Origin of the sequence: Bacillus sp. MMSF_3328, from assembly GCF_030733525.1 — a bacterium.
Lineage (GTDB): Bacteria > Bacillota > Bacilli > Bacillales > Cytobacillaceae > Bacillus_AB > Bacillus_AB infantis.
Window position 1 is genome coordinate 57,672 of sequence record NZ_JASHIV010000014.1, and the last position, 56,775, is coordinate 114,446.

Annotated in this window: 56 protein-coding genes (1 of these 56 cut by a window edge); 10 read left to right on the plus strand and 46 right to left on the minus strand. The window is 46.9% G+C overall.

The window, feature by feature from the left end; translation table 11 throughout:
- Positions 1 to 220: 220 nt before the first annotated feature.
- The 3 genes from RBB45_RS19025 to RBB45_RS19035 form a co-directional block, all read right to left on the minus strand.
- Positions 221 to 352, minus strand: a complete 132-nt coding sequence (locus tag RBB45_RS19025) for a hypothetical protein (RefSeq protein WP_022544488.1) — start codon at positions 350 to 352, stop codon at positions 221 to 223.
- 62 nt (positions 353 to 414) lie between these two features.
- Positions 415 to 1,293, minus strand: a complete 879-nt coding sequence (locus RBB45_RS19030) for a helix-turn-helix domain-containing protein (protein WP_009792689.1) — start codon at positions 1,291 to 1,293, stop codon at positions 415 to 417.
- 186 nt (positions 1,294 to 1,479) lie between these two features.
- On the minus strand, positions 1,480 to 6,333 hold the full coding sequence (locus RBB45_RS19035) for a bifunctional 2',3'-cyclic-nucleotide 2'-phosphodiesterase/3'-nucleotidase (RefSeq protein ID WP_306010192.1): 4,854 nt from the start codon (positions 6,331 to 6,333) through the stop codon (positions 1,480 to 1,482).
- 360 nt (positions 6,334 to 6,693) lie between these two features.
- Between RBB45_RS19035 and RBB45_RS19040 the strand changes: the two genes are divergently transcribed.
- The gene (locus tag RBB45_RS19040) at positions 6,694 to 7,263 is read left to right on the plus strand and encodes a transposase (protein ID WP_022544490.1); all 570 of its coding nucleotides are present in this window, start codon (positions 6,694 to 6,696) and stop codon (positions 7,261 to 7,263) included.
- 118 nt (positions 7,264 to 7,381) lie between these two features.
- Here RBB45_RS19040 and RBB45_RS19045 read toward each other — a convergent pair whose 3' ends face one another.
- A complete protein-coding gene (locus RBB45_RS19045) occupies positions 7,382 to 8,551 on the minus strand; it encodes a hypothetical protein (protein WP_306010193.1) in 1,170 nt (389 codons plus the stop codon).
- Between the two features lie 348 nt (positions 8,552 to 8,899).
- Positions 8,900 to 9,127 carry a hypothetical protein gene (locus RBB45_RS19050; protein WP_009792685.1) on the minus strand — a complete coding sequence of 76 codons (228 nt, stop codon included), beginning with the start codon at positions 9,125 to 9,127 and terminating at the stop codon, positions 8,900 to 8,902.
- Between the two features lie 208 nt (positions 9,128 to 9,335).
- On the opposite strand from RBB45_RS19050, the gene RBB45_RS19055 reads away from it, so the two are divergent.
- Both RBB45_RS19055 and RBB45_RS19060 read left to right on the plus strand, forming a co-directional pair.
- On the plus strand, positions 9,336 to 10,958 hold the full coding sequence (locus RBB45_RS19055) for an SWIM zinc finger family protein (RefSeq protein WP_306010194.1): 1,623 nt from the start codon (positions 9,336 to 9,338) through the stop codon (positions 10,956 to 10,958).
- A complete protein-coding gene (locus RBB45_RS19060) occupies positions 10,951 to 13,779 on the plus strand; it encodes a DEAD/DEAH box helicase (protein ID WP_306010195.1) in 2,829 nt (942 codons plus the stop codon). The genes RBB45_RS19055 and RBB45_RS19060 overlap by 8 nt, the downstream gene beginning before the upstream one ends.
- Before the next feature lie 3 nt (positions 13,780 to 13,782).
- Here the strand turns inward: RBB45_RS19060 and RBB45_RS19065 are convergent, their stop codons facing one another.
- Positions 13,783 to 14,199, minus strand: a complete 417-nt coding sequence (locus tag RBB45_RS19065; RefSeq protein WP_306010196.1) for a hypothetical protein — start codon at positions 14,197 to 14,199, stop codon at positions 13,783 to 13,785.
- Between the two features lie 201 nt (positions 14,200 to 14,400).
- Between RBB45_RS19065 and RBB45_RS19070 the strand changes: the two genes are divergently transcribed.
- A complete protein-coding gene (locus RBB45_RS19070; protein WP_009792681.1) occupies positions 14,401 to 14,811 on the plus strand; it encodes a helix-turn-helix domain-containing protein in 411 nt (136 codons plus the stop codon).
- A 129-nt stretch (positions 14,812 to 14,940) separates the two neighbouring features.
- Here RBB45_RS19070 and RBB45_RS19075 read toward each other — a convergent pair whose 3' ends face one another.
- Positions 14,941 to 18,837, minus strand: a complete 3,897-nt coding sequence (locus RBB45_RS19075) for a S8 family serine peptidase (RefSeq protein WP_306010197.1) — start codon at positions 18,835 to 18,837, stop codon at positions 14,941 to 14,943.
- Between the two features lie 210 nt (positions 18,838 to 19,047).
- On the opposite strand from RBB45_RS19075, the gene RBB45_RS19080 reads away from it, so the two are divergent.
- A complete protein-coding gene (locus RBB45_RS19080; protein WP_156917030.1) occupies positions 19,048 to 19,197 on the plus strand; it encodes a hypothetical protein in 150 nt (49 codons plus the stop codon).
- Between the two features lie 80 nt (positions 19,198 to 19,277).
- Here the strand turns inward: RBB45_RS19080 and ssb are convergent, their stop codons facing one another.
- Positions 19,278 to 19,643 carry a single-stranded DNA-binding protein gene (gene ssb, locus RBB45_RS19085; RefSeq protein ID WP_009792678.1) on the minus strand — a complete coding sequence of 122 codons (366 nt, stop codon included), beginning with the start codon at positions 19,641 to 19,643 and terminating at the stop codon, positions 19,278 to 19,280.
- 265 nt (positions 19,644 to 19,908) lie between these two features.
- On the opposite strand from ssb, the gene RBB45_RS19090 reads away from it, so the two are divergent.
- Positions 19,909 to 20,340, plus strand: coding sequence for a YwpF-like family protein (locus RBB45_RS19090; RefSeq protein ID WP_224948906.1), 432 nt, complete (start codon positions 19,909 to 19,911; stop codon positions 20,338 to 20,340).
- 30 nt (positions 20,341 to 20,370) lie between these two features.
- Here the strand turns inward: RBB45_RS19090 and RBB45_RS19095 are convergent, their stop codons facing one another.
- The 6 genes from RBB45_RS19095 to RBB45_RS19120 all read right to left on the minus strand — a co-directional run bounded on the left by RBB45_RS19095 (position 20,371) and on the right by RBB45_RS19120 (position 23,965).
- Entirely contained in the window at positions 20,371 to 20,760 is a 390-nt protein-coding gene (locus RBB45_RS19095) for a hypothetical protein (protein ID WP_306010198.1), read from the minus strand.
- Between the two features lie 110 nt (positions 20,761 to 20,870).
- Complete coding sequence (locus RBB45_RS19100; protein WP_009792675.1) at positions 20,871 to 21,206, minus strand: hypothetical protein; 336 nt, start codon at positions 21,204 to 21,206, stop codon at positions 20,871 to 20,873.
- 231 nt (positions 21,207 to 21,437) lie between these two features.
- The gene (fabZ, locus tag RBB45_RS19105) at positions 21,438 to 21,872 is read right to left on the minus strand and encodes a 3-hydroxyacyl-ACP dehydratase FabZ (protein ID WP_009792674.1); all 435 of its coding nucleotides are present in this window, start codon (positions 21,870 to 21,872) and stop codon (positions 21,438 to 21,440) included.
- A 97-nt stretch (positions 21,873 to 21,969) separates the two neighbouring features.
- Entirely contained in the window at positions 21,970 to 22,236 is a 267-nt protein-coding gene (locus tag RBB45_RS19110; protein ID WP_009792673.1) for a DNA-directed RNA polymerase subunit beta, read from the minus strand.
- A gap of 15 nt (positions 22,237 to 22,251) precedes the next feature.
- Positions 22,252 to 23,076 carry a flagellar hook-basal body protein gene (locus tag RBB45_RS19115; RefSeq protein ID WP_009792672.1) on the minus strand — a complete coding sequence of 275 codons (825 nt, stop codon included), beginning with the start codon at positions 23,074 to 23,076 and terminating at the stop codon, positions 22,252 to 22,254.
- A gap of 49 nt (positions 23,077 to 23,125) precedes the next feature.
- Positions 23,126 to 23,965: a flagellar hook-basal body protein gene (locus tag RBB45_RS19120; RefSeq protein WP_306010199.1), complete on the minus strand. Its 840-nt coding sequence runs from the start codon at positions 23,963 to 23,965 to the stop codon at positions 23,126 to 23,128.
- 204 nt (positions 23,966 to 24,169) lie between these two features.
- On the opposite strand from RBB45_RS19120, the gene RBB45_RS19125 reads away from it, so the two are divergent.
- Positions 24,170 to 24,406 carry a hypothetical protein gene (locus RBB45_RS19125; RefSeq protein WP_306010200.1) on the plus strand — a complete coding sequence of 79 codons (237 nt, stop codon included), beginning with the start codon at positions 24,170 to 24,172 and terminating at the stop codon, positions 24,404 to 24,406.
- A gap of 157 nt (positions 24,407 to 24,563) precedes the next feature.
- Here RBB45_RS19125 and mreB read toward each other — a convergent pair whose 3' ends face one another.
- The 3 genes from mreB to spoIIID form a co-directional block, all read right to left on the minus strand.
- Positions 24,564 to 25,565: a rod shape-determining protein gene (gene mreB / locus RBB45_RS19130; RefSeq protein ID WP_009792669.1), complete on the minus strand. Its 1,002-nt coding sequence runs from the start codon at positions 25,563 to 25,565 to the stop codon at positions 24,564 to 24,566.
- 23 nt (positions 25,566 to 25,588) lie between these two features.
- On the minus strand, positions 25,589 to 25,798 hold the full coding sequence (locus RBB45_RS19135; protein ID WP_009792668.1) for a hypothetical protein: 210 nt from the start codon (positions 25,796 to 25,798) through the stop codon (positions 25,589 to 25,591).
- Positions 25,799 to 26,006: 208 nt separating this feature from the next.
- On the minus strand, positions 26,007 to 26,279 hold the full coding sequence (gene spoIIID / locus RBB45_RS19140) for a sporulation transcriptional regulator SpoIIID (protein WP_009792667.1): 273 nt from the start codon (positions 26,277 to 26,279) through the stop codon (positions 26,007 to 26,009).
- Positions 26,280 to 27,010: 731 nt separating this feature from the next.
- On the opposite strand from spoIIID, the gene RBB45_RS19145 reads away from it, so the two are divergent.
- Entirely contained in the window at positions 27,011 to 27,691 is a 681-nt protein-coding gene (locus RBB45_RS19145; RefSeq protein ID WP_306010201.1) for a LysM peptidoglycan-binding domain-containing protein, read from the plus strand.
- Positions 27,692 to 27,780: 89 nt separating this feature from the next.
- Here RBB45_RS19145 and RBB45_RS19150 read toward each other — a convergent pair whose 3' ends face one another.
- The 6 genes from RBB45_RS19150 to spoIIQ all read right to left on the minus strand — a co-directional run bounded on the left by RBB45_RS19150 (position 27,781) and on the right by spoIIQ (position 33,824).
- Entirely contained in the window at positions 27,781 to 29,451 is a 1,671-nt protein-coding gene (locus RBB45_RS19150) for a sodium:solute symporter family protein (protein ID WP_009792663.1), read from the minus strand.
- Between the two features lie 40 nt (positions 29,452 to 29,491).
- Complete coding sequence (locus RBB45_RS19155; protein WP_101549662.1) at positions 29,492 to 29,794, minus strand: DUF4212 domain-containing protein; 303 nt, start codon at positions 29,792 to 29,794, stop codon at positions 29,492 to 29,494.
- 124 nt (positions 29,795 to 29,918) lie between these two features.
- A complete protein-coding gene (locus RBB45_RS19160) occupies positions 29,919 to 30,101 on the minus strand; it encodes a hypothetical protein (RefSeq protein WP_129612978.1) in 183 nt (60 codons plus the stop codon).
- A 142-nt stretch (positions 30,102 to 30,243) separates the two neighbouring features.
- Positions 30,244 to 30,846, minus strand: a complete 603-nt coding sequence (pcp, locus tag RBB45_RS19165; protein WP_306010202.1) for a pyroglutamyl-peptidase I — start codon at positions 30,844 to 30,846, stop codon at positions 30,244 to 30,246.
- A 12-nt stretch (positions 30,847 to 30,858) separates the two neighbouring features.
- The gene (ggt, locus tag RBB45_RS19170; protein WP_129613039.1) at positions 30,859 to 32,427 is read right to left on the minus strand and encodes a gamma-glutamyltransferase; all 1,569 of its coding nucleotides are present in this window, start codon (positions 32,425 to 32,427) and stop codon (positions 30,859 to 30,861) included.
- Positions 32,428 to 32,858: 431 nt separating this feature from the next.
- On the minus strand, positions 32,859 to 33,824 hold the full coding sequence (spoIIQ, locus tag RBB45_RS19175) for a stage II sporulation protein SpoIIQ (protein ID WP_009792658.1): 966 nt from the start codon (positions 33,822 to 33,824) through the stop codon (positions 32,859 to 32,861).
- A 139-nt stretch (positions 33,825 to 33,963) separates the two neighbouring features.
- Here spoIIQ and RBB45_RS19180 point away from each other — a divergent pair, with 139 nt between their 5' ends.
- On the plus strand, positions 33,964 to 34,383 hold the full coding sequence (locus RBB45_RS19180) for a VanZ family protein (protein ID WP_022544495.1): 420 nt from the start codon (positions 33,964 to 33,966) through the stop codon (positions 34,381 to 34,383).
- A 21-nt stretch (positions 34,384 to 34,404) separates the two neighbouring features.
- Here RBB45_RS19180 and spoIID read toward each other — a convergent pair whose 3' ends face one another.
- From spoIID to nuoL, 7 genes are all read right to left on the minus strand, one after another.
- Positions 34,405 to 35,433, minus strand: coding sequence for a stage II sporulation protein D (spoIID, locus tag RBB45_RS19185; RefSeq protein WP_022544496.1), 1,029 nt, complete (start codon positions 35,431 to 35,433; stop codon positions 34,405 to 34,407).
- 270 nt (positions 35,434 to 35,703) lie between these two features.
- The gene (gene murA, locus RBB45_RS19190) at positions 35,704 to 37,011 is read right to left on the minus strand and encodes a UDP-N-acetylglucosamine 1-carboxyvinyltransferase (RefSeq protein WP_306010203.1); all 1,308 of its coding nucleotides are present in this window, start codon (positions 37,009 to 37,011) and stop codon (positions 35,704 to 35,706) included.
- 33 nt (positions 37,012 to 37,044) lie between these two features.
- A complete protein-coding gene (locus RBB45_RS19195) occupies positions 37,045 to 37,794 on the minus strand; it encodes a YwmB family TATA-box binding protein (RefSeq protein WP_009792653.1) in 750 nt (249 codons plus the stop codon).
- Between the two features lie 256 nt (positions 37,795 to 38,050).
- On the minus strand, positions 38,051 to 38,287 hold the full coding sequence (locus RBB45_RS19200; RefSeq protein WP_009792651.1) for a DUF1146 family protein: 237 nt from the start codon (positions 38,285 to 38,287) through the stop codon (positions 38,051 to 38,053).
- A 204-nt stretch (positions 38,288 to 38,491) separates the two neighbouring features.
- A complete protein-coding gene (gene nuoN, locus RBB45_RS19205; protein WP_101548915.1) occupies positions 38,492 to 40,006 on the minus strand; it encodes an NADH-quinone oxidoreductase subunit NuoN in 1,515 nt (504 codons plus the stop codon).
- A gap of 6 nt (positions 40,007 to 40,012) precedes the next feature.
- Positions 40,013 to 41,527: a complex I subunit 4 family protein gene (locus RBB45_RS19210; RefSeq protein WP_101548913.1), complete on the minus strand. Its 1,515-nt coding sequence runs from the start codon at positions 41,525 to 41,527 to the stop codon at positions 40,013 to 40,015.
- On the minus strand, positions 41,524 to 43,389 hold the full coding sequence (gene nuoL / locus RBB45_RS19215; protein ID WP_253619158.1) for an NADH-quinone oxidoreductase subunit L: 1,866 nt from the start codon (positions 43,387 to 43,389) through the stop codon (positions 41,524 to 41,526). The genes RBB45_RS19210 and nuoL overlap by 4 nt, the downstream gene beginning before the upstream one ends.
- Between nuoL and RBB45_RS19220 the strand changes: the two genes are divergently transcribed.
- Positions 43,370 to 43,534, plus strand: a complete 165-nt coding sequence (locus tag RBB45_RS19220) for a hypothetical protein (RefSeq protein WP_170939557.1) — start codon at positions 43,370 to 43,372, stop codon at positions 43,532 to 43,534. The genes nuoL and RBB45_RS19220 overlap by 20 nt on opposite strands.
- Positions 43,535 to 43,537: 3 nt before the next feature.
- On the opposite strand, the gene nuoK is transcribed toward RBB45_RS19220, so the two are convergent.
- The 16 genes from nuoK to atpB all read right to left on the minus strand — a co-directional run.
- Entirely contained in the window at positions 43,538 to 43,852 is a 315-nt protein-coding gene (gene nuoK / locus RBB45_RS19225; protein WP_009792646.1) for an NADH-quinone oxidoreductase subunit NuoK, read from the minus strand.
- Complete coding sequence (locus tag RBB45_RS19230; RefSeq protein ID WP_101548907.1) at positions 43,849 to 44,373, minus strand: NADH-quinone oxidoreductase subunit J; 525 nt, start codon at positions 44,371 to 44,373, stop codon at positions 43,849 to 43,851. Before RBB45_RS19230 ends, nuoK begins: the two co-directional genes overlap by 4 nt.
- Positions 44,370 to 44,789 (minus strand): NADH-quinone oxidoreductase subunit NuoI, encoded by a 420-nt coding sequence (gene nuoI, locus RBB45_RS19235; protein WP_009792644.1) that lies wholly within the window; start codon positions 44,787 to 44,789, stop codon positions 44,370 to 44,372. The genes RBB45_RS19230 and nuoI overlap by 4 nt, the downstream gene beginning before the upstream one ends.
- Positions 44,790 to 44,857: 68 nt before the next feature.
- A complete protein-coding gene (nuoH, locus tag RBB45_RS19240) occupies positions 44,858 to 45,865 on the minus strand; it encodes an NADH-quinone oxidoreductase subunit NuoH (RefSeq protein WP_306010204.1) in 1,008 nt (335 codons plus the stop codon).
- A complete protein-coding gene (locus tag RBB45_RS19245) occupies positions 45,865 to 46,965 on the minus strand; it encodes an NADH-quinone oxidoreductase subunit D (protein WP_306010205.1) in 1,101 nt (366 codons plus the stop codon). Before RBB45_RS19245 ends, nuoH begins: the two co-directional genes overlap by 1 nt.
- Before the next feature lie 3 nt (positions 46,966 to 46,968).
- Positions 46,969 to 48,378, minus strand: a complete 1,410-nt coding sequence (locus tag RBB45_RS19250) for an NADH-quinone oxidoreductase subunit C (protein WP_306010206.1) — start codon at positions 48,376 to 48,378, stop codon at positions 46,969 to 46,971.
- 4 nt (positions 48,379 to 48,382) lie between these two features.
- Positions 48,383 to 48,895, minus strand: a complete 513-nt coding sequence (locus RBB45_RS19255) for a NuoB/complex I 20 kDa subunit family protein (protein WP_022544498.1) — start codon at positions 48,893 to 48,895, stop codon at positions 48,383 to 48,385.
- Positions 48,886 to 49,260: an NADH-quinone oxidoreductase subunit A gene (locus RBB45_RS19260; protein WP_022544499.1), complete on the minus strand. Its 375-nt coding sequence runs from the start codon at positions 49,258 to 49,260 to the stop codon at positions 48,886 to 48,888. The genes RBB45_RS19255 and RBB45_RS19260 overlap by 10 nt, the downstream gene beginning before the upstream one ends.
- A 1,054-nt stretch (positions 49,261 to 50,314) precedes the next feature.
- Positions 50,315 to 50,722, minus strand: a complete 408-nt coding sequence (locus tag RBB45_RS19265; protein WP_009792638.1) for a F0F1 ATP synthase subunit epsilon — start codon at positions 50,720 to 50,722, stop codon at positions 50,315 to 50,317.
- A gap of 22 nt (positions 50,723 to 50,744) precedes the next feature.
- Complete coding sequence (gene atpD, locus RBB45_RS19270) at positions 50,745 to 52,166, minus strand: F0F1 ATP synthase subunit beta (RefSeq protein WP_009792637.1); 1,422 nt, start codon at positions 52,164 to 52,166, stop codon at positions 50,745 to 50,747.
- Positions 52,167 to 52,338: 172 nt separating this feature from the next.
- Positions 52,339 to 53,199, minus strand: a complete 861-nt coding sequence (locus tag RBB45_RS19275) for a F0F1 ATP synthase subunit gamma (RefSeq protein ID WP_009792636.1) — start codon at positions 53,197 to 53,199, stop codon at positions 52,339 to 52,341.
- Positions 53,200 to 53,354: 155 nt separating this feature from the next.
- A complete protein-coding gene (atpA, locus tag RBB45_RS19280; protein ID WP_009792634.1) occupies positions 53,355 to 54,863 on the minus strand; it encodes a F0F1 ATP synthase subunit alpha in 1,509 nt (502 codons plus the stop codon).
- 24 nt (positions 54,864 to 54,887) lie between these two features.
- Positions 54,888 to 55,424 (minus strand): F0F1 ATP synthase subunit delta, encoded by a 537-nt coding sequence (locus RBB45_RS19285; protein WP_009792633.1) that lies wholly within the window; start codon positions 55,422 to 55,424, stop codon positions 54,888 to 54,890.
- On the minus strand, positions 55,421 to 55,954 hold the full coding sequence (gene atpF, locus RBB45_RS19290; RefSeq protein WP_009792632.1) for a F0F1 ATP synthase subunit B: 534 nt from the start codon (positions 55,952 to 55,954) through the stop codon (positions 55,421 to 55,423). Before atpF ends, RBB45_RS19285 begins: the two co-directional genes overlap by 4 nt.
- A gap of 217 nt (positions 55,955 to 56,171) precedes the next feature.
- Positions 56,172 to 56,384 carry a F0F1 ATP synthase subunit C gene (gene atpE, locus RBB45_RS19295; RefSeq protein ID WP_009792631.1) on the minus strand — a complete coding sequence of 71 codons (213 nt, stop codon included), beginning with the start codon at positions 56,382 to 56,384 and terminating at the stop codon, positions 56,172 to 56,174.
- 76 nt (positions 56,385 to 56,460) lie between these two features.
- A protein-coding gene (gene atpB / locus RBB45_RS19300) for a F0F1 ATP synthase subunit A (protein ID WP_009792630.1) crosses the window boundary here: on the minus strand, positions 56,461 to 56,775 show its 3' portion. It continues 396 nt past the right edge of the window; only the last 315 of its 711 coding nucleotides appear in the window; the start codon falls outside the window, past its right edge; it ends in the stop codon at positions 56,461 to 56,463.

Genomic DNA, 56,775 nt, shown 5'->3' on the forward strand with positions numbered 1-56,775 from the left:
TTTATTTGTCAGAATAGTAGATTATTGTTAATGTACCAATATTTTAAAGAAATGTAAATGTTAGCATTGGGGTCGAAAGTACTGTTTGATGGTGAGTGAGGTATTGTTTATTCAGGAATTTTTTCATAGAAGGGGGCTCACTGCAGAGAGGTGGGAGAGAGGAGAAAGTGCCGGTCAAAAGGAAAAAGCGACAGGCAGAAGCCTGTCACTCTGTTTTAAATTAATGCTGTGGTGGAAGGCCTGTTGTTGTTACTCCTCCGCCAGGCGTTACAGATGTATCAACTAATCCTAATCCAAACACTCCAGTTACAAGTGCACTTGCAAGAGTAAGGCCAGCAATAAATTTTTTCATACCGGAATTCCTCCTATCCTTTTTATATTGTAAGCATATTCCTGTTGTTACATATTATGTTATCATTTTTTTAATAACAATGCCATTTCATTATTAACCAAATCTATGAATTTTTCATTTCGCTGTATGGAGAAGACCGTTTTTGAGCTTTCGATAAACTCAATCCCTTTATCTTCTTCCCCAATTTTGAAGTAATTTTCTCCGCTTTGATAATTGAGTTCACCCAGCAGATACATGGTCTCCGATTCAATGCACATATCAATGCCCCTGTTGCTGTAGACAAGTGATTCATGATATTTGCCCATCTCCGACAGTGTCTGAGACAATCCGTAAAGTACACGAATTTTGATTTGGCTGTTTTTAATAAAAGGCAGGCTCTCAAGGCGGCCGTAGGCTTTATAATATGTTTCATACGCTTCGTGAAAGCGCTGTTCCTCGTAATAAATAACGCCGATGCTGTTCAGGATTTCAATTTCCCTTTCTGTCCAGACATTGGTGTCCACCTTCGTAAGGTCGATGGCCTCCCATAATACATCAATCGCTTGCTGCACATTCCCTGAATTATAATAAATCGAAATACCTTCATGCCATTTTAAAAATTGAAGATGAAAAGGCGTTTGAAACAGGGGATTGTTCATCTCCCTTTCTACTATCAGCCCGATGGATTTATACTCCCTGTTCCGGATATACTTTCGGATTATCTGCTGTACGGCTTCTATGTAGGTAGATGAGGTAGATTCGCTCACATCAAAGAAAATATTGATCTTCAAGCCCATCTTCTCCCCCAGCTTTTCCAGGATGTCCACGGACGGATATGACTTCCCTTCCTCGATTTCTTTTACTGCCTGCGGAGGACAAATATTCGCTGCCAGCTCCTCATGCGAAAGATTAGCCGCTTTTCTCAAACGATGCAAAGTTCTGCCGATACTCCCAAGATCCATTTTCGGGCCTCCATTCCAGGAATGTATTTGGTTACTAGATAACTATTCTGTGCTTGTTTTGAAAATCCTTCTTTTTTTGGTGACAGGCACCTCCCGGAATTTGTCGAATTATATATTTTGTTTTCTTTCGGGAGGTGCCTGTTTAAAGCAGAAGAAGCTCCCTAGGGAGGGAGCTTCTTTCTGCTTTTACATCATGTCAGAGAAAGTGAGGGCATTTTGGATCATTTTAACGATTTGAGCCCTTGTTGTATTCCCTTTAGGATCAAACTTGCCGTCAAGCTTACCGCTCATTACGCCGGCTTGAAGAAGAAATTCAATATCTTCCTTGGCAAAGCTGCTGATCTTCTTCTGATCTTTCAAGCTGTCAAGTGACTTGGACTTATCTGCTTTTGAAGCATCATAGCTCATGTAATCCATTGCACGCTTGATCATGGCAGCTGCCTGCTCACGGTTAACCGTTTCATTTGGATCGAATTTGCCATCCTGCTTTCCTTTGATAATTCCAGCCTCTACTGCAGCCATGATTTCTTCAGCATACTTGCTGCTTTTGCCAATGTCCTTGAAGCGTCCATCGTAGTCTGCTTCAGGGGAGAGCCCCAAGCTTCTTGTCAGCAATAAAGCCAGCTGAAGTCTGGTTGTAGAAGTGTTCGGCTTGAATGTACCGTCTTCATATCCCTGGACGATATACTTAGAAGCCAGTGTTTCTATATCATCTTTGTTCCAAATCTTTGTGATATCTTTAAAGCTTACAGAGTTTTCCACAACTGTATAGATGCCGTTTGTCAGGCTCTTAAAGATTGCTTCTTCACCCTTGAATTTCGTTGGTACTGCTGAGAAAGTTCCGTCGGCATTTAGCTTTACAACTGTTGCATGCTTTGGATCAACCTGCTTATTGAGTGTAATCACTCTTTCATTGTATTTAGGAAGTCGGCTGATTTCCTGTACCTTGTCGCCAGCGTTAGCTGAAACATTGAATTCAACTAGTTGAGATACTGGCTTAAGAGCGTTTTTGCTGATTACACCAGCAGTGTCTGCTGCCTCATTAACAGAGATAGACAGTTTAACATCTTCAGCTTTGGCACCCAGCTGTTTCGCAATGTCTTCTACTTTAATATCATCTACAGAAAGCTTGTAGTCAGCCTTATCTGCATTCACTTCAATTGTGAATTTCTTATGCTGATTTTTCAGCATTTCAAGAATTTCAGCAGAGATTTCTGCTTTTACTTTTTCCTGCCCAACAGCTGCTGGAAGAGTAATCGCAATTGATTTTGCATTTTTATCAGATGCCAGGTAGCTCTGGATTTTCTGCTCATCAAGCTTCGCTACTGCATAAACTTGTCCATTCACAGTTTGCTTTTCTACTGTTGCATACGGCAACTCCGGAGCAGACGGTGTACCAGGATTGCTTGGCGGAGTTGGAGCGGCTACTTTCTGAATCCTTCCTTCCACACCATATGTGAACGGCTTTTCCAACGTCTTTACAAAGTCAACCGTTGCATCCAAGTCAATTTGCCCAACTTCAAGGTCTGTCGCAAGTTCTGCAATCCCATATGATAGATTGCCATACATATAGTTATTCATAACAACCGTATATTCTTTATTCTTATCAATCGGTGTGCCATCTTCATTAAGAATATCCACTACTTTGCCTTTTTTAGCTGCACTGTCCCAAGAATATGTGTACTTGAAGCCGGCAATGTGGAAATCAAGGCCTTTTTCAGTGATCTGCTTATTTAATATTGTTTCAAGATCTGCTCCGCTCAGCTTCACTTTGTTCAGAACATTTCCGAAAGGCTGGATGGCGAACAGGCTTCCAAAGGTTACATCACCTGCAGGCAGATTCGCACGCACTCCACCGCCATTCATCAGGGCAAAATCTGCATCCATTGAAGCAATCATTCCATCAGCAATCAGATTACCCAGTCCGTTATCAGCATATTCACTGTTCACAGATGGATAGCCTTTTGCAAGCTCAGTGGCATTTTCACCGACTACAACAGCTTTAATCGGCTCTACCTTATCCGCATACTTTTTAAGGATAGCAGCAACATCGGCATCCGGTGTATAGTCGCTTTGTTTAACCTGAACAATCTCAGCTGCTTTTCCGACAATGTCGCCTGTAGCTGGATCGATTTCGATATCTACATCAGAAAATGCTGTTCCATAAGAATAGGCTTGGACAATCAGCTTGTTGTCTACTACTTTATTCACTTTCACGTGGTTGTGAGCCGCAAAGATAATATCAACTGCATCATCTACATTTTCAGCGATAGTTGATGCATCATACAAATCAGCTTTTTGCTCCTGGAATGTAGGATTATGCGCCAGTACTACAATGGCTTCAACACCTTGCTCCTGAAGCTCTTTTGTATACTTGTTGATTGCTTCTACTTCGTCGGTAATCTTAAGGTTCTCATTTCCTTTGCGTACAATCATGTCAGGCGTTTCTTGTGTCACAACCCCGATAAATCCAATCTTTTGGCCGCCTACTTCTTTAACAGCATATGGCTCAGTAATCAGTTCATCAGTGCTGTCGTCGTAGACATTTGCTGCGACAACAGGAAAGTTCATTCCATCATAGTCTTCTGTGCCATTTGGATGCTGGCCTCCATTGATCATCCGCTTCAGTTCATCGATACCTTCATCAAATTCATGATTCCCCAATGTACCAACGTCAAAGCCCATTGCTTCCATGATTTCTACTGTCGGCTCATCCTGGAACAGAGCTGATACAAGCGGACTTCCGCCGATCATATCCCCGGCATGTACAAGAAGTGTATTCTGATTATCAGCTTCCCTTTCCTTCATCGCTGCAGCTGTGAAATCAATTCTTCCAGAAGCTATGCCATCTACCTTAGTAGTAGTGTCCAGCTGTCCGTGAAGGTCGTTTAATCCCAGCAATTGTACTTTTACATGATCATTTGGCTGTTCAGCAGGTGTACCTTTTAGATCGATATTGAAAATACCGAAGCCTTGATCATTTTTTTCTCCAGTATAAGAAATGTTTCCATCTTCTTTTAAATAGGCTTCTGCCTTAGGAGAAGTAGTAAAGGTTACCTTTACATCTGCATCAATCGGAGCGATTGACCAGTTATTGTCAGCAGTAGGCGTAATTGTTTCTTCTTCTGTGATGTAGTCCATCAAAATCTGACGGTTTTCATCTGCAGAGTCCACAACCAGCTCGCTTCCTTTAACGCCCGGGAAGTTTCCGCCGCCGCCTGCACGGTAGTTATTTGTTACAACGATAAAGTCCTGATCAGGATCAACAGGCTGGCCGTCATATGTAAGGTTAATGACACGGCTGCTGTTTGCATTGACCACTTTTCCATCTTTATCATATTTGGCCGGCTTGGTTACATCGATTTGATAATTAACTCCATCAATAACATCGAAGTTGTAAACTGGGAAAGAAGGATTTAAAAGCTCCTGCGTTTCTGTCTTGGCAGGATCAATTGTGTTGAATTTCCCTGCGGTCATCTCAATCCATTCTTTTACGACAGAACCCTTCACCTTAACCGCCTTTAGCGTGTTGTCATAAAGGTAAAGATCTCCTGCACTCCGGATCGTCAGGTTGCCTTTTTTAATCTCAGTATATTCTTCTGCACCGTTTCTTCCGGCTTTAAAAGGAGCACCTACTGATAAAATTGGAAGATCTTTGTACTCTGGCTTATTAAGGTTGATATACTTTTCTACAAACCATTTCTGGGCATTGGTTACAACTTGTACAGAAGGATCATCCTGTACAAGGGCGAAGTAGCTGTAAATGTCATCTGTTGTTGTTCCAATTGGCTGATTTACATATTCAATTGTCTTATTGTGGGCCTCAGTAACTGCAGCAACCACCTCTTGATCAAGAGCAACCGAAGTTGAAACTTCACGTGTCGAGGATTGAGATCCCGTTACAGTCCAGGAATCACCCTGCTTCTCCAGTGTCAGGTCGATTAAGCCAAGAGAACCTCCGCCGTATCCAGCTTGTACAGCTGCCACTCCATTGATTGTCCCTTTTGCATTGTCAACTCCAGGCAGCACCTTGCCAGAAGCGTCTTTAAACAGGATATCAAGGGCGGCTTCAGTTTTAGCAGGGAATACTTTATGGGTGTGTGAAAAAGTAATGGCGTCAATGCCTTCTACTTTACTAAGACTGTATACAGTGTCCTCTGTGTTTTCCTCATTTCCGTTAAAGCCGGAGTGTGCCATTGCAATTATGACATCAGCACCTTCTTGCTTCATTTGAGGGATGAATTTAATGGCTGATTCTATAATATCTTTTGTAACTACTTTCCCATCTAGATTGGCCTTGTCCCAATCATTGATCTGAGGAGGAGCAAATCCAATATAGCCGATTTTAATTGTTTGAGGATTTCCTTGTTCGTCAGTTACTTCTTTATCTACAATTCTATATGGTGTAAATTCATTAACATCATTCTCGGGATTGTCGTCTTGATCATCTGTGTACACATTAGCATTAACGAAATCAAAATTTGCATCATCATAAGCTTCATCAAGGAAGTCCAGGCCGTAGTTAAACTCATGGTTCCCTAAAGTGGCCATGTCATAGCCCATGGTATTCATAGCGGCAATGGAAGGGTGAAGCTCGCCATCTTCAAGCGGATCAATCTTGGCCACGTATGTACCAAGCGGAGTTCCCTGGATAAGGTCCCCGTTATCTACCAGGACACTATTGGGTTCTTCTTTACGAGCGTCTTCTATAAGGGTTGCTGTTCTGGCCAGTCCAACTTTTTCAGAAGCGGCATTTTTGTAATAATCAAAGTTTAAAAGGTTTGTATGAATATCGGTTGTTTCCATGATTCGAAGGTTCAGTGTTGAAGCGCTCTCCTGCGGTACTGCCGTATTGTAATTCACTTCTGGTTTTTCAGCCAAAACATTTACAATTGAAGCTTTCTGCACAGATTGTGAAAGCGCTTGATTATCAGCCGCCTCAGCACCTGCTTGAGTTGAAACGAAAGGAACGGATACAAGGCTTAAAGCCATTGTTGAAGTTAGAACTTTATTTATACTTCTCTTCTTCGACTTTTTCATACCATATTCACCCTTTACTAATAAGTAGAATCATTACAAATTTCGCTAAAATGTAACAACCCAGTTATAAATATATCAGAAATAAATAGCGAATAGTGTAAAAATTATTTAGCATTACAAATATTTTGTAAATGAGATAGTGGTGAATAGTGGTGACAGGCACCTCCCGGATTTTGTCGAATAGCGTTGGAATTAGCCAGATCGAATGGAAAAGCAATGTTTTTTTGCTAGAAATCCTTTCACACCGGGCAATCACTTTTCATCTTAATCTGTTCAATTTCCATTCCAACAGGAAGGAAAATTATGGTCTAAAGTCAAATAATTAACAATGCGTTCTATCTATTTATTAGGGAGGTAATTATGGCAAGACCAAAAAGAATCTGGAGCCCCAGTCACTTCCACCATGTGGTGAGCCGTGGGAATTGGCGGGCCGATCTATTCCAGGAAGATCATGACTTTGTATCCTTTATGAATCTTCTGCATTACTTTCACCGTAAAACCGGACTGGAGCTGGCAAGCTATTGCTTAATGAGCAATCACTTTCACCTGCTGCTCCGAACCCAGCAAGTCCCGCTCCCCGGAGTAATGAGAAATTTGAACAAAGGTTATGCTGATTATTTTAACAAGCGCTATGGAGTGCAAGGGCATGTATTTGAGAAGAGGTATTTCAGCAAGCCCATTTATGATGCATATGGCCTCCTTGAGGTCAGCCGCTATATCCACTTAAACCCCGTCGAAGCCTCAATTGTCGATCATCCACTGGACTACCGCTGGTCCAGCTTCCGCTACTTTGACCCCACCCGTAAAAACCTTCCCGATTATTTGAATATTTCTGAGGTGTACAACCTCTTCGCAGGCAGAAATGACGCCCAGAAAAAAACGGCCTATTATAAATGGCTGATGAAGAAATTTGAAGAGAGTTTGAGTTAGAAATTGGTGACAAAATTGGTGACAGGCACCTATACCACTTGCCCAAAGTGGTATGGGTGCCTGTCACTTAAAAAAGAGGATGCCATTTCAGGCATCCTCTTTCTTATTTAGCAGTATATCAAGAAGCATCTTCGGAAGTGCTGTTGTTGTCTTGAGCTGAACCTGTATCAGGGTCTGTGCCAGCATCCTGCTGGTTGTCTGGTGCTTTTCCGTTATCTGCTGGTTTGTCTGATGCATTGTCCTTTTGCTCTCCTGCAGGTGGGGCAGCCTTCTCCTCATCCGCTGGCGGGACTGCTTTTGATTCTCCCGGATTTGCAGATGAATCTTGATTAGCAGGTTTTCCGGTATTATCCGGTTTCTCTGCAGGAGGAGACTGATTGTTCTTCTCTTTTTCAGCTTTCGCTTTAGCTGCTTCTTCTGCTTCAATCTGCCCCTTTACTTTTTCAATGTTGCTTTTAATACTGGCTATCTCATTTTCCAGCATGGCACTTTCGGTTCTGTATCTTTGCAGGCTATCTGTGTAAGACTGAAGGTTTTTCTCGGATTCATCAAGCAAACTTATAAAACTGACTTCTTCGTCCTCCAGCTTTTTTAAGATTTCTTTCAGCCCTTCTGTAGCTAGATTCATTGGTGTGAGCACTTCAGAGAAATAGGCCTTCTCATATTTGCATTCATTAATAGCTTTATCTTTAAATCCATTTATTTCGGCCAATAAATTTTCTAATTCCATTAACTTTAGGCTGCCGTTTGTTTTACTTTCTTTTAAGACGCTTTCCAGATAGCTCTTTATACTTTGTGAATAAGCTGCCAGCGCTTTAGACTCATTTTCCATTTCCTGTATTCCACTGTTAACAGCTCTCAATTGGCTTTTTACACTGTTCAATTGGCTTACCAGTGAATTCTTTTGCAAAGTAAGTTGATTTACCGCAGTTCCGCCCCCTGCACCAGTATTGTCTGAGTTAGTCTCGGAATCATCTAATTTGTTGTCATTAAGAGATTTCAATTCTGAGATTGAGATTGCAGTATTTTTTTCTTTTAGCTGCTCTCCAGCTATCATAGCAGCTTTGGCCTCCTCAATAACTTCTTCAGATAAATTTACCGCAAAATCCCGATAATCTTTTTCAATTACTTTAGGAAAAATAAAACACGCTCCAATTTGGATTTCTTTTTCCTGGGTAGAATTGAATTGTGCATATGTAGGCGACGCCAGTTGGGCACCTCCGAGAATCATGGAGGAAAGCGCTGTACTCGCCGAAAAAGCCTTAAAAAGCCTTTTGCGCTTTTCCATTCTTGCCCTCCTTAATTTATCTGCTCTTGGCTCCACTAATGAAATCCCTCCTCCTGAAAGAACCCCTTCTTCTTTAAGTTCACTAACGTTCGTTATATAGAATAATTATACATGGTCATCTTATATAATAAAAGAAAAAAGTAATTAATTTTTTCCTCTTGTTCTTCGAGGTCCGCTTAGTTAATTATTATTCTTCAACCAAAGGAATAAGTACAAGCTGATAAAGAGTCCCCTAAAAAAAAAGCCCCCATCAGGATCTTCTATTTATTATAAATCTCCTTATACGCAATCACCTTAATGCGAGAATCTCCTCTTCGATTGCTTTCAAGCTTTTGGATTACTCCTTCTTTAGGTACTGTTCCTTCCTGTATCTGCTGTAGTGCCCTGAATCTCAAATATGCTGACCATTCTTATCAAGGCCCGTGCATCCTGCTCCCTCGTTTTGAAAGGCAACTGGCTCTCATCCACTGTTTCTGCTTCCTCAACATACTTCTTCAGCTCTGGGTAGCTTTCTACATATTCTTTCACATCTTCCAATTGACCGCTGTTCTTCAACTCTGTTGTTACCGTATCCATTACTCATCAATTGGTGACAGGCACCTATACCACTTCCTTTAAGTGGTATAGGTGCCTGTCACCATCAATAACTCCCCCGCCTTTTAGACTCCCGCCAAATGCGGTATAATAAAGGAATATGTATTTTATCGGAATGCTGTTGTTTTTGTGTGCTTTTTTGTGTTTTTTCACCTGGGTTTTGCCGGGTTAGAGTATAGGGGGGATTGTTATGGCGCAGATTCCTGAGCGGTATTTGGAGGGGCTGCAGTTTGCTGCGGGCGAGCTGAAGAGCCTGCTGAGGCCGGAGGACCAGGAAGATCAGAAGGTGGTCCAGAAGGGCCTGCTTTTGTATCATCAGGGGCTTGTGCATCAGCTGAAGTATGAGGGTGACCAGATTACGGCCGTGGTCCAGGATGTGACGCCGGCAAAGGTATCGCTTGACCTTGACTTCATTAACCATAGTGAATGCTCCTGTCCGCATGAAGGGTTCTGCCGGCACCGGATGGCTGCGTTTTTCTATCTCTTGTCCCAGGGCAGCAGTGTGGCCGCCTGGCTCAATGACTGGCGCCAGCCGGTCAAAGAGACAAAGACGGCCGCTCTGCAGGGACTGAAGACGGCAAGGGATCTGCTGAAGGCGAACAAACAGCAGCAGGAACCTGATTATGACAACTGGAAATCTTCCATAGAGGAAAGTTTTGATAAAATCCTGCTTGGCCAGGGTGACCCGAAGCCTTATGTGATGGCAGAGCTGTTCCAGGTCCACCTGCGCCGTCTCAGGGCGGCGGCCCCGGTCGAGCAGGAATGGCGGCTCCTTTATATGCTGATTGCGCATATTGTTTCTTTTAAAAAGCTTATCTCCCTGAGCATGGAGCTCGGCTATTTCGAGGATACGATCAACCGCTATTACCGCCATCTCTTCCATCTCATGACCGAAGAAGCGGCTGACATTACCGGCAAGCTGACGGTCCAGTCTGTGCCCTTTGCGTTTGATGAATTCATCGGGAAGCTGAAAGAGGAAACCGCGGAGCTTCTGACGAACGACTTTGAGATTGAATATGAGCGCGCGCATCTCTACCGTCTGCTTTGGACCCATCTCTTCAAGAGCAAGGAATGGCGGGATGAGGAAGTCAACAAGCTTAACAGTCTTCAGGATGAGCCAACAATGCCTCTGGTTGTCGGGGTGACCCATCTTCATATCCTTCTTCGTGAGGATGAAGATGCGATGCGGAATATCCAGGTCCCTAACGCGGAGATGACGCCATATATGTTATACTGGCTCGACTATTTCACCGCCCTTAAGGAATGGAAGCGGGTGGCTCCGTTTGCTGAGGTGTTTGTCTCACGGCTGAAGGAGTATCTGAGCTGGAACAATGAATATAATGCGAGCATGGATTTTTCCAGGATGGCTTTGAAGGCACTGCGCCCCTATACCGGCGAGACGCGGCGGTCTGATCTGTATGAGAAAGCCATGATTCAGACGCTGCCGTACAGCTACCGGGAATATGAGGATGTTCTTTTTGAACAGGAAAACTATGAAAAGTGGGCAGAGCTGCAGGCTTATATCGGCTTTGATATCAGCATGCTCCCTTCTGAGCGGATCAAAAGGATTCAGCAATCCGAGCCTGAAATCCTGCTTGGGCTTTACCATCAGTCTGTGCAGGGCCATATCAACATGAAGAGCCGGGATCATTACCGGGAGGCTGTCCGCAAGATGAAGAAGCTGCGGACCATCTATAAAAAATTAAAGCGGCAGAATGATTGGGAGCTTTTTCTGGAAATGATTCTTGAAAAGACCAGGCGCCTGCGTGCCTTTCATGAAGAATGCAAAAGGGGTAAGCTGATCGATGCTTAAAACACGTTTTATAAAAGTGAACGTCCAACAATATGATAATGATACTTTTTTCATTGGAGCTTCTGATGAGCAAGGCAAATGGATGGGGCCAAACGAATGGCAGAACCTGCTGTTCAACAATCATAAGGAAAGTTTTTTCGGGACGATGCTTGCACCGGCTGAGCTGGATGGCGCCCCTGGCCTCCTGGTCAACGGCTGGCAGCTCGCTACGCTGTTTGCGAACGAGCAGTTCAACCGCCTGATCGAATGGGACTGGGACGAAACGGCCGAGATCTGCCTGGCTGCCGGACATGCGCTTGAGGAATCCATTCTTGAAAAAGAGTGGGTACCTGACTTCAAGGCGTGGGAGCGGAATGAATTTCACTGGGCGCTGCCTGAGAATGTGCTTTACGAGTTTGATGATTCCTTCTGGGAGCGTCCCCTTGATGATGGAGAAGAGGAACGCTCTGTCAAAGCCTTCGTCCAGCATTGGTTTGACCGCTCTTTGAATGATTATTTGAACCGCAATAAAGAAATGAAAGAAATGTTCGGAAAAAAAATAGACAGCCTGCAAAATGAAGATATTGCGCCAAGCCAGCTGGCTGCCTACTTTGACGAAGAAAGCTGGCAGGAATGGATTGGGCTGAAGGAAAATGATGTCCCATTTACAATCGGACTGAAGCTTGAAGAGCCTGCTGATATAGACAGCTTCTGGGACTTGTCTATTTTTCTGCGAGGAAAAAAGGATCCTGATCTGTTTGTCGATTACCGTGATGAAAGCAACTATCCGCGGGGCTGGATGAAGTATCAGGAGGTCATTGAACGGGAGCAGCAGCGCTGGATCAATGTATTTCCCTGGCTGAACGGCAATAGCGGCATTTCAACCCGCCTGACGGAAGACGAAGCATGGACTTTCCTGACAGAAGCAAGTGAAACGCTGCTTGCGCTTGGCGTCGAGATTCTCCTTCCTTCCTGGTGGCAGGCGATGAAGAATGCGAGCATGAAGGTGAAGGCGAAGGTAAAAGGAAATTCCGGCAGCCACCGCCCTTCCTTCGTCGGACTGCAGGCAATGCTTGATTATGACTGGCGCTTCAGCATGAACGGAGTCGAGCTGTCAGAGGATGAGTTTAATAAACTGGTTGAAGAGAAGCGCCGCCTTGTCTATATCCGCGGCCGCTGGATCAAGCTCGACCACGGCTTTATCCGCCAGATTCAGGATTTGATGAAAAAAGCGGAAAAAGAGGGGCTGCATGTCCGTGATTTGATTGAGCAGGAATTGTCCGGAGAAGATGATTCAGAAGATGAGCTCGATAATCCGAAAGCATTCGCCCGCATCCAGATTGAATTGAACCGCCAGTGGAAGCAGATGGTGAAGCAGCTGCGCGAGGTGAACAATATCCCGCTCGCTGATGCGCCGGAAGCACTTCACGGCGAACTCCGTCCCTATCAGCAGCTTGGGATGAGCTGGCTGTTATTCCTTAGGAAATACGGATTTGGTGCCATTCTCGCTGATGATATGGGGCTCGGAAAAACCGTCCAGCTCATTTCTTATTTATTAAAGGTTCGCGAGCAGGAACAAGATGGTGCCTCTCTCATCATCTGCCCGACGTCGGTGCTCGGCAACTGGCAAAAAGAGATTGAACGATTTGCCCCTGATCTGAAGGTTTATCTCCATTATGGACAGAATCGCCTGAAGGATCAGATGTTCACGGAAGAGGCTGAGAAAGCAGATATTGTTTTGACATCCTACGGCCTGACCCATCTGGATTTGGCTGATTTCGAGGCTGTCACCTGGAGCTCGATCAGCATTGATGAAGCCCAGAATATTAAAAATGCGCAGACCAAGCAGTCCCGGGCAGTCCGGAAGCTGCGCGGCAAGCATCATATTGCCCTGACGGGGACGCCGATGGAAAACCGTCTCAGCGAGCTGTGGTCGATTTTCGATTTTACCAATCATGGCTATCTCGGCAGCCTCGGGCAATTCCAGAAACGGTTCATCCTCCCGATCGAGAAGGAAGATGAAAAAGAAAAAGTCCAGCAGCTCCAGGCAATCATCCGCCCCTTCCTTCTGCGCCGGACGAAGAAGGACAAAGAAGTTGCCTTGAACCTGCCGGATAAGGTGGAGCAGAAGGAATATTGCCCGCTGACCGCAGAACAGGCATCGCTTTACGAGCAGCTGGTCAAAGACACTTTTGCCGAGATTGAGAAACTGTCAGGCTTTGAGCGCAAAGGGCTTATTCTCCAGCTGCTCAGCCGCCTGAAGCAGCTTTGCAATCACCCGGCTCTTTACTTGAAGGAAGAGAAGCCTTCCCATCTGCTCGAACGGTCATCTAAGCTTGAGAAGCTGAACGAGCTCGTCGATGCCGTCCTGGAGCAGGAAGAAAGCTGCCTTATTTTCACCCAATATATTGAAATGGGGCATATGATCCAGAAAATCATGAAAAAGCGGCACGGAATTGATGTGCCATTCCTGAACGGAAGCGTCTCAAAGAATGAGCGCGACCGAATGATCACCAGGTTCCAGGATGGGGAGTTCCCTGTCTTCCTGCTGTCCCTGAAGGCAGGCGGAACCGGATTGAATCTGACAGCAGCGAACCATGTTATCCACTATGACCGCTGGTGGAACCCGGCTGTAGAGAACCAGGCGACAGACCGTGCCTACCGGATCGGCCAGGAACGTTTCGTCCACGTTCACAAGTTGATCTGCACAGGAACCTTGGAAGAGAAAATTGATCTGATGCTAGAGAAAAAGCAAACGCTCAACGACCAGGTAATCCAAAGCGAAAGCTGGATCACGGAGCTGTCCACCGATGATCTCCGTGATCTTGTGCATCTGGCTTAAATTTTATAAAGTCCGTTTCTGTCTTTTGTATTCCACAAGAGATGGCAGCGGGCTTTTTTCTTTGGTTTTTACCCGGCTGTCAGGCACCTGCATCGCAAATGACACACTATTACGGCTGGTTTTTATCAGAAGGCTTGATAGGAGACGATAGTTGATTCCGTTATTTTCACGGAGAAGATTCTCCCGGCCGCCCGGCTCGTTGTCATACTGCAGCTGCTTGATATCAGTGTGATTTAATCTGGAATAGATGCGGTGTGAGGTGTTTTGATCAAAGAGGATTTGGCAGAAGTGGGCTGATGGGTAGGGCTTCAGCAGCTGAAGGGCATCAAAAAAGCCTGGTTTAAAATCAATGTTGATTTTCCTCGCATCTGTTGTTTGAAAGTAAAGCTGATGTTCCACCCTTTTTGGATTTTTCTCCATAAATAAAATACACTCCTTATCATTGGTATTCGTTTCCATTTTTCTATTTCGACAGCTTTCTTCAAATTTCCTCTATTCTTTTTTCTCTTTTATTAACGTGCGTGATTTTCACTATTATAAGTGTGAACCATTTTCACAGATGATTTATTCATTCCCGATTCTCGTTAGATTAAAGGAAAGTGATGAACGAGGGTGGACAAGATGAGCCTAGCGGATAAATTGAAAGAATTGCGGAATGTGAGGAACTGGAAACAAGAATATGTGGCTGAATTGATGAGGATTGACCGTTCAACGATCAGCCGGTATGAAAACGGCAAAAGCATACCTCCCTATCAGATCGTCCTTCAATTTGCAGATATATTCGGGGTGGATAAGGAATACTTGATCGAAGAGCTGGATGAAATGCTGAAAAACGCCAATACTTCCTATGTGCTAAAGGAAAATCCCGAAGATTTGGACATGGAAATGATTCGCCGTCTCCTCGCTCAGACTCCTTCCTTGAAGGAACCATTGCTGGAATTGGCATTATTCGATAACTGGACGAATGAATATATTGCCGGAATTTTAAAAGCGGTCATTAAAGAGCATAAAAAGTTCAGGAGAATGACGTGAATATTATTTTTGGGCGCTCTTTTAGCGGAAGGGTGCTTTTTTGTGCGGAGGATTTAATAGTCAGCAGGGAGATTAGAAATGATAAAAACCGGCAATTCCACTCGGAGACTGCCGGTTTCTTATTAACTGCTACATTTTTTGTTTTCCAGGCTGGACAGGCAATGGCTTCCCAATCTTGACCGGATCTGGTTTTACAGGTGTCGGATTGATTGGCTTGCCTTTTTCCGTGTCTTTACCTTTGTCTGGTGTTTCACCTTTTGCTGGCGGTGTTTCGCCTTCTTTCAGCTTATAAAGCTCTATTGTCCTTGCCGTCTTGTTCCCTGCCAGGTCGACAGCTTCAAAGACGAACTGGTTCTCACCTTCCGCAAGTTCAAGTTCAATATTTTCAAAGACCTTCTCAATGCTTCTCATAGCATAAGGCTCTTTGAATTCGTTATAGAAGAGCTCGCTGCCATTCAAATAGAAGCGCAGTTCATCAAAGTTGTCTGCTACCTTGACGTTGACAACCGGGTTGTCGGCATCATGCTTGACATATTTTGTTGAAGGTAGTCCGTTTACCTCTACTGAAGGTCCGGTTGCATCCACAAGAATCGTGCGCTTGAAGGAGATAGAGTTTTTCGCTGTGTCTGTTGCTTTAACCACAAACGAATGAACCCCATCTTCAAAATGCATAGTAGTAGAGAACTCATATTGCTTCTTGTCTTCATTATAAGTGACATCGACTGATTTGCCGTCAATGGTGAATTCCTTTATGCCTGATTCTTCTTTGATTGTTCCTTTAACATTCAAGTCATTTTTATTGTACACTTCCAGTGCTGCAGGCTCAGTCAGGTAAACATATGGAATCGTTTTGTCTTTGCTGCCAACTTCAGCAGTAGACTCAGAGTAGTTGCCTGCATTATCGACTGCGACAACCGTTACTGTATCGCCAACTTCAAGTCCTTCCGGAAGAACGAACTCAGCAGTATCGCCATTTAAAGGAATCTCCAGGATAGATTCGTCATTGATATAGATATCAAGATAGGAAATTCCTGAACCTCCTGCATTATCAGCTGCTTCAATGGACAGCTTTGTATTATCATCCACTAGATCAGCTTTAACGCTTGGCACTACAGTATCGACTTTAACAGGAATCTTGACGCTTTGCCATTCAGCATCAAGGAAATCTATTTTAGTCTTGATTTCATAGTAATACTGCCCGTCGGCGGCAATTTTGTTATTCAGCTTGCCGTCCCAGCCTCTGGCAGGAGTAAGTGAATAATTTGCTGCGGCTCCGCCATCATAATAATGCTTGCGAAGATCGTTTTCGGTCCTCAGCTTCCTTAGAACCTTGCCGTTCTCATCAACAATAGAGAATTCAGCTTTCTTTGCATTTCTAAGGAATGAAAGAATCGGAATCAGCTGTTCCTTCACTTTATCCCCGTTCGGAGAAATGGCGATTGCTTCGCTCTCAAATGCATCAGCAACAGGGTTGTAGCCTAAATAGCTGTAACTGTCTCCACTTTCATAAACAGCCCCTGCCATACCATAGAATGATTCTTGATCATCATATTTCATGCCATCAAGGACCGGCGCTTTATCCCACTCGCCCTTGAAGCCGACATACGGTACAGACAGTTCTGCATTTACATCATTTGAGTCTGTCAATGTGACAAAGCCTTCTACAAAGTAACCGTTCGGGAATACTTCGTCAATGTCCACCTGCGTTTCCCAGTCTCCAGTAATACTAGGCTCTACAACCTTAGCATCACTCACATCAACCGTAACATCAAAAGTGACAGAACCATTTGCCGGTACAGTAACTTCTGCTGTATCCCCGCCATTCACTTTAATGGAAGCATTCAAAATCTCCTGTGCCTCCAGGCTATCTGGATCCCAACCTAGTTCCCCGTATGCCGCAAAGTCAGTCTGAAGGTTCGCACTCACATCATATACAGCTTCTTCATCGCTGTAGTTTTGCGCTTTTAAAGTAAACTCAAATGTGTCGCCTACTTCTTTAAGAGCAACCTTACCTTCATTGCTCGCTTCTTCCGTCACAATTACCGGAGTCTGAAGTGCAGAGTTCAGCTGCATGATACCTGATCCCTGACGTCTCGGTGAATATGGAAGCCCCCATCCAAATGCTGCGTTAACAGTTCCCTGGTCAATGACCGGCTTTGCCGTATTCATCATCAGGTTCTTCGCTACGTTTACACGGTCGAAGCCTGTTACGCCAAATTCATTGTCAACACGTTCCAGAACAAGTGCAGATCCTCCAGATACATGAGGCGCAGCCATGGAAGTACCACTCATCATTCCGTACTGGTTGTTTTCAAGTGTAGAATAAATCTGTCCGCCCGGGGCTGTGATTTCAGGCTTGAAATCCAGGTTAGGCGTTAACCCCCATGAAGTGAAGGCACTCATTTTGCCAGCTTCAGGATTTGCTGATTTTGTTTTTTCGCCATTAAAGGAGATTGTTACGGTCTCTCCTCCATTAATTGCTTCAGCCAGTTTATCTCCATCCTGCTTTAGCATGAAGAGCTGCGGGATGGTGATGGCTGGATCTGTCTGCATGTTTACATACCCATCAGCGTTGTTATAGATAATAACGCCAACCGCTCCTGCAGCCTGGGCATTCAGCGCTTTTTCGGTGAACGCCAATTCGCCGCGCTTGATAAGGGCATACTTTCCCGCCACTCCTGTAAGTTCGGCAGGCTTGCCTAAGCCGCCGTAAGCTACTTCATATGTCTTTTGTGATACATCATTCGGATGTACGCTGCTGGCTGATAAGAAGGCTGCCTTTCCGCTTTCATCACCAAATGTGTAGTTCACTGCATCAAGATCCATGTAAGAATTCTCAATGGAAGCTACTTGAAGTGAGTCATAACTCACACCTGGGGAACCTGACACCCCGATATCAGGGTTAGAAGCCCATGGGTTGGCATGGCCATTCCCATAGTGAGCTGAGTTGCCTGCAGAAATAGACATTAAAATGCCATTATCCACAGCTCTCTCGATTGCTTTTTGCTCCTGGTCCTCTGGAGAAACAAAGCCTGCTGTAGAACCAAGGCTCATATTCAGGACGTCTGCGCCTAATACGATGGCATCATCGATTGCTTTTACATAGATATCACTATAAGTGCTTGGCATTTCCGGGTCATTACCGAAAACCTTCAATGCAAGGATCTGGGCTTCAGGCGCCACACCCTTGATTCCGCCGTTTTCTTCGTCACCATTGGCTCCAACAGTTCCGGCAACGTGCATTCCGTGCATGGAAGCATCAGGACCGATATCGCGGATGGTATCATTTTCATCCATATAGTTGTAGCCATAGGGTACTTTTTCAGTATAAAATTTGCCTGGAAGTCCATTGGTGTTAATAAAAGTTTGAACTTCTGCACTGGACAATTCCTCTTCAGTTTCATCGGAAAGAATCATATCACGGTGGGACGGATCTACACCTGTGTCAATGACACCAACGATCATTCCCTCACCCTTGAAATCATACTCCCTCCATGCTTCCTGGGCCTGTACGAGCTCTTTGCTGTAGAGCATCTCAGGCTTTTCTTCAGGGCGTGTATATTCGTGGACGATCTGTACACTTTTTACTCCGGAGACTTCCTTCACTTTTTCGATATCTCCGAACATTACATCTGCACTGAAGCCATTGACTACAGTTGTAAAGCTTTCACGCTCAATAAGCTTTACCCTGCTTTTCTTGACCGAGTCTTTAACCTTCTGCTGCTCGGCAAGCTTTTGGCTGCTCAGCTGCTTCTTGGTTGCAGCCGGAAGCTCTTTAAATCTCTTATTCTGTTTTTGTGCATAAGAAATGGCAGGCTCGCCTTTCATTTCAACAATAACACGGACCATATCCGTGTTTTTATATTGCTTTTCAAGGTCCGCCTTCTTGATTTCCTGAATGGACTTTTGATTCTGCTGGCCTTTTGTGCTTCTTGCCTTCTCAGGCAAAGCGGCTGCTGATACAGAAGATGAGAAAACCAATAAAAATAGTGTGAATAATGCTAAAATTTTCTTAGCAGACTTCATGTCGTTCCCCCTTGCATCCTATTTATTCTGAATCTTTTTAATACTCTACTAAATTAACATAGTGTCAAGACAGTAGAAATGGGTATTAATACCTATTTGTTAGACAATTTTTCCACTTGCTTTTTTCCTAACGCAGGAATCTACACACCTTTCCATTAAAAGAAAAAATCCGACAGAAAATGTCGGAAAATGGAGTGATGGAGGGGGTGATTGATTTTCTATAATGAGGAAGAGGGGGTTGAAATCGGGCTACTGCGATGCAGCCAATCGGAGATCTTTGCTTATTCCGGATTCAGCATCTGTGTGTATTTCAATGAGCATACACTCGAGCTGTTTAATTCTGATTGCCAGCTCTTCTGATTTTTGATTGCTCCTTCCTACCATTTTAATCAGAGTTTCTAACAGCGCTTCAGTATTGGATTTACATTCAGGCTGCTGCCTCACTGGCTTACCAGCTCCTTCCCGCTGCTGCCGGCGGCAATTTCCCGTTTCGGCTCAAGGAATCTTACTGTTTCAGCAATCACTTCGGTCACATAAACCTTCCTGCCATCCTGGTTATCGTAATTTCTTGTCTGGATTCGGCCGGTTATCCCGATCAGAGATCCTTTCCGGCAATATTGGGCTGTGTTTTCTGCTGTTTTTTTCCATAGAGTACACTGAACAAAGTCTGCTTCAATTTCACCCTGCTGATTGCGGTACTGCCTGTTCACAGCCAGAGTAATATTTGTAACCGAAACACCCTCTGCTGTAATTTTCAGCTCTGGATTTCTTGTTAGTCTTCCTACTAAGATAGCCTGGTTGATCATGTCTCATCTCCTCTCTTTGTGATATGTCCAGTTTATGATGAATCACTGACTGCGTAAAAAGGAGAAAAAGGTGTTATGGTGATAGTTTAGCGGCCTCTCAAATAGGAATATCAGCATAAAATGCAATTTCCACCAATCTCTTCTTATCAAAAAGGGGAATTTGGCCTATCTGGCATTTTTTTTTCGACAAAGAGAAAAATTCGCTTTCATATATGGCTATGCTATAATTTAAAACAAAATAATCTAATAAAACCGGGAGGCCATTATGAAGACTTTTAAGTTGATCTCACTGCAGGTTGTTGAAGAAGATGGCTTGAAGGAAATCGCTCTCGATGACGGCCTGATCATCAATAAAGAGGATGAGTACAGCAACTGGCTTATTGAGGCTTATACAGACAAATCTTATACCCGTTATTTCTCTGACGCTCTTGACCAGCAAAAAGAGTTGGTTGTCCAGGCCGTCATCACAAAAAAGGAAAATGATCCTGCTGCCTTCCTGACCAAGGTTTCATCCATTAAAGAGCTGGAAAATCACATTAGCGTTCTGCTTGAGGGCAGCCTTAAAAGAACTAAAAGTGATTATGCAGAATTGCTGCTGGACAGTCTCCTTCAATCAGGCATGGAGGGCGATGTGCTGCTGAATGAATTTAAAACTAAGATGAAAAGCAAACCAGGACTTGCTGCTGTTAAAAAATAAAAAATCTCCTTCTGCAAGGAGATTTTTTCTTTATTTCTGTTTTGTTCTTTTCTTGAGTTTCTCAATCAGCTGTTTAGCCTCTGTCTTACATGAATAATTGTATTCTTCACCTATTTCAGCCTGGAGATGTTCAATTTCTTCCATCTGCTCCTTGGAAGGCTCTTCCGAAAGGATCTTTTCAATCGTTTTATTTATTTTACCGGCAAGCTGTTCATGAAACTCCGGATCTGCCTTTGTCTCATCACTGAGCTGCGCGTACCAGGAGGCATGATTTGTAATATAGTCCTTCCAGCTGTCGACAAATTCCTGCAGATTGAATTTATCTTCATTCCAGCCGATTTTATTCATATATTGTTCGAATGATGTTGAGATTGATCTTGATATGCTAATTTTCACTCCTGGTGATAAATCTTTATACATGGAAATAAAGTACCCCCCAGTAAATTCTGTCTCCACAAGCATCATACCATATTTGCCTCATAGTATAAACTGCACGAAAAAAGAGCAGGTTCCCCTGCCCTTCTCATTCATTATTTATCTTTATTATCGTCATCCTGCATGTCAAGATCGTCTTCCACCGCATCTTCGCCAGGATCATTATTATCTTCCATCATATCCTTGTCTTCGTCAGTGTTGATGTCGCCGTTTTCGCCATTATCGTCGATAACGCCGTTGTCATCTTCGCTGATGTTGCCATTGTCTTCGTTATTGCCATTCATGTCGCCGTTTTCTCCGTTCATGTCGCCTTCTTCAACAGGCGGCGTGTTATCGTCTTCCGGAGGCGGCTCCTGGTCATTATTGCATCCTGCCAATACCATAGCTGAAAGCACCGATCCGCCAATTAATGTTAAAAGCCTTTTCTTCATAAGTAAAAAGCTCCCTTCTGGTTGTTTATATTGACCTTGGTCTTTTCATATGATGTCCAAAAAAAGAAACAACTTGCATATAAAAAATTATTTTAGGGGGATTTTTATATGCAAGTTGTCACCTGCTGGCCAGGATATTATATACATACACGTATATGGGACAAGCTAAACGTGTTAGTTTGTTTTTTCGGCATATTAAAAAAGAATGTCCGGCAGCCGGACATTCTGAATTTATTCCTGCTTATCTCCAAGGGCAAACGTCAGCTCTGCTTCGCAGACAAGCTCCCCATCTACTGTTGCGGTGCCTTTTCCTTTTCCGATGGCTCCTCTTACACGTGTCATTTCAACTTCAAGACGGAGCTGGTCGCCCGGCTTTACCTGTCTTTTAAAACGGCAGTTATCTATGCCTGCAAAGAAGGCGAGGCGCCCGCGGTTTTCCTCTTTTTTGAGCATGGCCACGGCACCGACCTGCGCCAAAGCTTCAACAATCAGCACTCCTGGCATAACCGGGTAGTCCGGGAAATGCCCGTTGAAGAATTCCTCATTCGCCGTCACATTTTTTATCCCAATTGCCCTCTGCGCCTCTTCAACCTCAAGGATGCGGTCCACGAGCAGGAAAGGATAGCGGTGGGGAATGATTTCTTTGATTTGGTTTATATCCAGCATAATTTAGTACCTCCTACTAATAATAGGTATCATATGTCTTTATTGTACTGTAAAAGAACAGAAAAAAGGAAGGGCAAATCCCCTTCCCGGCAAAAATTTATTCTTTTTCAACCAGATCCTTGATATGCATCCAGGTCGACTTTTCAAAAATATCGGATGCTTTGCCGCCGCCCATTACACTGTAGCCCACAAATGCTCCGAGGATGAGGCTTCCGGCGATTAAAATCAGCACAATGATGACTCGAAGCCAGATCGGGACAAGGCGTATGCGGATGATCCTTTTGCCGGCCGCTTTCTCTTCCGCTTTTTGTTTTTTCTTTTGTTCACGCGTGTTGGCCGCTTCCTGGTTTTTCTTCACTAGCATCAATTTTAATCCCCTTTACCTGATCCCGTTTACAAGCCCCATCATCTGGTCTGCCATTGAAATGGCGCGTGACTGGAACTGATAGGCACGCTGTACGGTAATAAGATCAGTCATTTCTTTTTGCATATTCACATTCGACTGCTCAAGCGCCCTTTGCTGGACACCTGCCTCGCCGCGCAGTGCGCCTGTCAAATCAGTCAATACATCGATCCCATCCGCGCCGGCTGCCAGTGCCAGCAGATTGCCTCCCTGCTGCTGCAGGAACTGAGGCTTATTGACCCTGACAATGCCGAGGCTGAATTCCTGCTCCTGGCCGGTGCTGTCCTTTGCTGTCAGGATGCCGTTCTCTGTAATGGCAAATTCACCGGGCTGCCCATTGATGTAAATCGGATTATCATTCTCATCCAGGACTGCGTTGCCGGCGCTGGTGACAAGCATGCTTTCTGTGTCGGATACCGGCGTCAAATAGAACGCACCATCCCGTGTATATTGAACCTCTGAGCCTGTCTCTGTCTGGACAAGAACTTTATAAAGCTGATTCTCTTTCGTAAAAGCCGTGTCCAGCTGGCGGTCCGTCGTTTTAATGCTGCCCTGCGCCATCACGATCTGCGACTGGGCCAGCATCGCCCCGGTGCCCTGCCTCAGCCCATTAGGCGTCAGCCTGTTTTCATCAGCCGAGTTCGGCTGATTGGCAAACTGCTGCACAAGCAGGTCTGTAAACGTGGCTTCCCTGCGCTTGTAGCCGGTTGTATCGACATTCGCCATATTGTGGCTTGTTATATCCATCTGCTTTTGCAGCTGGGCCAGCGTATTGGTGGCTGTAATCATCATTCTGCTCATAATATCCCCCTTATCGGGCTGCTGTTATTCGGAAGTCCGCTGGCGGCCATCATCCGATGCGGCCGACCTCATTCGCCATTTTTTCCATACTGCGGTCATATGCCTGCAAAACCTTCTGGTTCGCTTCAAACGCCCGGTAGGCTGTCATCATATCGGTCATCGTCCTGCTTGCATCTACATTTGAGGATTCCAGGAATCCCTGCTGCAGCGCGAAGCCAGCTTCCGGATTATCTGCGGCCTCTGCGAGCGGCGCTCCATCTTCAGTCCGGAACAGGCCGTCGCCTTCCTTGATCAGCTCTGCCGGATTTTCCGAGAAGCCGAATCCAAGCTGTGCGGTTTCGCCGTTTTCGCCTGTGATTTGACCGGCATTCGAGACAGTGAAGCGGTCGCTTCCAAGCTGGATCCGATTGTCCTGCCCGTCGAGAACGTACATGCCGGAAGCTGTAGTCAGGAAGCCTTCCCCATCAAGCGTGAAGTCGCCGTTACGCGTATAGCGCGTCCCGCCGTCAGCTCCTGCCACCTTGAAGAATACAGAAGCGCTGATCCCCGTTTCTTCATCCTCCGGCATTGTGATATCTACAAGAGCCAGGTCAGTATTCTGTCCGGTTTCCCTCAGGTCTCCCTGAAGGAAGTTAGGCGTATTCTCCTGCATATAAACACCCGTGTTGATGCTGCCGATTTCCTTGTTCAGCGGCATTTTCAGCCTGTTCTGAACGGGGATTTCCAGCTGCCCCGCACTTTGGAGGAGCATTTCCGGAAATGCCCTCATCGAGGACTGATCCGCCTTGAAACCTGGTGTATTGCTATTGGCCATATTATTCGTCAGCATTTCCGTCCTGCGCTGCTGGGACAGCATCCCGGAAGCAACCGTGTAAAAACCTCTAAACATGTTCCACCTCTATATATTGACCGGTAACGACCGGACATCATTTCACCATCAAAAGGGACATACAACTATTCTTGCTTTACTTTCTATTATAAAAAAAATCCGCCCAAGAAACAGCAGATTTTTGCAGAAAAGTGTCAATATGTGAAAAAAACAGCGGATTTTGCGGTTTGAGGTTAGGATTTCAGAGGGATGGAGTAATTTTAGGTGGGGTGGTGGTGCCTTGTTGGGAGTTGGCGAATTTTTATGCTGGTCAGATGCAGAGGGCTTGGCTTGATGATTTGTAAGTATATGGGATTAGGAATGATTATGGATGAAACTGGAATGATTATTCGCAAATTTGGAATGATTATTGCCGAATCCGGCATGATTATCAGCCAATCCGGAATGATTATGGCTGAGACTGGCATGATCTCTTCAAAATTTCAAAAAACTGCCTCCTAGATGGCATGCTCCCCCCTCCATTCTAATAACATCTCCTCGAAGATACCTAAATTTCTGCCCATTCCCCCCAAGAACACAGCAAATCAGAGTCAAAACCTTCCCAAACTCCGGCCCAAACCACAGAAAAAAGCGCACGGACCCCCGCACGCTTTTTCCATTATCCCAATCTTCTCTTAGGCAGTTTATCGATATTGTCCAGCATGATGCCGGTTCCGATTGCTACGCAATCCATCGGGTTTTCAGCCACAAGGACCGGCACTTTAAGCTCTTCTGCCAGCAGCATGTCGATGCCATGCAGAAGGGCTCCGCCTCCTGTGAGGATGACACCGCGGTCGATGATGTCGGCTGAGAGCTCAGGCGGTGTCCTTTCCAGGACTGTTTTGGCAGCCTGGACGATGACCGCGACGGATTCGCGGAGAGCCTGTTCGATTTCGCCGGAACGAACTGTGATCGTCCTTGGGAGGCCTGATACCATGTCACGGCCGCGGATATCGATTTCTTCATCCCTCGAATCCGGGAATACAGTTGCGATATTGATCTTGATGTTTTCGGCAGTCCTCTCACCGATCAGAAGCTTGTACTCACGCTTGATGTAGTTGAGGATTTCGGCATCAAATTTGTCGCCGGCCATCTTGATGGAAGAGGATGTAACGATATCGCCCATTGAAAGAACAGCTACATCTGTAGTTCCTCCGCCGATATCGACAACCATGTTTCCGCTCGGCTGGAAGATGTCCATGCCCGCGCCGATTGCAGCGACCTTCGGCTCTTCTTCAAGATAAACCTTCTTGCCGCCGCTTTTTTCAGCAGCTTCCTTGATCGCTTTCTGTTCGACGCTTGTAATATTGGTCGGGCAGCAGATCAGGATGCGCGGCTTGGATAAGAATCCTTTTACATTCAATTTGTTGATAAAATGCTTCAGCATAGCTTCTGTTACATCAAAGTCGGCGATGACGCCGTCCTTCAGCGGGCGGATGGCGACAATATTGCCGGGCGTACGCCCTACCATGCGGCGCGCTTCTTCGCCGACAGCCAGCACTTTATTATTGTTCCTGTCAATCGCCACTACAGATGGCTCATTCAACACAATTCCCCGGCCTTTTACATGAATCAGTACATTGGCAGTACCCAGGTCAATTCCAATATCTCTAGCAAACATTTTACTTTTTTTCCTCCCTGCACTTAGCCAGCGCGGGCTTCCGGCTCCTGAATGAAGTCAATAACGATTTTTCCTGGCTGGCCAGTTGCCGCTGCTTCATATTTTTTATGGATGCCTCCTGCGCCTTTCCTGCTTTTTGGCGGAAGCTGCCAAGCAGGTTCGGCCAGGCGGCCTTTATGCAATAGCTTTAAACCGCCGCAAATCCTCCCATTAAGGAAGCCTTTCCAATTCAAGGTTTCGGCGGCTGACGAAGCTGCAAAATATTTTTTTCCAAGTTCTATCCTAATTGTTTATTTTATCACAATCAAACCGTAACTAGAAACATTTTGTAAAAATTATGTAGCATTCCCGCAAAATTTGTCGCTACATTTCCAATAAAGCAGAAAAAAGCACAAATCCTGTCGGCTGCGCTTTCTTCCTCTCTCATATTCAATTCATAGCCTACTGAACAGGCTCGCCTTCCAGTTCCTCTTTCTTGTATTTCATTTTTGTTGCTTCTCCCCCGCGCAGGTGGCGGATCGATTTATGGTAATCAAGTATTTCCTTTACTTCGTTTGCAAGATCAGGATTGATTTCAGGAAGCCTTTCTGTCAGATCTTTATGGACTGTACTTTTGGATACGCCAAACTCTTTCGCAATCACGCGAACTGTTTTTTTCGTCTCCACGATATACTTTCCAATCTTGATAGTTCTCTCTTTGATGTAATCGTGCACACCACTCGCCCTCCCTAAATTGGTTGTGAGGAGTGTAAAATGAGACCCGTTTCGCTTTTTCGAAATTCTCCATTCCGCACATTCTGATACAACAGCTGGTAGAATCGGCTTTTTTTGCGGCAGAAAGCTGTGCTCTCTAATACTGCAGGGAATAAACATGTCCTTTGGGGCCTGCTCTTTGTTGGTGTCAAAACGACTCTGCACCTCATACTCTCTCTTTTGTGTAAGGTTTGTAACAGTTTATTAGCTTGGTTGAGATTATATGCACGATTACGGCAATAAGGACAAGGCATACCTGAAATTATTTGAAAAATCGGACATTCACTATTCTCTTATAAGTCTCTCTGGAGATACAATCCAGATTCCTCCTCCCTTTGTCCCTTGGGCTATGAAGGGCGAAATAACCTTTTTTCGACATAACCCGACATTTCTCTGGGTGTTTCTGCCCTGCGTGAATTGTCTATCTTTTATCAACCTGCTCCTCTTAATAGGAAAATCTTTAATCATTTTGCTCTATATTTTTAGAGATAATCTGCTCAGAACTGGGCATAAATCCTCCTATGCAGCAAAAAGAATGGTTCTTCCAGCAGGATAGAGCCCCGTTTTTATTCATGAGTTTATCCCTATTGCCGGAGGGTAATGATTACCATAAAATGAATTCTGGCTCAGCGTTCATAAATTTGGTTACACATCCAAACTTATCCAAAACATATAAAAAGGCGGGTTAATCAATGGAACATACAATTACGATGACGAGAAAGGAACGTATAGAAGCAAGCAGGAAAAAAGACAAGCATAAAGGCAAAAAGAAGGGTGCTGCCATTTCCCTGTCAGCGGCCTTGACTTTGTCTTCTTTTATGGCGGCTGGCACCAGCTATGCAGCGCCCGAGGAACAAACGGTATACAGCGTGAAAAAGGGAGATTCTCTTTATAAAATCGCAAGAACCTATGACGTTTCTGTTTCTGAGCTGAAAACAGCAAATAAGCTTCATGCTAATCTTATTATTCCAGGGCAGGAATTGAAGATACCTGAAGCAGACAGCACGGCAGAACCACCGGCATCTGACCGGAAGACACGTGCAGATGTTTCCGTCTATACTGTGCAGGCAGGAGACACTCTCTGGGAGCTGTCACAGCGTTTCCAGACCCCGATAGAGACGATCAAAAGGCTTAACGGCCTGAACAGCAATTTCCTCTTGATCGGCCAGAGACTGATCATTCATGAGGAAACTCCTTATGTAGATGCACAAGTAGTTGGGGCAGCAGATAACTTCACAGTGGAATTTAAGACTGAGGACGGATATGTGGCTTTAAAAGTGGCGTATGGAACCGCCCAGGACTATCAGAAGCTCTCAGGCCAAAAAGTATCTATTGCCTATAAAGACGGTGCACTTGTTTCTATGAAAAAATAATATTTCCCGAGAAATTTGTCGATAGCCGCAAAGAAAAGCCGTACAGCTTCTCTAAAAGGAGAGAGCCGCACAGCCTTATTAGAAATCTGTTAAACGGATTTGGATTTCCCCTCATCCATCCATACTTCCCCATCTTTATAAATCATCTGTTCAGGATAGCGCAGATTGATTACTTCCTCCTGAATCTTTTTGGATGGGGCCTCGGTGGCCTTCGATACAATGATATTGGTCAAGAAGGCTGCTGCTGCCCCAAAGACGCCCGCTCCTGTATCGATAATGCCCAGGATAGTGAAGCCGCCGTATTTTGCGGCAAAGATATAAGCCAGGGTCACTCCCAGACCGACAAGGAGCCCGGAGATGACCCCTTTTGCATTGGAACGTTTCCACCAGACGCCAAGAACGAGCGCCGGGAAGAAGGTTCCTGTAGCCAGAGCGAATGCCCAGGCGACAATCTGGGTAATGGCTCCCGGAGGATTCAAGGCGATCAGGCCTGCCAGAAGCGTGGCGACCACAATGGACCAGCGGGCAACACTGAGCCTGGTTTTTTCAGTAGAATTAGGCTTCCAGACCCGATAGAAAATATCGTGTGCAAATGAAGATGAAATGGCGATCATCAGCCCGCCTGCTGTTGACAGGGCGGCTGCCATAGCACCGGCGGCAACAAGGCCGATGACGAATACACCAAGATTGGCAATCTCCGGTGTAGCCATGACGACGATATCATTAGAGATGATCAGTTCACTCCACTGCAGAATGCCGTCCCCATTGCCATCGGCAAGCTGCAGCTTTCCTGTGTCGACCCATGTTTTGGTCCAGGCCGGAAGCTCGCTGATGCTGCTGCCGGCAACCTTTGTCATCAGGATGAAACGGGAGAAAGCAGCATAAGCCGGTGCAGATAGATAAAGCAATCCGATGAAGAGCAAAGCCCAGGCCCCTGACCAGCGGGCCGCCTTCATTGTAGATACCGTGTAGAAGCGGACAATAACGTGCGGGAGTCCTGCTGTACCCGCCATCAAGGTAAACATGAGGGCAAGGAACTGCCATTTAGTCCCGTTCGTAAATGGAGCGAAGTATTCAGAGATCCCAAGCTCCCTATCAAGCTCACCCATCTTGCCGACAAGCTCTCCATAAGAAATCCAAGGAAGCGGATTATTGGTAAGCTGCAGGGACATGAAGATGACCGGGATGAGATAGGCAATAATTAGAATGATATACTGGGCCACCTGTGTCCAGGTGATTCCCTTCATCCCGCCGAAAGCGGCATAAAAGGCGATCAGTACAACACCGATCATAGTACCGAGCTTGGCATCGATCTCAAACAAACGGCCGATTACTACGCCCGAGCCTGACAGCTGGCCGATTGAATAGGTAAATGAGATGACGATTGTACAAATTGCGGCTATGACCCTTGCTGTATGGCTGTTATAGCGGTCGCCGATGAATTCCGGAACGGTATAGCGCCCGTACTTTCGCAGCTGAGGCGCCAACAGGAACGTCAGGAGCAGATAGCCGCCCGTCCAGCCCATAATATAGGCTAGGCCGTCGTAGCCGAGAAGCATGATCGTCCCGGCCATCCCGATAAAGGAAGCTGCACTCATCCAGTCGGCACCGATGGCCATTCCATTGAAAATCGGCGGGACACCGCGCCCTGCCACATAGAAATCTGAGGTGGCACGCGCCTTATTATAGACCGCAATGCCAATATATAAAGCAAATGTAGCCAGAATAATTGATAATGAGACCAAAAACTGTGTATCCATGTAATCCCCCTTAAAAGGTTTCTATCTACACAAAAGCATTTTAGTGGTCCAGCACCTTCCCTGAGCTGATCTGTTCGTTTTTATCCTCATCAATCCCATATTTGCGGTCAATTGAATCACTAAGTTTCGCATTCACAAATAATAGAATGATAAACGTGATGACAGCTCCCTGTGCACCCATGAAATAATGGAACGGGAAGCCATTGATCGTTATTTCACTGAGCGGCTCTGCAAATAGCACGACACCGTAGGAGACGATGAACCAGATAGCAAAATAGATGATCATGTTTCTCGTTTTTTCGCGAAAATAACTGTCTGCAGTTGCCTTATCAATTTTTTTCAAACCTTTGCACCTCGCAATTAATGGATTTCCCCTCATTTGGAAGCGTATTCATTTATTGGCTCGATTCCCTCCTTATTAAAAAGTTATATTCTAATCGGCCCGCCTTAAAGAAGGCAGGTCCGGATCAGCTGAGGCTGAAAATAAACTTGATGGTATCGAGAAAAGGCGCAGGGACCAGGATGATTTGTACGAGGAAGTAAACGAATATCCCTAGAAAAGGAATCGCAAGGAAGATAGTTTTCTTTTGGCGCAATGCCAGAAAGAGGCAGAATGCTGTCAAGAGCAGCACAATCATAAGAGTCGGCAAGTAGATCCCTCCAATGCTGGCGAAATTAAAAGACTAAATTTTATGAAAATTTTAACTATATTATCACTTGAAACTCTCTTGGGGTCAAGATAAATTGGGAGACAATTTCTTTCAAAATAAAAAAGGGACAAGAATCTGTCCCCTACAAAGCCTCTATCATCTTTTTCACTGCATCCTGCAAATCGCTGTCAGACCAGCTTGGCAGGCTGCGTTTGCTTTTGGCAGCGAGCTGGTGGGAGGCCGGAATGTGGATAAACCCAGCCGGAATCTCCCTTCCGCTCTTCTTTATTTCATGCAGGATGGTGTACATGACATTATTGCATAAGTATGTTCCTGCTGTATTGGAGATTTCAGCCGGCAGACCGTTCTCTTTTAATCTGTTGACCATCTTCCTGATTGGAAGAGTGGAGAAATAGCCATCCGGCCCTTCTTCATCAATCGGCGAATCTTCCAGTCTTGCTCCGCTGTTGTCAGGTTCGCCGTCGCGGCAGTTGATGGCGATCCGCTCTGGGGTGATGCTGTTCCTGCCTCCCGCAAGTCCGAGTGAGATGACAGCATCCGGCTGGTGCTCATGGTAGGCTTCCAGTATTTTAACCGGTGATTCTTTAAAGTCGACAGGGAGAAGGACTCCCTTAATTTCATAGTCTCCGATCTTTGTTCCGTTCAGGGCTTCAACGACCTTTTCTGTCGGGTTGATCGGAAATTCCAAAAAAGGCTCAAAGCCTGTTAAAAGCAGTTTCTTCATTATGCTCCTCCTTTACCAGCTGGCAATCGTTCCATCTGTGCGCGGCTCTGTTCCGCCTGTCAGTACGCCTGTTTCCGGGTTGCGGGTGATGACCTGCCCCCGTCCGAAGCCGCCTGAATCGTGGGCCACCTTGATTTCGTGCCCTTTGGCGGCAAGCTGCTTCACAAGATGGTTTGGCATTGTATATTCAACCTCTATTTTATTGCCTTCAATCCACTGCCAGCGCGGTGCATCAAGAGCGGCCTGCGGATTCAGCTTGAAGTCGATCATGTTCATGGCAACCTGCACATGGCCCTGCGGCTGCATGTATCCGCCCATTACACCGAACGGCCCCACTGCGTCACTGCCTTTTGTAATGAAGCCAGGGATGATCGTATGATAGGTCTTCTTGCCTGGTGCAAGAGCATTTTCGTGGCCCGGATCAAGGGAGAAATCATGCCCCCGGTTCTGCAGGCCGATCCCGGTGCCTGGCACCACCACACCTGATCCAAAGCCCATATAATTGCTCTGGATAAACGAAACCATATTGCCTTCCCCATCCGCCGTTGACAGATAAACTGTGCCGCCTTTTGGCAGGGAGCCCGGCTCTGGGAGGCGCGCTTCGCCTGTAATTTTCCTGCGGGAGGCTTCTGCATAGCTTTCAGAAAGCATATCCTCCACCTTCGTTTTCATGAAGGCAGGATCGGTAATATAAGTTTTGCCGTCTGTAAACGCCTGCTTCATCGCTTCCAGCTGCAGATGGAGCTGTTCAGCGTCTTCACGATGGGTAAATTCATAGCCTTTTAAAATATTCAGGGCCATCAGTGCTACCAGCCCTTGGCCATTCGGCGGGATTTCCCAAATATCGTAGCCGCGGTAGTTAACGGAAATCGGGTCCACCCATTCAGCTTTATAGCCTTCCAGATCCTCTTTGGAAAGGAAGCCTCCGCCCTCTTCGGATGCCTTGGCAATCTTATCGGCGAGTTCGCCGCGGTAGAAGCTTTCAGCGTTCGTTTCTGCAATCGCTTCGAGCGTTCTTGCGTGATCTTCAGACTTCCACATTTCACCGATTTCCGGAGCTTTTCCATTCGGCGCGAACACCTTGAACCATTCTTCATATTCAGGGCCGGTAAAGCGCTTTTTATAAATTTTATGTGCACCTGTCCAATATTTCCCGAGAATCGGGGATACAGGGTAGCCATAACGTGCATAGTCGATGGCCGGCTGGAGCACCTCTTTCAATGGAAGGCGGCCAAACCGCTTGGACAGCTCTGCCCATGCAGAAGGAGCACCAGGAACGGTGACAGGGACCCAGCCATGTGATGGCATGGTTTCATGACCCTTTTCCTTCACCTTATCAATACTGATGCTCTGCGGGGACGGTCCGCTTCCGTTCAAGCCGTACAGCGAATCATTTGTCCATACAAGCGCAAAAGCATCGCCGCCGATCCCGTTTGAGGTCGGCTCCACGACCGTCAGGCAGGCAGCCGTTGCGATTGCCGCATCAATGGCATTACCGCCTTTTTTCATTATGTCGAGCCCAGCCTGGGCAGCAAGGGGCTGGGAGGTCGCAACCATCCCGTTCCGCGCAATTGAAGCCATCCGCTGTGACTGATATGGATAAGTAAGATTTGAAGACAAATTCTTTTCCCCCTCTATTGACGGTGCCAGGCACCAGCTAGGCAAAACCTTCGCCTTGCGAAATATTATAACAGAGAAAAGGGGGAAATGTCGAAAAATTATGAATGAGTGAGTATTCTGGGTATGGTTTTGGTTGGGGAGTACAGTGTTTAGATGAAGAGGGGGGATTTTGAGTGTGATTGACCATTGGAGGGGCCGGGGATTTCGTTTATTAGCAACTTTTTGAGTTTATTAGCAACTTTTTCCGTATATTAGCAACTTTTCCTTTTTATTAGCAACTTCCCCATTTTATTAGCAACTAGCCTCAGAGAGCAGCCAGCCCCGTCTAAAAACCAACCCCTCATCCACAACGAAAAAACCCGCCATCATCACGGCGGGCCTTTCCATTCTTATTACGCGTTTTCGTTGTTCAAGCTGGCGTCAGATGAATCTGTGGACTCTTCTTCCTGATCTCCGGAATTGTTTTTGTCCTGATCTTCTTTATCGCCTGCATTTTCGTCTTCTTTATCTTCTGCTGCTTTATCGTCTTCAGCAGCTTTTTTCTCATCTGCTGATTCTTCTGTTCCAGTTGCGGCATCGTCTGCTTCTTCACCTTCAGCTGCTGCATCGCTGTCATTTTCTTCAGCGGCACCGCTGTCGTCGGCTGCACCTGTGTTATCGGTCGGGGCAGCTTCCTGTAGCGCGCTTAATGGCTTATTGAAGTAGTCAAGCGGGTTGACAGGCACATTGTCTTTGCGGATTTCAAAGTGTACATGGACGCCTGCTTCTTCGTTAAATAGGCTTTGGCCGGCTTTTGCAAGAGCTTGTCCTTGTTCAACCTGGTCGCCTTGCTTTACACTTACATCTGTAACAGATTGATATTGTGTTACAATACCTTTGTCATGCTCGATTTCGATGACATTTCCTAACAGCGCATCTTCATCCACTCTTGTAACAGTTCCGCTTAGGGCTGCTTTCACTTCGAAGGATTCGCCATCTTTTTGGGCGATATCAATTCCAGTGTTTGGATGGTACGTGTTATTGTAGAAAACCAATGCTGCTTCCTGTTCTTCTTTCTTGCCTGTGTAATCATAGAACTGCTTTTGGATTTCGACTGAATCCTGGTTGGCTACCGGCATTACGAAGTTTTCCATTGAGCGGGTTACTTCTACTGATGGCTCATCGTATTTCTTCTCGGCAACATCAGTATCGCTGTAATCATACTCATCAGACGCATTGTTCGAGTTTTGATACCAAAGAACCGCGGTTAGAATGATTGCTGCGCTCGCCAGATAGATAGCCGGGAATGCCCACCTTTTTTTCATAAAGCGCTTGAAACCTGAATCTTGAGAAGATCGTTGCTTTTCTTCCTCTCTCATTTATCATCACCTCAGCAATCATTCTGAACAGATTGAGGGTTTTATATACATACCTTGAAAAAAATTTTTAATGCTTATTTTTCGACAAAGCTTTCCGCTTTATGCATGAAAGATCAAAATAATTCTAAGGAGAAAAATAATGAAGTGGATCATACGAATTTTGCCCCTCTTATATATGGGTCTGATCTGGTTTTTATCGAGCATGCCGGCTGATGCTGTCGTCGCCCTGCCTGATTCAAAGGTCGACAGCTTCCTGAAGGAATCCATGCATCTGATAGAGTTTGCCATTCTTTATATCCTTTTGGTGCTGGCCTTTTTAACAGGAGGCTCTTTTACTAAAAAGCTCAATATCATCCTCGCGTTCATTGCCGCCCTGTACGGCGTGACAGACGAAATTCATCAATCCTTCATCCCGGCACGGTCTTCTTCGCTGATCGATGTGGCCAAGGACTGGATTGGCGTAGCTGCGGCTTATTATTTTGTCTATCAGGCCAGGTTCGGCGGACGCTTCAAGCTGCTTGCCAGCTTTTTAAAAAGAATAGAGAATATAAAAAAATAGGACTGGGGTCAGACCCCGGTCCTATTTTTTTGCGGTTATTTTCGTCAATGCCTGATCGGCCGAGGCAATTTCGACGCCTTTATAATAGTATGTGACGATATCCTTGAAGGTTTTCCCTTCTGCTGCCATCCCATTTGCCCCGTATTGGCTCATCCCGACACCGTGGCCGAACCCTTTGGTGGTGATGACAATATTATTGCCCTTGCGCTCCCATGTGAAGTCGGTGGACCTCAGCCCGAGATCTGTGCGTATCGTCGTGCCTTCCAGAATCTTGCCGTTAATATCCACCTTGCCGACCCTCTTACCGGCCGTTCTTTCAATAACGGTCCCGATCGTATTGTCAGCAGGCAGCTTTACGCCAAGCTTTGCTTCAAATTCTGCCACTGTAATCTCTTTTTGCGCCTGGTACTTAGGCGTACCCACATCCCATGGGCTTTCCACACTTTTTAAATATGGCATGGCATTGGACCACACTTCTTCCGAGCTTTCGGTATACCCGTTTGCCGTGGAGAAGAATTGGGCTTCAATCGGTTTGCCTTCATATGTCAGGATCTGTCCGCTTGTTTCACTCACGGCCTCTTTTATTTTTTTTATCTTCCAGCTGTAATCCTTCTGCCAGATTTTCTTAAGCTCAGCTTCATTCTTGTAGACCTGATGGTTCTCCGTGTCGGTAACGATGGCTCCATCCGGCAGCCCTTCTGTCACCTTGCCCATCATTTGCCTGACAATATAGGTCCTGGCTGTCAATGCCTGTGCCTTCAGGGCTTCTTTTTCAAAGTCGGCAGGCATTTCTGAGGCGACTACCCCGACTACATATTCCTCAAGAGGAAGCGTTTCTACTTTTTTGGCCATTGTGCGGTATACAGACACGTCGATTGCCGGTCCGGCAGGCTTCGCCGCTGCCGGCGGCTCTTCCTGCTGCTGAAGCTCTTCGCCCAGCTTGCCGCTGACTTTCGCATCCTTAAATGGGAGGACGAGCAGTGTCGGAATCATCAGGGTTGTTACGAGCAGTAGGGCGGATAGTAGTAGGATCGGTTTAAATTTAATCATGAATTATGCCTCCATATCGAATGATTGTCAAATAACCAAATGGCCATCTCCATTCATTCATATGGTCCGGGACAAGCTTTTATGACAAGAATCATCAGATGGGAGAAGGGTTTTGCATTGAGACCAGGATGATATTAAGAATAGGTTACATTCAGCATAATCAGTCGTAAAAACAGCTTTTCCGCATAAAATCAAAAAACCGCAGAACCTTATCGTCGGATATCAGACAACAAGGTTCTACGGTTTTATTGAACATCATCCGGAACGCTATTAAGCATTCATATCGGATACGTAAGTTTCTTCAGTAATTGTTTCTTCCACTTCTGTGATGCGTTCGATGTCAGCGCCAAGTGCTGCCAGTTTGTTGTGGAAGCCGACATAGCCGCGGTCAAGGTGCTTAAGCTCTGTTACACGGGTAACGCCGTCAGCGACCAGGCCAGTCAGGATCAGGGCTGCTGCTGCGCGAAGATCGGTTGCTGCAACTTCTGCTCCCTGCAGATTGGATGGTCCATTTATGACAACGGAACGGCCTTCAATCTTTACTTCTGCATTCATCCTGCGGAATTCCTCTACATGCATGAAGCGGTTTTCGAATACCGTCTCAGTGATCATGCTGGTTCCTTTTGCACGAAGCAAGAGGGCCATCATCTGGGACTGCATGTCAGTCGGGAAGCCAGGGTGAGGCATGGTCTTGATATCAACAGCCTTCAGCTTATCAGGGCCGATGACACGGACTCCTTCGCCTTCCTCGATGAAAGTGACACCCATTTCCTCCATTTTGGCAATCAGGGATGTCATGTGTTCCGGAACTGCATTCTGTACCAGCACGTCTCCGCCTGTGATAGCAGCTGCTACCATGAAGGTTCCTGCCTCGATGCGGTCAGGGATGATGTTATGGACTGCTCCGAAAAGCATGTCTACGCCTTCGATTTTGATCGTTCCTGTGCCTGCGCCTTTTACTTTTGCCCCCATTTTATTGAGGAAGTTAGCGAGGTCGACAATCTCAGGCTCTTTTGCAACGTTCTCGATGATGGTTGTGCCCTTTGCAAGGGTTGCAGCCATCATGATATTTTCAGTTGCCCCGACACTCGGGAAGTCCAGATATATTTTTGCTCCTTGCAGGCGGTCTTCTACTTCCGCTTCAATGAAGCCATTTCCTACTTTTACCTTAGCACCCATGGCTTCAAAGCCTTTAAGGTGCTGGTCGATCGGACGTGAACCGATGGCACAGCCTCCTGGCAGTGCGACACGGGCACGGCCATTGCGCGCGAGCAATGATCCCATTACGAGTACAGATGCGCGCATTTTGCGAACATATTCAAACGGTGCCTCAACCTTAAGCTCTCTTGATGCATCCACGATGACTTCGTTATTTTTAAACTCCACTTCGGCGTTTAAATAGCGTAACACTTCATTGATGGTATATACATCGGAGAGAGTCGGCACATCACGAATTACGCTTTTTCCATCACTTGCTAACAGTGTAGCGGCGATAACAGGCAAGACAGCATTTTTTGCTCCTTCTACTTTAACAGTACCGCTTAGCCTTTTTCCGCCGCGGACGATGATTTTTTCCAAAGTGTATTCCCCTCCGCGTCCAATTTCTCTATATTAATATTCAATCGTAATGATTGGTGTTCCAACTACAAGGGTAGTCTTTCCGCCCAATCCTTGAGTTCTTAATCCAATTTGTAAATTCATCTCATCATTGTTGCTTTCAATCGACCCGGCAAACATTGGAGAATACGCCGATGCTGATATAAAAGAACTTTCTTTTAATGACTCAATTTCCTTTGCATCAAAAGCTTTCATCAATTCATTTACATTATCAGGCAAAGTCTTTTTCATCTTATCACCGAACTCGCCTTTAATACAAGAGAAAATTGTGGCATTTCCACGAAATATGTCGGAGAGCTTATCGGAAAGTTCCTCTTTTAGGAAGGTCTCCGTTCCCTTCCCCCAGCCATGGCCTGTGGCCTCATAAATTAAATACGTATGAGCCTTGCCATTTGTGAGGGTCGATAGGATTTTTATGCTCTCTTTTTTATTTCCGTCTGCCTGGAAAACCGCTGAATACTCGGCCTTATCCTTGCTGGAGCTTGATGTCCACTCCCATTCCGGATAATCTGCCTTCATTTTCCCGGCAAGCGTTTCGGCGTCCCGAAGATTTTCGACATTTTCCATATTTTTTCTTGCATGGATCGTCCAGTCTTGAATCAAAATATCTTTGTTTTGAAGAACCGCGGCCATAGTCAATAGGTCATGCTTTCCGATAGCTACAGTCGTCTTATTCCCAAGGTTTATAGTGACAAAACCAATAATAGCGATAATTGCAAAATAAAGTGTGTACTTTTTCAACATGTATCTCACTCCCCTTATTACCATTGTTGCCAAGCTGGGGGAGAGCATACCAGGGAAAAGTCGTCACTTTTTGACAAATACAGAAGCCGGAAAGCTCACATTATGTTTATACGTGACTTTTTTCACAAAAGTGCGCATATGTATTTGCAGCAAGAAAGCTGCTGACATACAAAAAAGATTTTACTAAGATTCCTGCTGGAATGGAACATGCATGAAGACCTATATTTCACATTTTTCTGCTGCCAAAACCTGCTTTTTATTGAAGAATGAGCGGCAGCTGCTGAGACCATAGCAGATAGTCGAGAAAAAAATTGCTGACAATCGATCCAATGACGATGGAAAGCATGACGAACAGCACTCTTGCCTGGAACACATGGTGGGCTCTCAGAAACTTTTCATAGTTGACTGACTGCAGTGCCCACCAGGCAATCGCGATGAAAAACAAGTGTGAGATGATGCTTAGTAATGCCTGCTGGCCGAAGCCTGAAATCATTTGGCAATCCCCCTAGAACTTTTCAGTACTTAGATTGTAGCACCAATTGCCATGCAAATAAATCGGCTGGCGCACATTGCTTCCCGAAATGCAGGCGAAGCGGATGCCTCCTTTCATTTGACGTAAGCTCCCCTGCAAAGGTTTCACACTTTTATAGAAAAAATAAAAAGGAGGCTGGCGCTTTTCACCAGCCTCCTTTTCTTCTCATTGAAGAAAATCAGCAAATTGATTGAAGTTGCTTTGCAGAAAATCAATGGCCAGATTCGGCAGGATCCCAAACACAATGACCGCACAGGCGCAGAAGCCGATGACAATGGATACAGAAGCAGGCTGGGCCGGTTTCTCCCGATCAGCTGCTGGCCTGAAGAACATCTGCGTAAGGATTCCAAAATAATAATAGTAAGAGACAACCGTTGCGGCAACCATGATCGACACGAGCACATAGTGAGCCGGCTCTGTCATAAGGGCGCCTGTGATGATATTGAGCTTCCCGATAAAACCTGCGGTCCCCGGGATGCCTGCTAAAGAGAGGATGAATATCCCCATCGCAGCAGCAAGCAAAGGCGACCTTTTATACAGGCCGGAAAAAATGCTGATGTCTTCTGATCCTGCTTTTTCAGAAACAGCCTGGATGACCGCAAAAGCCCCGAGGCTCATCAGCAGATACGCACCCAGATAGAACCACAGCGAGTCGAACATAAATACCGATGCAGCCGAGATCGCAACAAATATATAGCCTGCATGGGCAATGCTTGAGTAGGCAAACAGCCGCTTGATATTCCGCTGCCTCAGGGCAATCACATTTCCAACGATCATCGTGGCCCCTGCCAGGAAGGCCATATAATCCTGGACCTTGATGATGAGCGGCAGCGAGCCCGGCCCTTCAGACGGTGCTGATAAGGCTATGACGAGCACCACACGTGCGATCAGTACAAATCCTGCTGTTTTTGAAACCACACTCAGGAAAGCAGTGACCGGAAGCGGTGATCCCTGATACACGTCCGGTGCCCACATATGAAAAGGCACAGACGCTATCTTGAAAGCGAGCCCAGTCAAAATCATGAAAAAGGCCAGGCCAACAAGGTACAGATACTGTGATTCCGTGATGGATGAGAGTGCCACTCCGATTTCCTTCAGATTAGTCGTGCCGGCAATTCCGTACAAATAGCTCATCCCAAACAGAGTGATTGCAGTGGAAATCCCACCATTGATGACATACTTCATGGCTGATTCATTGGACTGCAGATTCCTTTTCTGCATGCCGGCCAGAATATAGGAAGAAATCGACAGCAGCTCAAGCCCTGTGAAAAGGGTGATCAGGTCACCGCTTGAAGACATCATCATCGCACCAAGAAGCGCCGTCAGAAAGAGATAGTAAAACTCTCCCCTGTATTCCTCCAGTCCCTCTTTCCCTCTATATCCGAGAGCGAGCAGCATTACAAAAGCGGAGCCGATCAGGAGCAGCAGCTTGAATGCCTTGGCAAACGAATCGAGGCGGAAGGTGTCAGAAAGGATTGATTCCGTCCCGCTTCCCAGCAGAGCAAGAAGGGAAGCCAGTGCACCAAGGATGCCGGCTAAGGCAAGCCAGCCAAGGATCTGCCTGCTTTTCTTAGAGGGCATGAACAGATCAATCAGGGTTAGGATGGCTGTGCTGCCAAGGATGATGAATTCCGGTGTCATCAAGAGCCAATTATATGAAAGCAATGTTTCCAGGTCCATCGTTCATCACCCTCCCATTCCTGGCAAAATCGTTTCCAGCACCGGCTGGAGCGGTGCGCTGATGGCGAGCGGATACACGCCGATCAGGACAATGGCCCCAATCAGGAGCACCGCCGGCATCATTTCCAACGCTTTTAGGTCCGTAACATTCCCATAGTCGGACCTCGCTTCCCCGAACGTCACTCCAAGGACAGCCCTCAGAAGATAGACAGCTGTCAGAATGATGCCCAGTGCGGCAACAGCAGCTACCGCTGGCCGGTTTTCAAAGAGGCCGAGAAAGGCCATGAATTCACTGATAAATCCAGACATGCCGGGCATGCCGAGCGAAGCCATCGCACCGGCGAGCAGGAAGCCGGCCGCAAGCGGCATCTGCCGGGAAAGCCCGCCAAGCTTCTTGATGGAAGAGGTCCCGACCCGCTCATATAAAGCACCGACAAGATAGAACAAAAGCGCAGAAATAAGTCCGTGAGACACTACTTGAAAAATGGCCCCCTGTACGCCCGCTTCATTTAATGCGCCTAATCCGATTAAGACGATCCCCATATGGGAAATGGAAGAATAGGCAAGCACTTTCCTGAAATCATCCTGGATGAAAGCAAGGAATGCCCCATACAGGAGATTGACTGCACCCAGTATGCTAATCAGCAGGCCGAGCTGCTGGAATTGCTCCGGAAAAAATCCGAGGCCAAAGCGGATGAGGCCGAATGCCCCGATTTTCAAGAGGATGCCGGCATGCAGCATCACAACCGAGGCCGGCGCCTCAGCATGGACACGGACCATCCAGCTGTGAAGCGGAAAAATCGGCAGCTTGACGCCAAATGCAATCAGGAGGGCAATGAACAGCCCCAGCTTCAGCTCCTCAGAGAAAGGCGAAATGGCCTGTGCTCCTCCCTGCATGATGATTTGAAGCTCTTCCATATTGGCCGTTCCGGTTCTGGCAAATAAAACAATGAACACAATCAGCAGGATGGCTGAGCCTAGGCCATTGTAGATCAGAAAGCTGAAGGCAGCTTTTTCTTTTTCAAACAATCCCCACTTTCCGATCAGAAAGAACATCGGGATGAGCGTTATCTCAAAAAACAGGAAGAATAAGAACAGATTTTCTGCGGCGAAAACGCCAAGCATCCCCGTTTCCAGCAGAAGGAAAAGCATAAAATAACCTTTCCATTCTTTAGTGATCCGGAACGATGCAGCCGCAGCAAGCAAAGCAAGGAAGCTGGTGAGCAGGATCATGATCATTGAGAAACCATCGGCCCCGAGTTCATAGCTGATTTTAAAATAATCGCCAACGAGATCAGGATGGCCAAACTGGATCCAGTCTGCCCTTTCATCCATCTCTTCGAGCCCTGCTCCTGAATGGTATATAAAATAGGCAGCGAGGGCGAGTATGGCAGCCGGCAATGCTGCGGCCAAGCCTATCCACTTTATCGCCCTTTCTTTGGCTTTTGGCACAAATAGGAGCACAAGCAGCCCTGCTAACGGGGAGAATACCAGCACAGATAGATAATAAGGAAATGTCATTTAAAGAACCCCCCTGTCAAAGCAAATACAGCTGTCAGGATGGCAAGGCCAATAAAGGCGGCCGCCCCATATGTCTGTACCTGTCCATCCTGGAGCCTGGAGCCTGCTTTTCCAAGGCTCTGCACCGCAGAACCGATTCCCTTTACGGCTCCTTCTACAATGAAAGCTTCAATATAATGAAGGAAAAGACTGAACACCTTCATTCCCTGTACAATGCTGAGCCGGTAAAATTCGTCCACATAAAATTTGTTCAGCAGGATGCTGTGGGCAGAAGGCATATAGCTGCTGAGCCAGGTGCGCGATACCGTCCTCCTGCCGTACATCAGCCAGGCAAGAAGGATGCCGGCAAGTGAAACCGCAGTCGCTGCAATCATGATCCAGACAGGCGCCTCAATATGGCCATGCCCTAACAAATCATTGCCCTCTGCCAGCCAGTCGCCCAGGAAGGTACCGAACCAAGGGGTATTCACATAGCCTGCAATAATAGCCAGTACTCCCAGCACTAACATCGGGAAGGTCATCATACCCGGTGATTCATGAACACTATCTGTTTTTGTACGCGGTTCTCCGGCAAAAACCATGAAGAACAGCCTGAACATATAGAAAGCGGTAAAAAAGGCGGCAAGCAGTGCGAGCCAGAACAGGACCGTATTTCCGTGCACCCAGGCAGACGCCAGTATCTCATCTTTGCTGAAGAAGCCTGAAAAAAGCGGAACCCCGCTGATGGAAAGCGTCCCGATCAAAAATAGCGGACCAGTCAGCTTCATTTTTTTCCATAAGCCGCCCATTCTCTCGATATCCTGTGTATGGACTGCATGGATGACGCTCCCTGCCGCAAGGAAAAGAAGCGCTTTGAAAAAGGCATGTGTCATCAGGTGGAACACCCCGGCCGTGTAGCCGGCCGAGCCGAGGGCAAGCATCATATAGCCGAGCTGGCTGACTGTCGAATAAGCGAGCACCCTTTTAATATCCGTCTGGACAAGACCGATGAGGGCGGCAAATACCGCCGTCCCTCCCCCAATGGCTGCGACGGTGAATAATGCTGTTTCACTGGCTGCAAATAGAGGGAAAAGCGCAGCAACCAGATACACACCCGCTGCCACCATTGTTGCAGCGTGGATGAGTGCAGAAACCGGGGTCGGCCCCTCCATCGCATCGGGAAGCCATGTATGGAGCGGGAATTGTCCTGATTTTCCTACTGCTCCGATAAAGATAAGGATCGCTGTCAGCGTGATCATCCCTTCAGAGATGGCACCTTCCGCGACAGCAGCAAAAATCTCGTCGTACTCAAAGCTTCCTGTCTGCCAGAAAAGCAATATAAGTCCGATCAGGAGGCCGACATCGCCGATCCTTGTCATGATGAAGGCTTTCTTGGCAGCCTGCTTTGCTTCATTTTTGTAAAAATAGAAGCCGATCAGCAGAAAGGAGCCGAGACCAACAAGCTCCCAGAAAATATAGGTCTGCAGGAGGTTGGGCGAGAGGACCAGGCCAAGCATGGCAAAGGTGAAAAGCCCAAGGTACGCGTAAAAGATATGGAACCTCCCGTCCCCGTGCATATACCCTTTTGAATACATATGTACAAGAAAACTTACCAGAGACACAATGATCAGCATTAATGCGTTCAATTGATTGACTTCATACCCCGCTGTGATCTGCAGTCCGCCGATCTTGAGCCAGATTCCTTCCGCCTTGAAACTCGGGGAGGCAAATCTGTCAATCAGGACGAACAGGGATAACACAAAGGAGGCAAGGCTTAAGATCATCCCGATATAGGCGCTCGCTTCCTTGAGCCTCCTGCCGAAAAGCAGGAGTATGACAAATGATAACAGCGGGAACAGCGGTATGATCCATGCACTTTCCATCAATATCACGATCCCCTTTTGCACACCGCAAGCCGGCGTGCTGGATGGAGGCCAGCAGCAGGCAGCAGTATCATTTTTTCTGCCGGGCACAGCCTCTTTCTATCTGCTTGTTCCGATCCAGCGGACATCCGCTGATTTTTCCTAAGAGCTAATGTTTCATCGTATCCATTTCATCGATGTTGACCGTCCTGCGGCTGCGGTAAAGAGAAATGAGGATGGCGAGGCCTACCGCCGCTTCCGCTGCAGCAACAGCTATGGCAAATAAGGCGAATACCTGTCCTGTGATTGACGGGACCATCCCATATTTGCTGAACGCGACAAGATTGATATTGACCGCATTCAGCATCAGCTCAATGGAAATGAGGACGATGACGGTATTCCGTTTCGTAAGGGCCCCGTATAGTCCGATGCAAAATAAGATGAGTGCCAGCGCGAGATAAGCTGAAACAGGTACACCTGTCATCTTCCATCCTCCTCCGTTTCCTCATCATCCTTCCTCGACAGGACAATGGCCCCGACTAAAGCGACCAGGAGCACCACTGATGTCAGTTCAAACGGAATGACAAATTCGGAGAATAAGCTGATCCCGATTTGCTCTGTATTGTTTTCATGAAGCAGCACCTCCTGCTCTGGAAAATCCAGGTTGTAGATGCCGATATACACACTGAAGGCAAAGGCCAGGATCGCCAGAAATAATAGAATCCTGCGCAGTCGGCCGGCTTTCTGCCCGCTCTCGTCATGATGGCGGGTAAGCATGATGCCAAACAGCATAATGATCGTGATGGCACCCGAGTAGATCAGCACCTGGACAACGGCAATGAATTCAGCAGACAAAAGGATATAAATGCCCGCTATGCTGATAAAAGTAAAGACAAGCGCGACCACCATATGGACCACTTTTTCAAGGTTGATCAGCAGGATCCCCCCTGTCACTGCAGCGATGGCCAGCCCCAAAAAGGCAAGCAGCTCTCCTGAAAATGTCATGCTTTATTCACCTGCCGTATGTTTTCATCATTTTCATCAAGCCATTCAAGGTTTTTGAACAGCTCATCCCGGCTGTATTCTGCCAGCTCGAAGTTATTGGTCATGATGATTGCCTCGGTCGGGCATACCTCTGTACACAGGTCGCATAAAATGCAGATCTCGAAATTGATGTCATAGGTGTCAATGATTTTCCCTTTTTTTGCAGGGTCAGGATGCTTCTTGCCTGTCAGCTGGATGCAGTCTGTCGGGCAGATATTGGCGCACTGATTGCAGACGATGCATTTTTCCGGATAGAATTTCTGGATGCCCCTGAACCGATCCGGAAGCGGCAGCGGCTCTTTCGGATAATTATAGGTGACTTTTTTTCTTGCCAGATTACTAAGGGTATATTTGAGTCCCTTTGCCAGTCCCAGCATGCTTTTTCACCCTTTCTATCAGTCTGGAATATAAGCGGCATTCCCGGCATCTGCGCCGGGCTGCATGTTTAGAAGAATCTGATCAGCTCTTTAATGATCGCGGTCAGGAAGATATTTGCCAGGGCAGCCGGCAGCAGCACCTTCCAGCCGAACTCCATCAGCTGATCGGCGCGTATGCGGGGGAAGGTGACCCTGAACCAGATGAGCAGGAAGACAACCAGGCTGAACTTAAGTGCAAACCAGACTGCTCCGGGAATGAAGCCAAGGAATGGCAGCGGGAGCCAGCCTCCGAGAAACAGCACCGTGGTCAGGGAAGCCATTGCGAAAAAATACACATATTCCGCGAGCATGAAAAATGCCCATCGAAACCCTGAATATTCCACATGGAAGCCGGCAACAAGCTCCGATTCCGCTTCCGGGAGATCAAAAGGCGCCCGGTTCAGCTCTGCTACTGATGCGATGATGAAGATGATGAACGCCACCGGCTGCCAGATGATGAACCAGCCGCCCCGCTGAGCCTCGACTATTTCATTGAGATTCAGGCTCCCTGTCAGGAGTACGATACCGAGCACAGACATGACGAGGGGGATTTCATAGGAAATCATCTGTGCGGCCGCCCTCATGCCGCCGAGGAGCGCGTATTTATTATTGGATGCCCATCCCCCGGTCACAATCCCGATGGTCGTCAAACCGGAGATGGCAATATAGTAGAGCAGCCCGACGCCAATGTCGGCGAACTGGAATTTATCCGTGAACGGGATGACCGCCAGGACCATAAAGGCCGGCGTGAAGGCAATGACCGGTGCCAGGATGAACAGCGGCCGGTCGGCCAGCTTCGGGATGTTGTCCTCTTTTATCAGCAGCTTCAGCACGTCAGCCACTGTCTGCAGCAGGCCCCACCGCCCGCCGACCTGGTTCGGTCCCTGCCTGAGCTGCATAAAGCCCATTACTTTCCGTTCGGCCAGGATGGCATAGGTGACAAAACCTAGCACTACGAGCAAAAGGACCGCAGCGAGCGCGAAAAAGATGCCAAAGTTCAGAAGGCCAGGTTCTGAACGGAGCAGTTCATTGACCATCAGCCGTCCACCTCCCCTAGTACAATATCAATCGCTCCTAAAATAGCAATCAGATTTGCGATATTCTCCCCCTCCAGGAGCTTGGGAAGAATCTGCAGATTATAGAAGGATGGCCTTCTGAATTTCATGCGGTACGGCTCTTTTTTCCCGTTGCTGGCAATATAGCAGCCGATCTCGCCGCGCGGAGATTCAATCCTTACGAAGGCTTCACCCTTCGGCGCTTTGATGATTTTCGGAACCTTTGCTATGAAGTCCCCAGCCTGAGGAAATTGCTCTGCGGCCTGCTCCAGTATTTTAAGAGACTCTTCTATTTCTTCTAGGCGGCAATGATAGCGGGCCCAGGCATCCCCGCCTTCCCGGACAGGCACATCGAATTGGAAGCGGTCATAGATGGAGTATGGTTCATCCTTGCGGAGATCCCATTTGACGCCTGTACACCTAAGATTGGCGCCGCTCAGCGAATAGCTGAGGGCTTCCTCTTTCGTGTAGGTGCCCACTCCTTTTACACGGTTCATGAAAATTTCATTTCCTGTGACAAGATCGTGATAGCCTTTCAGCTGCTCCCTCATGTAAGGGACAAATTCTTTGACCTTCTTGATCCAGCCTTCCGGGGCATCCCATTTAACGCCTCCGACACGCATATAGTTAAAGGTCAGCCTGGCACCGCACAGCTCGTTGAGCATATTGATGATCATTTCCCGTTCGCGGAAGGCATACAGAAACGGGCTTACCGCCCCGATATCGAGCAGATAGGTTCCCCACCATACGAGATGGCTTGCAATCCTGCCGAGCTCCATCGAGATCACGCGAAGGTATTCGGCCCGCTCCGGGATTTCGATGTTCATCATCGTTTCCACTGCATGGACAATCACATAGTTATTCGTCATGGCAGCAAGATAGTCCATCCTGTCTGTATAAGGGATGATTTGTGTATACTGAAGATTTTCTGCCAGCTTTTCTGTACCTCTGTGCAGGTAGCCGATGACAGGCTTCGCTTCTTTAATGATTTCTCCGTCTATTTTGAGGACGAGCCTGAAAACACCGTGTGTACTGGGGTGCTGCGGCCCGACATTCAGGAGCATTTCCTCTGTTCGCAGCATCGGCTACACCTCCACATCATAGGGTTCATAATCTTTTCGGAGCGGATGGCCGACCCATTCTTCCCCGAGCATGATCCGGTACAAGCCTGGATGACCCTTGAAGCTGATGCCGAGCAGGTCATATGCCTCGCACTCCGGCCAATTCGCCCCCGCCCATAAAGGAGCCAGCGATTCAATAGCAGGGTCTGAACGGTCTATCTTTGTTTTCAATGCCACCGTTTGGCGGTTTTTATAAGAATACAAATGTACATAGACCTCCATATGGGTTTCAAAGTCAGTACCGTGGAGCTCGGAAAGATAGTCAAAGCCCAGCTGCTCGTTATAGCGCAGGAACTCTGCAATCTTGAAATATGTATCCTGCCTTGCGACAAGAGTCGGAACATCCTTCGAAAGCCTATTAATATAGGAGTCTTCCAATACGTCCCCTCCGAGATGTTCTTCAATTACCTTGTTGTACAGATCAAGGAAAGGCTGGTTTACGGAAGGCTTCTGTTCTGCTTCAGGCTCTGCGGCCGGCTTTGCGCCTGAAGCAGATCTTGCTTTGGCTGCTGCTGCGGCTTTCGCCTTAGCCGCGGCAATCGCTTTTGCTTTTTCATCATCAGCGCCGGCTCCTGAAGCTTTCGCGGCAGCAGCGGCTTTTGCTTTGGCAGCTGCTGCTGCCTTTGCCTTAGCGGCTGCAATAGCTTTTGCCTTTTCGTCATCTGTACCAGACTCACCGGCTTGCTTTGCCATAGCTGCCGCTTTTGCCTTTGCCGCGGCGGCTGCCTTGGCTTTTGCAGCGGCTGCGGCTTTTTTCTTTGCAAGATCCTCGTCCCCTGCTGCTTCCCCTCCTGATTCCTGTTCCTTTGCTTTCATTTTGGCGAGGGCTGCGGCCTTTGCTTTGGCTGCTGCGGCGGCTTTCTTTTTCGCTAGGTCATCTCCTGCTAACTCTGCAGGGATGCCCTCTGCCTTGGCTGCCAGTTCTTTTGCTTTCATTTTTGCAAGGGCTGCGGCCATTGCTTTGGCTGCTGCGGCGGCTTTCTTTTTGGCAAGATCATCTTCCGGCTCATCTGGAGCAGAGGCCTCTGTCTGGGCTTCCTGTTCCTTGGCTTTCTTTTTAGCAAGGGCTGCGGCCTTCGCTTTGGCTGCTGCGGCTGCCTTTTTCTTCGCCAGGTCATCTTCTTGAGGTTCTTCTGGAGTTGGGGTCTCTGTATCGGCTTCCTGTTCCTTGGCTTTTCTTTTCGCTAAAGCTGCGGCTTTTGCCTCGGCTGCTGCGGCGGCTTTTTTCTTCGCCAGGTCTTCCTCTTGATTTGAAGCTTTTTTTAGGTCAGACTGTTCAGCTGCCCGCTTTTCTTCAAGCCGCTTTTTGGCGATTGCTTTGGCCTTTTCTGCTGCCTCTTTCTTCAGCTGCTCTTTATCCTTTTCATCGCCCATAAGCCTAGATCACCCGCTTCCCGGTCTTTGCTTCATATCGGATTTTTTCCTTCAGCTTGTTGATTCCGTAAATCAGGGCTGCCGGATTTGGCGGACAGCCCGGTATGTATACATCCACCGGAACAATCTGGTCAACGCCTTTTACAACTGAATAGGACTTTACATATGGCCCTCCTGCAGTTGCACATGAACCCATGGCAATGACCCATTTAGGCTCAGGCATCTGATCATACAGGCGGCGGACAATCGGAGCCATCTTCTTTGTGACGGTACCGGATACGATCATGACGTCCGATTGGCGCGGCGAGGTACGGAAAAATGAGCCGAACCGGTCCAGGTCATAGTGGGAGGAACCTACCCCCATCATTTCAATTGCACAGCAGGCGAGCCCGAAGGTCATAGGCCATAATGAGTTGCTTCTGGCCCAGGCTTTGATTTGTTCAAGGGTGGCCATAAATACGTTCCTCTGCAGTTCCTGCATTTCTTCTGGTGTGATATTCTCAAGCTTTAAGTCCATTTGAGCACCTTCTTCTTCCATGCGTAGATTAGTCCGATGACCAGCATGATGGTAAAAATGAGCATTTCAATCAGGGCAAATATTCCGAGTTTTTCATAGGCGACGGCCCAGGGGTATAAAAATACGGTTTCAACATCGAAGATGACAAACATGAGGGCAAAAATATAATAGCGGACATTGAACTGCACCCTTGAATCATGGAATGGTTCAATTCCGCTTTCATATGTGGTGTACTTTGCTTCTGACGGCTTGCTGGGGCGAAGGAGCTTTCCCATGAATAATGCGACCACTGGAAGCAGGACACCTAGACATAGAAATACGAAGACAATCAGATAGTTATTTTGGTATAAGTTCAGCAAATCCATGTCTTTTCCTCCCGAAACATATGAATTTTCAAAACTTTTAGAAATGTAATCGTTATCATTATAGCATCGTTGGTTTTTACTGTCGATAAAGCTTATGTATTATTTGGAAATATTAAGGTCCTTGTACATTTTACGCAGAATCGTTGGAGTTATGACCTAAGTTTTTGTGATATAGGGACTGATGGTTAGTAAAATAATAAAAATGGTTGTGGGTTAATTCTTAAGAAGAGTGGGTTTATGTTGGTAATGGGGCTGCTGATTTCCGCTGCAGGCACTTCGCTTTCCGTGGGGCGGCGCTGAGCCTCCTCACGCTTGCGCGTTGCGGGGTCTCAGCCCTGCCGCTATCTCCCACAGGAGTCTTCGTGCCTTCCACTCCAATCAACAGGTTTTTTTAATTTTAATGGATTTATGAAAAGATCACTGAGGAGCTACAAACTATTTACTTAAAAAACTCCGACAGGCACTTAAGATACGGTATAAACAATTTATGTCCTTGGTTTTCTATTGGTATGGGGCTGCTGATTTCCGTTGCAGGCACTTCGCTTTCCGTGGGGCGGCGCTGAGCCTCCTCACGCTTGCGCGTTGCGGGGTCTCAGCTCTGCCGCTATCTCCCACAGGAGTCTGCGTGCCTTCCACTGCAATCAACAGGGTTTTTTATGATATTTATGGATTCTTGACGAAAAAATAAACGGAGAAAATCCCTCTATTTTAAAAAATTCTCTAAAAATAGCTAAAATAAAGGGAGAAATTCCGGCTATCGACTCAAAAAACAGGTTAATGGGCAACTTCAGTCTTATTAACTGGAATTTCTCCGCTTATTTACACCCGACCGAGCCATGTTCAGCTGCATAACCGGAAAATCTCCGCTTATTTTTAAGCTTGGTGTCGCTTACTCAAGTAAGGATAAGACTTCCTTTTTTTTTAAAACCATTCTTTCACTATCCTGCCGCAAAGAATAAGACTTCTTCATCCGATACCCAAAAATGCAATTTACTCCTTGTTATCATTAAAAGCAACCAACAAAAAACCCCCGGCATTTACCGGAGGTTTTTAATTATATTCTTCTTTCAGCAACTGAAATACGGTTAACTGCCCTTTGGAGGGCTAGTTCGGCCCGTTTGGCGTCGATGTTGTCACGCTTTTGATCGGCGAGGCGCTGTTCGGCGCGCTGTTTGGCGCTTTTGGCACGCTCGATGTCAATTCCTTCTGATTGCTCAGCGGATTGCGCTAGGATCGTTACTTGATCCGGACGGACTTCGATGAAGCCGCCATTGACTGCCAAGAGTTCAGTATTTCCGCCATTCTTCAGGCGGACGGCTCCAATTTGCAGCGGTGCGACCATTGGAATATGTCCAGGCAGGATGCCAAGCTCGCCGCTTTGAGCTTTGGTGCTGACCATGTCCACATCTGATTCGTACACCGGGCCATCGGGAGTAACAACACTGACTTTGATCGTCTTCATTTTTTACCCTCCTGGTCCGAAATTAGACCTCTACGCCCATGCTTTTCGCATTTTCAAGCACGTCTTCGATCGTTCCGACAAGGCGGAAAGCATCTTCTGGAAGATGGTCGTATTTGCCTTCAAGAATTTCTTTGAAGCCTTTAACAGTTTCTTTAACCGGAACGTAAGAACCTTTCTGGCCAGTGAACTGCTCGGCAACGTGGAAGTTCTGTGATAGATAGAACTGGATACGGCGTGCACGGTGTACAACAAGCTTGTCTTCGTCAGAAAGCTCATCCATACCGAGGATCGCGATGATATCCTGAAGTTCTCTGTAACGCTGAAGCGTTGATTGAACCTGGCGCGCTACTGAGTAGTGTTCTTCTCCAACGATTTCCGGTGACAGGGCACGGGAAGTTGAAGCAAGAGGATCCACCGCAGGGTAGATACCCATCTCAGAAAGCTTACGCTCAAGGTTAGTCGTCGCATCCAAGTGAGCGAACGTTGTTGCTGGAGCCGGATCCGTATAGTCATCGGCTGGTACATAGATTGCCTGGATGGAAGTAACAGAACCTACGTTAGTAGATGTGATACGTTCCTGAAGGCGTCCCATTTCTGTTGCAAGGGTCGGCTGGTAACCTACCGCTGAAGGCATACGGCCTAACAGGGCGGAAACCTCAGAACCTGCCTGTGTGAAACGGAAGATGTTATCCATGAAGAAAAGAACGTCCTGTCCTTGGTCATCACGGAAGAATTCAGCCATTGTCAAACCTGTCAGGGCAACACGCATACGCGCTCCCGGCGGCTCGTTCATCTGGCCGAATACCATCGCCGTTTTCTTGATTACGCCTGAGTCGGTCATCTCGTGGTAAAGGTCATTACCTTCACGTGTACGCTCGCCGACACCGGCGAATACGGAGATACCGCCGTGCTCTTGGGCGATATTGTTGATCAATTCCTGGATCAGAACGGTTTTACCTACACCGGCACCACCGAATAGACCGATTTTACCACCTTTGATGTAAGGTGCAAGAAGGTCTACTACTTTAATTCCAGTTTCAAGGATTTCAACCTCAGTTGAAAGCTGCTCGAATTTAGGTGCTTCCCTGTGGATGGAGTCGCGACGGATGCCGGCTTGGAGTGCCGGATCAAGGTCGATTGTTTCACCAAGTACGTTGAATACACGTCCAAGAGTGATATCCCCAACTGGTACAGAGATAGGTGCACCAGTGTCAATAACTTCAGCACCACGGGTTAAGCCGTCAGTAGAAGCCATGGCAATAGTACGAACTGTATCATCACCTAAGTGAAGGGCAACTTCAAGGGTTAAGCTGATTGCAACTTCAGATTCGTTACGCGCAGGGACTGAGATTGTTAAAGCATTGTAGATTTGCGGAAGCTCGCCGCTGTCAAACTTTACGTCAACAACCGGACCCATGATTTGAAGAACGCGTCCTTTGTTCATCATTTTCCCTCCTAATATTTCAATTCAATAGAGGATTGCGCCTGGCATGATATCAGTCGGGCATCTCTATCTTGCTTGCCTGGCCTGTGCCGTAAGATGCAGATGCTATGGCGCCATCAGCAGTGAAGGCACCTAAGCAGCAGCTTCTATAAGCGTCCAGGACTGGCATTTATTATTCCAGCGCTGCCGCGCCGCCGACGATTTCGGTAATTTCCTGGGTAATGGCCGCCTGACGCGCACGGTTGTAGCTTAGGCTAAGCGAATTGATAAGCTCCTTCGCATTATCCGTCGCACTCTGCATCGCTGTCATACGGGCCGCGTGCTCACTGGCCTTGCTGTCCAGCAGCGCGCCATAGATCAGGCTTTCTGCATATTGCGGAAGGAGAACTTCCAGAATATCTTCTGCAGAAGGCTCGAATTCATAGGATGTAAGCTTTCCGCCGGAAGAAGAAATATCCGTCAGCGGGAGAAGCTTCTTCTCTGTTACATCCTGCTGAATTGCACTGACATAGTGGCTGTAGTAGATATATAGTTCATCAAATGTTTCGTCTGAAAACATGCCGACTGTTTTGCTGGCGATATCTTTGATCTCCGCAAAAGCAGGCTGGTCCGCAACTGCCACGATATCCAGGATGACGTTCATGCCGCGCTTCCTGAAGAAATCGCGCCCAATGCGGCCGATGGCGATGATTGCATACTCATCACTTGATTTATGGCGTTTTTGGATGGTCTGGTATACAGTCCGCAAAATATTGCTGTTGTATGCCCCGGCCAATCCGCGGTCGGAAGTGATGACCAGGTATCCTGTCTTTTTAACGGGACGGGATGTCAGCATTGGATGGGATACGTCAGTACTTCCCAGTGCGATGCTGGCAGTAACTTCCTGGATTTTTTCCATGTAGGGAACGAATGATTTAGCATTCATTTCTGCACGGTTCATTTTTGCCGCAGATACCATTTGCATGGCCTTTGTTATTTGGCTCGTCTTCTTTGTAGAAGTGATCCTATTTTTTATATCGCGCAATGATGCCACAGGTTCTCACCACCCTTTTCAAAGAATGTCAGGCTGAGAGCCTGCCCGCATAGGAGCAGCCCCGGCAGCCCTTCTATTGTCAGACCTTTAACAGCGATATCCATCCTCAAGGGAAAAAGCCTGAATCAGGCTTTTTCTGCTTGGGACTTGCGCTATTACTCGGTTACTGCGAAAGTCTTTTTGAAGCTGTTGATCGCAGAAGCCATATCATCGTCAGCAGGAAGCTCTTTCGTTGTAGCGATATGGTCTAACAAATCTTTCTTATTATGGTCAAGCCATGTAAGGAATTCAGCTTCGAAACGGCGGATGTCCTGGACAGGGATATCGTCTAGGAAGCCGCGTGTCAATGCATACAGGATGGCTACCTGCTTTTCAACCTTAAGCGGCTTGTTAAGATCCTGCTTCAGTACCTCAACTGTACGGGCACCGCGGTTAAGCTTCGCTTGTGTTGCTTTATCAAGGTCAGATCCGAACTGGGCGAATGCTTCCAGCTCACGGTATGATGCAAGGTCCAGACGCAGTGTACCGGATACCTTTTTCATGGCTTTGATCTGTGCAGATCCGCCGACGCGTGATACAGAAAGACCAGCGTTGATCGCAGGGCGTACGCCTGAGAAGAACAGGTCAGACTGAAGGAAGATTTGTCCGTCCGTGATGGAGATAACGTTAGTTGGAATGTATGCAGATACATCCCCTGCCTGTGTTTCAATGAAAGGAAGTGCAGTGATTGAACCTGCTCCCTTCGCATCGCTCAGCTTTGCAGCACGCTCAAGAAGGCGGCTGTGCAGGTAGAATACATCCCCTGGATATGCTTCACGTCCTGGAGGACGGCGCAATAATAGTGAAAGCTCACGGTAAGCAGCTGCTTGTTTTGTAAGATCATCATATACGACAAGAACGTGCTTGCCATTGTACATGAATTCTTCACCCATTGTTACACCTGCATAAGGAGCAAGGAACAATAATGGAGCAGGCTGTGATGCAGAAGCTGTCACAACGATTGTGTACTCTAATGCACCAGTCTTGCGGAGCGTTTCTACTGCATTACGTACAGTAGATTCTTTTTGTCCGATTGCTACATAGATACATACCATATCCTGGTCCTTCTGGTTCAGGATTGTATCGATGGCAACGGAAGTTTTACCAGTCTGGCGGTCACCGATGATAAGCTCACGCTGTCCGCGCCCGATTGGCACGAGGGCGTCGATCGCTTTGATACCAGTCTGCAGCGGCTCATGAACAGATTTACGGTCCATTACGCCTGGTGCAGGGCTTTCGATCGGACGTGTTACAGTTGTATTGATTGGCCCCATGCCATCAACAGGCTGTCCAAGCGGGTTGACTACGCGCCCGATCAGCTCAGGTCCTACAGGAACCTCCATGATGCGGCCCGTACGGCGGACCTCATCTCCCTCACGGATTTCAGTATATGGGCCAAGGATGATAATACCGACGTTATTTTCTTCAAGGTTTTGTGCCATACCCATAACGCCGTTTGAAAATTCAACAAGTTCTCCAGCCATGACATTGTCGAGGCCATGAGCACGGGCGATACCGTCACCGATCTGGATAACTGTACCTACATCACTCACTTGAATTTCCGACTGATAGTTTTCGATCTGCTTTTTTATCAGCGCACTGATTTCTTCAGCTTTGATGCTCATGAGTTTCACCCCTATCTATAAATCTCAGCTTAATAATTGACGTTCCAGGCGTTCCAGCTTGCCGCGCATGCTGCCGTCGAAAATCCTGTTTCCGATGCGGAGCTTGATGCCGCCGAGCAGGCCCGGGTCCACGATATTCTCGATGCGGAGGGACGTTTTTCCGACCCTTGATGCAAATGCAGCAGATAGCTCGCTGCTCTCAGCCTCTGTCAGCGGACGGACTGAGTAGACCTTTGCTTCCGCAATGCCCCTTGCGTCATTCGCAAGGCTGATGAATTCCTCCGCAAGATCAGAGAATTGATCTTCACGGTGGCGGTCAATCAATAGCATAAGTGTATTAAGTACTAAAGGATTAACAGACGCGAAGGCAGTTTTGATGATCCCTTTCTTCTCATCATTCTCGAGTTTCGGGGATTTCAGGACTGCATCCAGGCCCTTATTATTGTTTACGACATCTTTGACGATGCGAAGGTCTTCTTCCATTTGGCCAAGAAGCTGATGTTCATTCGCAAGCTGGAACAGAGCCAACGCATAGCGCTTTGCTACTGTAGAGCCGCTCATCGGTTTTCTCCTGCCTCTTGAATGTATTCATTGATCAGCTTTTCCTGGTCTGCTGCACTCAGTTCCTTCTCAATAACCTTGGAAGCAATAAGGACAGACAGTGAAGCAACCTGCTCGCGGATTGCGGCAACTGCTTTTTCTTTCTGCTGATCGATTTCCAGCTTAGCTGATTCTTTGACGCGCTCTGCTTCAGCACGCGCTGCGGCGATGATTTCCTCGCGCTGCACGTCGCCTTGCTTCTTCGCACCTTCGATCAGGTTCTGAGCGTCTGTGCGTGCTTCTTTCAGAAGGCTTCTCTGCTCTTCCAGAAGCTTATTTGCTTCAACACGGCTTTGTTCAGCCGCGCCGATTTCATTGGCAATATGCTCTTCACGCTGTTTCATGATGCCCATTAAAGGACCCCATGCAAATTTCTTGAGCAATGCCAACAAAATGATAAACATAGCCAGCTGGAATAAGATATCCCCGCCGTTGAATGCTGTATGTGCTGCGCCTTCTGCAGCGCCTAATACTAAATTGCTTGCTAACACCCTCGATTCACTCCCTTCAAGAGTCTTCCACTTTCCCTATCAACAAGTTAACGAATTTCATCATATGAATTCGGTTCTTTCAGATTCAAAAAGCCAGTTTGCATCCGCCTGCACAGGCTAAGCGGACCTCCAAGATTAAGGCGCATCCGCACCTGGGCATAAAGGAATGGCGAAGGGTCACATCCATGATCTTCGCCATTATGTGTACTGCTTATAATTATTGACCAATAACCATGAACGCGATAACAACTGCGATGATCGGCACGGCCTCAACTAACGCTACCCCGATGAACATAGTTGTTTGAAGCATTCCGCGAGCTTCCGGCTGACGGGCAATCCCCTCAACTGTACGTGATACGATAAGACCGTTACCAATACCGGCACCTAGTGCTGCCAAACCAATTGCAATTGCTGCTGCTAAAAGACCCATTATAAATTTCCTCCTTAGGATTGTATAAAATAATATAGTGTTTGAATGTTTTGTTCATAGAATGAACAGGTATATATTAATGGTCAGAGCTCACTTTATGGGAGAGATAAACCATTGTTAACATACAGAAAATAAATGCCTGGATCGCGCCGACAAATATTGAGAACCCTTGCCATGCAAGCATTGGTACAATCGCGGCCAGATGTCCGACCCACCCTGTTGCCAGGCTTCCGGCAATCAGTGTCAGCAGGATTTCACCCGCATAGATGTTACCATAAAGACGAAGGCCGAGTGTAAGCGTGTTGGCAAACTCCTCGATGATCTTGATCGGGAACATGAACCAGAATGGACGGAAAAATTCTTTTCCGTATTCCCCTACTCCCCGAAGCTT

Excerpts from the sequence above, each read along its gene's own strand:
- RBB45_RS19025 (WP_022544488.1), bottom strand. The coding sequence starts at position 352 with ATGAAAAAATTTATTGCTGGCCTTACTCTTGCAAGTGCACTTGTAACT.
- RBB45_RS19030 (WP_009792689.1), bottom strand. The coding sequence starts at position 1,293 with ATGGATCTTGGGAGTATCGGCAGAACTTTGCATCGTTTGAGAAAAGCG.
- RBB45_RS19035 (WP_306010192.1), bottom strand. The coding sequence starts at position 6,333 with ATGAAAAAGTCGAAGAAGAGAAGTATAAATAAAGTTCTAACTTCAACA.
- RBB45_RS19040 (WP_022544490.1), top strand. The coding sequence starts at position 6,694 with ATGGCAAGACCAAAAAGAATCTGGAGCCCCAGTCACTTCCACCATGTG.
- RBB45_RS19045 (WP_306010193.1), bottom strand. The coding sequence starts at position 8,551 with ATGGAAAAGCGCAAAAGGCTTTTTAAGGCTTTTTCGGCGAGTACAGCG.
- RBB45_RS19050 (WP_009792685.1), bottom strand. The coding sequence starts at position 9,127 with ATGGATACGGTAACAACAGAGTTGAAGAACAGCGGTCAATTGGAAGAT.
- RBB45_RS19055 (WP_306010194.1), top strand. The coding sequence starts at position 9,336 with ATGGCGCAGATTCCTGAGCGGTATTTGGAGGGGCTGCAGTTTGCTGCG.
- RBB45_RS19060 (WP_306010195.1), top strand. The coding sequence starts at position 10,951 with ATGCTTAAAACACGTTTTATAAAAGTGAACGTCCAACAATATGATAAT.
- RBB45_RS19065 (WP_306010196.1), bottom strand. The coding sequence starts at position 14,199 with ATGGAGAAAAATCCAAAAAGGGTGGAACATCAGCTTTACTTTCAAACA.
- RBB45_RS19070 (WP_009792681.1), top strand. The coding sequence starts at position 14,401 with ATGAGCCTAGCGGATAAATTGAAAGAATTGCGGAATGTGAGGAACTGG.
- RBB45_RS19075 (WP_306010197.1), bottom strand. The coding sequence starts at position 18,837 with ATGAAGTCTGCTAAGAAAATTTTAGCATTATTCACACTATTTTTATTG.
- ssb (WP_009792678.1), bottom strand. The coding sequence starts at position 19,643 with ATGATCAACCAGGCTATCTTAGTAGGAAGACTAACAAGAAATCCAGAG.
- RBB45_RS19090 (WP_224948906.1), top strand. The coding sequence starts at position 19,909 with ATGAAGACTTTTAAGTTGATCTCACTGCAGGTTGTTGAAGAAGATGGC.
- RBB45_RS19095 (WP_306010198.1), bottom strand. The coding sequence starts at position 20,760 with ATGTATAAAGATTTATCACCAGGAGTGAAAATTAGCATATCAAGATCA.
- RBB45_RS19100 (WP_009792675.1), bottom strand. The coding sequence starts at position 21,206 with ATGAAGAAAAGGCTTTTAACATTAATTGGCGGATCGGTGCTTTCAGCT.
- fabZ (WP_009792674.1), bottom strand. The coding sequence starts at position 21,872 with ATGCTGGATATAAACCAAATCAAAGAAATCATTCCCCACCGCTATCCT.
- RBB45_RS19110 (WP_009792673.1), bottom strand. The coding sequence starts at position 22,236 with ATGCTAGTGAAGAAAAACCAGGAAGCGGCCAACACGCGTGAACAAAAG.
- RBB45_RS19115 (WP_009792672.1), bottom strand. The coding sequence starts at position 23,076 with ATGAGCAGAATGATGATTACAGCCACCAATACGCTGGCCCAGCTGCAA.
- RBB45_RS19120 (WP_306010199.1), bottom strand. The coding sequence starts at position 23,965 with ATGTTTAGAGGTTTTTACACGGTTGCTTCCGGGATGCTGTCCCAGCAG.
- mreB (WP_009792669.1), bottom strand. The coding sequence starts at position 25,565 with ATGTTTGCTAGAGATATTGGAATTGACCTGGGTACTGCCAATGTACTG.
- RBB45_RS19145 (WP_306010201.1), top strand. The coding sequence starts at position 27,011 with ATGGAACATACAATTACGATGACGAGAAAGGAACGTATAGAAGCAAGC.
- RBB45_RS19150 (WP_009792663.1), bottom strand. The coding sequence starts at position 29,451 with ATGGATACACAGTTTTTGGTCTCATTATCAATTATTCTGGCTACATTT.
- pcp (WP_306010202.1), bottom strand. The coding sequence starts at position 30,846 with ATGAAGAAACTGCTTTTAACAGGCTTTGAGCCTTTTTTGGAATTTCCG.
- ggt (WP_129613039.1), bottom strand. The coding sequence starts at position 32,427 with ATGGCTTCAATTGCGCGGAACGGGATGGTTGCGACCTCCCAGCCCCTT.
- spoIIQ (WP_009792658.1), bottom strand. The coding sequence starts at position 33,824 with ATGAGAGAGGAAGAAAAGCAACGATCTTCTCAAGATTCAGGTTTCAAG.
- RBB45_RS19180 (WP_022544495.1), top strand. The coding sequence starts at position 33,964 with ATGAAGTGGATCATACGAATTTTGCCCCTCTTATATATGGGTCTGATC.
- spoIID (WP_022544496.1), bottom strand. The coding sequence starts at position 35,433 with ATGATTAAATTTAAACCGATCCTACTACTATCCGCCCTACTGCTCGTA.
- RBB45_RS19195 (WP_009792653.1), bottom strand. The coding sequence starts at position 37,794 with ATGTTGAAAAAGTACACACTTTATTTTGCAATTATCGCTATTATTGGT.
- RBB45_RS19200 (WP_009792651.1), bottom strand. The coding sequence starts at position 38,287 with ATGATTTCAGGCTTCGGCCAGCAGGCATTACTAAGCATCATCTCACAC.
- nuoN (WP_101548915.1), bottom strand. The coding sequence starts at position 40,006 with ATGGACCTGGAAACATTGCTTTCATATAATTGGCTCTTGATGACACCG.
- RBB45_RS19210 (WP_101548913.1), bottom strand. The coding sequence starts at position 41,527 with ATGACATTTCCTTATTATCTATCTGTGCTGGTATTCTCCCCGTTAGCA.
- RBB45_RS19220 (WP_170939557.1), top strand. The coding sequence starts at position 43,370 with ATGATCCATGCACTTTCCATCAATATCACGATCCCCTTTTGCACACCG.
- nuoL (WP_253619158.1), bottom strand. The coding sequence starts at position 43,389 with ATGGAAAGTGCATGGATCATACCGCTGTTCCCGCTGTTATCATTTGTC.
- nuoK (WP_009792646.1), bottom strand. The coding sequence starts at position 43,852 with ATGACAGGTGTACCTGTTTCAGCTTATCTCGCGCTGGCACTCATCTTA.
- RBB45_RS19230 (WP_101548907.1), bottom strand. The coding sequence starts at position 44,373 with ATGACATTTTCAGGAGAGCTGCTTGCCTTTTTGGGGCTGGCCATCGCT.
- nuoI (WP_009792644.1), bottom strand. The coding sequence starts at position 44,789 with ATGCTGGGACTGGCAAAGGGACTCAAATATACCCTTAGTAATCTGGCA.
- nuoH (WP_306010204.1), bottom strand. The coding sequence starts at position 45,865 with ATGGTCAATGAACTGCTCCGTTCAGAACCTGGCCTTCTGAACTTTGGC.
- RBB45_RS19245 (WP_306010205.1), bottom strand. The coding sequence starts at position 46,965 with ATGCTGCGAACAGAGGAAATGCTCCTGAATGTCGGGCCGCAGCACCCC.
- RBB45_RS19250 (WP_306010206.1), bottom strand. The coding sequence starts at position 48,378 with ATGGGCGATGAAAAGGATAAAGAGCAGCTGAAGAAAGAGGCAGCAGAA.
- RBB45_RS19255 (WP_022544498.1), bottom strand. The coding sequence starts at position 48,895 with ATGGACTTAAAGCTTGAGAATATCACACCAGAAGAAATGCAGGAACTG.
- RBB45_RS19260 (WP_022544499.1), bottom strand. The coding sequence starts at position 49,260 with ATGGATTTGCTGAACTTATACCAAAATAACTATCTGATTGTCTTCGTA.
- RBB45_RS19265 (WP_009792638.1), bottom strand. The coding sequence starts at position 50,722 with ATGAAGACGATCAAAGTCAGTGTTGTTACTCCCGATGGCCCGGTGTAC.
- atpD (WP_009792637.1), bottom strand. The coding sequence starts at position 52,166 with ATGAACAAAGGACGCGTTCTTCAAATCATGGGTCCGGTTGTTGACGTA.
- atpA (WP_009792634.1), bottom strand. The coding sequence starts at position 54,863 with ATGAGCATCAAAGCTGAAGAAATCAGTGCGCTGATAAAAAAGCAGATC.
- RBB45_RS19285 (WP_009792633.1), bottom strand. The coding sequence starts at position 55,424 with ATGAGCGGCTCTACAGTAGCAAAGCGCTATGCGTTGGCTCTGTTCCAG.
- atpE (WP_009792631.1), bottom strand. The coding sequence starts at position 56,384 with ATGGGTCTTTTAGCAGCAGCAATTGCAATTGGTTTGGCAGCACTAGGT.